The organism is Psychrobacter sp. 72-O-c (assembly GCF_904846605.1).
Lineage (GTDB): Bacteria > Pseudomonadota > Gammaproteobacteria > Pseudomonadales > Moraxellaceae > Psychrobacter.
In genome coordinates this window covers 1-57671 of the sequence record NZ_CAJHBI010000014.1, presented here as the reverse complement: position 1 = coordinate 57671, position 57671 = coordinate 1, and the positions used below count along the sequence as shown (strand labels likewise).

Annotated in this window: 50 protein-coding genes and 1 pseudogene (1 of these 51 running past the window's edge); 16 read left to right on the top strand and 35 right to left on the bottom strand. The window is 42.5% G+C overall.

All coding sequences use genetic code 11. From position 1 onward, the window contains the following. Positions 1-73: the start of an EF-P beta-lysylation protein EpmB gene (gene epmB / locus JMX97_RS06935; RefSeq protein ID WP_201556407.1), read on the bottom strand. Its footprint begins 935 nt before the window's first position; the window shows 73 of its 1008 coding nt (coding positions 1-73); its start codon is at positions 71-73; its stop codon lies beyond the left edge, outside the window. A 185-nt stretch (positions 74-258) separates the two neighbouring features. On the opposite strand from epmB, the gene efp reads away from it, so the two are divergent. Next, the gene (efp, locus tag JMX97_RS06930) at positions 259-834 is read left to right on the top strand and encodes an elongation factor P (RefSeq protein ID WP_201556406.1); all 576 of its coding nucleotides are present in this window, start codon (positions 259-261) and stop codon (positions 832-834) included. 197 nt (positions 835-1031) lie between these two features. Here the strand turns inward: efp and JMX97_RS06925 are convergent, their stop codons facing one another. From JMX97_RS06925 to JMX97_RS06875, 11 genes are all read right to left on the bottom strand, one after another. Continuing rightward, positions 1032-2783: a GAF domain-containing hybrid sensor histidine kinase/response regulator gene (locus tag JMX97_RS06925; RefSeq protein WP_227671489.1), complete on the bottom strand. Its 1752-nt coding sequence runs from the start codon at positions 2781-2783 to the stop codon at positions 1032-1034. A 39-nt stretch (positions 2784-2822) separates the two neighbouring features. Further along, positions 2823-3719, bottom strand: a complete 897-nt coding sequence (locus JMX97_RS06920; RefSeq protein ID WP_201556404.1) for a ThiF family adenylyltransferase — start codon at positions 3717-3719, stop codon at positions 2823-2825. Positions 3720-3822: 103 nt separating this feature from the next. Continuing rightward, positions 3823-4809: a TatD family hydrolase gene (locus JMX97_RS06915; protein ID WP_201556403.1), complete on the bottom strand. Its 987-nt coding sequence runs from the start codon at positions 4807-4809 to the stop codon at positions 3823-3825. Between the two features lie 135 nt (positions 4810-4944). After that, positions 4945-5898, bottom strand: coding sequence for a hypothetical protein (locus tag JMX97_RS06910; protein ID WP_201556402.1), 954 nt, complete (start codon positions 5896-5898; stop codon positions 4945-4947). A gap of 482 nt (positions 5899-6380) precedes the next feature. After that, entirely contained in the window at positions 6381-8618 is a 2238-nt protein-coding gene (gene gspD / locus JMX97_RS06905) for a type II secretion system secretin GspD (protein WP_201556433.1), read from the bottom strand. A gap of 96 nt (positions 8619-8714) precedes the next feature. Beyond that, positions 8715-9608, bottom strand: a complete 894-nt coding sequence (locus tag JMX97_RS06900; protein WP_201556401.1) for a type II secretion system protein N — start codon at positions 9606-9608, stop codon at positions 8715-8717. Further along, positions 9609-10424: a type II secretion system protein N gene (gspN, locus tag JMX97_RS06895; RefSeq protein WP_201556400.1), complete on the bottom strand. Its 816-nt coding sequence runs from the start codon at positions 10422-10424 to the stop codon at positions 9609-9611. A 296-nt stretch (positions 10425-10720) separates the two neighbouring features. After that, positions 10721-11044, bottom strand: a complete 324-nt coding sequence (locus tag JMX97_RS06890; protein WP_201556399.1) for an H-NS family nucleoid-associated regulatory protein — start codon at positions 11042-11044, stop codon at positions 10721-10723. An 880-nt stretch (positions 11045-11924) separates the two neighbouring features. Then, on the bottom strand, positions 11925-12518 hold the full coding sequence (ssb, locus tag JMX97_RS06885; RefSeq protein WP_201556398.1) for a single-stranded DNA-binding protein: 594 nt from the start codon (positions 12516-12518) through the stop codon (positions 11925-11927). Positions 12519-12976: 458 nt separating this feature from the next. Continuing rightward, positions 12977-13645 (bottom strand): DUF3833 domain-containing protein, encoded by a 669-nt coding sequence (locus JMX97_RS06880; RefSeq protein WP_265089442.1) that lies wholly within the window; start codon positions 13643-13645, stop codon positions 12977-12979. A gap of 76 nt (positions 13646-13721) precedes the next feature. Next, a complete protein-coding gene (locus tag JMX97_RS06875) occupies positions 13722-15086 on the bottom strand; it encodes an MFS transporter (RefSeq protein WP_201556397.1) in 1365 nt (454 codons plus the stop codon). A gap of 927 nt (positions 15087-16013) precedes the next feature. On the opposite strand from JMX97_RS06875, the gene uvrA reads away from it, so the two are divergent. Continuing rightward, the gene (uvrA, locus tag JMX97_RS06870; RefSeq protein ID WP_201556396.1) at positions 16014-18920 is read left to right on the top strand and encodes an excinuclease ABC subunit UvrA; all 2907 of its coding nucleotides are present in this window, start codon (positions 16014-16016) and stop codon (positions 18918-18920) included. A gap of 207 nt (positions 18921-19127) precedes the next feature. On the opposite strand, the gene JMX97_RS06865 is transcribed toward uvrA, so the two are convergent. Further along, entirely contained in the window at positions 19128-20501 is a 1374-nt protein-coding gene (locus tag JMX97_RS06865; RefSeq protein WP_201556395.1) for a hypothetical protein, read from the bottom strand. A gap of 86 nt (positions 20502-20587) precedes the next feature. After that, positions 20588-20869: a DUF503 domain-containing protein gene (locus JMX97_RS06860; protein WP_201556394.1), complete on the bottom strand. Its 282-nt coding sequence runs from the start codon at positions 20867-20869 to the stop codon at positions 20588-20590. 276 nt (positions 20870-21145) lie between these two features. On the opposite strand from JMX97_RS06860, the gene JMX97_RS06855 reads away from it, so the two are divergent. From JMX97_RS06855 to JMX97_RS13785, 3 genes and pseudogenes are all read left to right on the top strand, one after another. Then, positions 21146-21946, top strand: a complete 801-nt coding sequence (locus JMX97_RS06855; RefSeq protein ID WP_201556393.1) for a threonine/serine ThrE exporter family protein — start codon at positions 21146-21148, stop codon at positions 21944-21946. Between the two features lies 1 nt (position 21947). Beyond that, the gene (locus JMX97_RS06850) at positions 21948-22400 is read left to right on the top strand and encodes a threonine/serine exporter family protein (RefSeq protein ID WP_201556392.1); all 453 of its coding nucleotides are present in this window, start codon (positions 21948-21950) and stop codon (positions 22398-22400) included. A gap of 17 nt (positions 22401-22417) precedes the next feature. Beyond that, positions 22418-22606 (top strand): annotated as a pseudogene (locus JMX97_RS13785) (glutathione-disulfide reductase); the annotation flags it as partial. 400 nt (positions 22607-23006) lie between these two features. On the opposite strand, the gene JMX97_RS06840 reads toward JMX97_RS13785, so the two are convergent. After that, complete coding sequence (locus JMX97_RS06840) at positions 23007-23474, bottom strand: DUF4870 domain-containing protein (RefSeq protein WP_201582318.1); 468 nt, start codon at positions 23472-23474, stop codon at positions 23007-23009. Between the two features lie 46 nt (positions 23475-23520). Then, a complete protein-coding gene (locus JMX97_RS06830) occupies positions 23521-23892 on the bottom strand; it encodes a hypothetical protein (protein ID WP_227671492.1) in 372 nt (123 codons plus the stop codon). Positions 23893-24430: 538 nt separating this feature from the next. On the opposite strand from JMX97_RS06830, the gene JMX97_RS06825 reads away from it, so the two are divergent. Further along, positions 24431-24637: a hypothetical protein gene (locus JMX97_RS06825; RefSeq protein WP_227671493.1), complete on the top strand. Its 207-nt coding sequence runs from the start codon at positions 24431-24433 to the stop codon at positions 24635-24637. Positions 24638-24666: 29 nt separating this feature from the next. Here the strand turns inward: JMX97_RS06825 and JMX97_RS06820 are convergent, their stop codons facing one another. Together JMX97_RS06820 and JMX97_RS06815 are read right to left on the bottom strand one after the other, a co-directional pair. Next, positions 24667-25245, bottom strand: a complete 579-nt coding sequence (locus JMX97_RS06820; RefSeq protein WP_201556387.1) for a GNAT family N-acetyltransferase — start codon at positions 25243-25245, stop codon at positions 24667-24669. Positions 25246-25346: 101 nt separating this feature from the next. Then, the gene (locus JMX97_RS06815; RefSeq protein ID WP_201556386.1) at positions 25347-26999 is read right to left on the bottom strand and encodes an FAD-dependent oxidoreductase; all 1653 of its coding nucleotides are present in this window, start codon (positions 26997-26999) and stop codon (positions 25347-25349) included. Positions 27000-27338: 339 nt separating this feature from the next. Here JMX97_RS06815 and truD point away from each other — a divergent pair, with 339 nt between their 5' ends. Further along, a complete protein-coding gene (gene truD / locus JMX97_RS06810) occupies positions 27339-28481 on the top strand; it encodes a tRNA pseudouridine(13) synthase TruD (protein ID WP_201556430.1) in 1143 nt (380 codons plus the stop codon). An 80-nt stretch (positions 28482-28561) separates the two neighbouring features. Here the strand turns inward: truD and JMX97_RS06805 are convergent, their stop codons facing one another. Continuing rightward, positions 28562-30037, bottom strand: a complete 1476-nt coding sequence (locus tag JMX97_RS06805) for a sensor domain-containing diguanylate cyclase (protein ID WP_201556385.1) — start codon at positions 30035-30037, stop codon at positions 28562-28564. A gap of 260 nt (positions 30038-30297) precedes the next feature. After that, positions 30298-31179: a PHP domain-containing protein gene (locus JMX97_RS06800; RefSeq protein ID WP_201556384.1), complete on the bottom strand. Its 882-nt coding sequence runs from the start codon at positions 31177-31179 to the stop codon at positions 30298-30300. Positions 31180-31410: 231 nt separating this feature from the next. On the opposite strand from JMX97_RS06800, the gene ispZ reads away from it, so the two are divergent. The 6 genes from ispZ to JMX97_RS06770 all read left to right on the top strand — a co-directional run bounded on the left by ispZ (position 31411) and on the right by JMX97_RS06770 (position 36393). Further along, the gene (ispZ, locus tag JMX97_RS06795) at positions 31411-31962 is read left to right on the top strand and encodes a septation protein IspZ (RefSeq protein ID WP_201556383.1); all 552 of its coding nucleotides are present in this window, start codon (positions 31411-31413) and stop codon (positions 31960-31962) included. A 148-nt stretch (positions 31963-32110) separates the two neighbouring features. After that, positions 32111-32473 carry a YciI family protein gene (locus tag JMX97_RS06790; RefSeq protein ID WP_201556429.1) on the top strand — a complete coding sequence of 121 codons (363 nt, stop codon included), beginning with the start codon at positions 32111-32113 and terminating at the stop codon, positions 32471-32473. Then, on the top strand, positions 32470-32940 hold the full coding sequence (locus tag JMX97_RS06785) for a hypothetical protein (protein ID WP_227671494.1): 471 nt from the start codon (positions 32470-32472) through the stop codon (positions 32938-32940). The genes JMX97_RS06790 and JMX97_RS06785 overlap by 4 nt, the downstream gene beginning before the upstream one ends. A gap of 46 nt (positions 32941-32986) precedes the next feature. After that, positions 32987-35176, top strand: a complete 2190-nt coding sequence (gene mnmC, locus JMX97_RS06780; RefSeq protein ID WP_201556382.1) for an FAD-dependent 5-carboxymethylaminomethyl-2-thiouridine(34) oxidoreductase MnmC — start codon at positions 32987-32989, stop codon at positions 35174-35176. Positions 35177-35228: 52 nt separating this feature from the next. Next, positions 35229-35654: a secondary thiamine-phosphate synthase enzyme YjbQ gene (locus JMX97_RS06775; RefSeq protein ID WP_201556381.1), complete on the top strand. Its 426-nt coding sequence runs from the start codon at positions 35229-35231 to the stop codon at positions 35652-35654. 82 nt (positions 35655-35736) lie between these two features. After that, entirely contained in the window at positions 35737-36393 is a 657-nt protein-coding gene (locus JMX97_RS06770; protein ID WP_227671495.1) for a hypothetical protein, read from the top strand. Here the strand turns inward: JMX97_RS06770 and JMX97_RS06765 are convergent. The 6 genes from JMX97_RS06765 to ffh form a co-directional block, all read right to left on the bottom strand. Then, positions 36390-37055 (bottom strand): DUF4112 domain-containing protein, encoded by a 666-nt coding sequence (locus tag JMX97_RS06765; RefSeq protein ID WP_201556380.1) that lies wholly within the window; start codon positions 37053-37055, stop codon positions 36390-36392. The two genes, JMX97_RS06770 and JMX97_RS06765, sit on opposite strands and share 4 nt — an antisense overlap. Next, on the bottom strand, positions 37048-37986 hold the full coding sequence (gene ubiA, locus JMX97_RS06760) for a 4-hydroxybenzoate octaprenyltransferase (protein WP_201556379.1): 939 nt from the start codon (positions 37984-37986) through the stop codon (positions 37048-37050). The genes JMX97_RS06765 and ubiA overlap by 8 nt, the downstream gene beginning before the upstream one ends. A gap of 160 nt (positions 37987-38146) precedes the next feature. Continuing rightward, positions 38147-39079, bottom strand: a complete 933-nt coding sequence (locus JMX97_RS06755; RefSeq protein ID WP_201556378.1) for a class I SAM-dependent methyltransferase — start codon at positions 39077-39079, stop codon at positions 38147-38149. Between the two features lie 71 nt (positions 39080-39150). After that, the gene (locus tag JMX97_RS06750; protein ID WP_201556377.1) at positions 39151-39993 is read right to left on the bottom strand and encodes an undecaprenyl-diphosphate phosphatase; all 843 of its coding nucleotides are present in this window, start codon (positions 39991-39993) and stop codon (positions 39151-39153) included. Positions 39994-40114: 121 nt separating this feature from the next. Beyond that, the gene (gene tsaB, locus JMX97_RS06745; protein ID WP_201556426.1) at positions 40115-40837 is read right to left on the bottom strand and encodes a tRNA (adenosine(37)-N6)-threonylcarbamoyltransferase complex dimerization subunit type 1 TsaB; all 723 of its coding nucleotides are present in this window, start codon (positions 40835-40837) and stop codon (positions 40115-40117) included. Between the two features lie 257 nt (positions 40838-41094). Further along, the gene (ffh, locus tag JMX97_RS06740) at positions 41095-42651 is read right to left on the bottom strand and encodes a signal recognition particle protein (RefSeq protein WP_201556376.1); all 1557 of its coding nucleotides are present in this window, start codon (positions 42649-42651) and stop codon (positions 41095-41097) included. A 438-nt stretch (positions 42652-43089) separates the two neighbouring features. On the opposite strand from ffh, the gene JMX97_RS06735 reads away from it, so the two are divergent. After that, a complete protein-coding gene (locus JMX97_RS06735) occupies positions 43090-43881 on the top strand; it encodes an inner membrane protein YpjD (RefSeq protein ID WP_201556375.1) in 792 nt (263 codons plus the stop codon). Between the two features lie 95 nt (positions 43882-43976). Here JMX97_RS06735 and purU read toward each other — a convergent pair whose 3' ends face one another. Both purU and JMX97_RS06725 read right to left on the bottom strand, forming a co-directional pair. Continuing rightward, positions 43977-44870, bottom strand: coding sequence for a formyltetrahydrofolate deformylase (gene purU / locus JMX97_RS06730; protein ID WP_201556374.1), 894 nt, complete (start codon positions 44868-44870; stop codon positions 43977-43979). A 221-nt stretch (positions 44871-45091) separates the two neighbouring features. Then, positions 45092-50788, bottom strand: a complete 5697-nt coding sequence (locus tag JMX97_RS06725) for an Ig-like domain-containing protein (protein WP_201556373.1) — start codon at positions 50786-50788, stop codon at positions 45092-45094. 496 nt (positions 50789-51284) lie between these two features. Between JMX97_RS06725 and rpmB the strand changes: the two genes are divergently transcribed. Further along, positions 51285-51521 carry a 50S ribosomal protein L28 gene (gene rpmB / locus JMX97_RS06720; protein WP_147224075.1) on the top strand — a complete coding sequence of 79 codons (237 nt, stop codon included), beginning with the start codon at positions 51285-51287 and terminating at the stop codon, positions 51519-51521. Positions 51522-51560: 39 nt separating this feature from the next. Further along, on the top strand, positions 51561-51716 hold the full coding sequence (gene rpmG / locus JMX97_RS06715; RefSeq protein ID WP_068037488.1) for a 50S ribosomal protein L33: 156 nt from the start codon (positions 51561-51563) through the stop codon (positions 51714-51716). A gap of 158 nt (positions 51717-51874) precedes the next feature. Here the strand turns inward: rpmG and JMX97_RS06710 are convergent, their stop codons facing one another. The 7 genes from JMX97_RS06710 to JMX97_RS06680 all read right to left on the bottom strand — a co-directional run bounded on the left by JMX97_RS06710 (position 51875) and on the right by JMX97_RS06680 (position 57335). Beyond that, positions 51875-52186 (bottom strand): hypothetical protein, encoded by a 312-nt coding sequence (locus JMX97_RS06710; RefSeq protein WP_201556372.1) that lies wholly within the window; start codon positions 52184-52186, stop codon positions 51875-51877. 209 nt (positions 52187-52395) lie between these two features. Continuing rightward, complete coding sequence (locus tag JMX97_RS06705; protein WP_201556371.1) at positions 52396-52707, bottom strand: hypothetical protein; 312 nt, start codon at positions 52705-52707, stop codon at positions 52396-52398. Between the two features lie 130 nt (positions 52708-52837). After that, positions 52838-53230, bottom strand: coding sequence for a hypothetical protein (locus JMX97_RS06700; RefSeq protein ID WP_227671496.1), 393 nt, complete (start codon positions 53228-53230; stop codon positions 52838-52840). Positions 53231-53311: 81 nt separating this feature from the next. Then, entirely contained in the window at positions 53312-54004 is a 693-nt protein-coding gene (rpe, locus tag JMX97_RS06695; RefSeq protein WP_201556370.1) for a ribulose-phosphate 3-epimerase, read from the bottom strand. A 197-nt stretch (positions 54005-54201) separates the two neighbouring features. Then, complete coding sequence (locus JMX97_RS13950; protein WP_227671498.1) at positions 54202-54432, bottom strand: TIGR03643 family protein; 231 nt, start codon at positions 54430-54432, stop codon at positions 54202-54204. 353 nt (positions 54433-54785) lie between these two features. Beyond that, positions 54786-55694 (bottom strand): S-formylglutathione hydrolase, encoded by a 909-nt coding sequence (gene fghA / locus JMX97_RS06685; protein ID WP_201556369.1) that lies wholly within the window; start codon positions 55692-55694, stop codon positions 54786-54788. Between the two features lie 156 nt (positions 55695-55850). Continuing rightward, positions 55851-57335, bottom strand: coding sequence for a C13 family peptidase (locus tag JMX97_RS06680; RefSeq protein ID WP_201556368.1), 1485 nt, complete (start codon positions 57333-57335; stop codon positions 55851-55853). Positions 57336-57671 lie beyond the last annotated feature (336 nt).

Genomic DNA, 57671 nt, shown 5'->3' with positions numbered 1-57671 from the left:
GCTCATCAACTGAGGTAATAGCTTCGGATAATTGCGTTTGCCAGTTTTTTTGTGTGATTAAATGGTTTATCATGACAACCTACTACCTGTACCTAAAAGCCGACATTATACGCTGTTAGTGGGCATCCTACCAAAGCATAGGAGTCGATACTTAAACGCTTAGCATGACAGCATCTTTTAGCGCAGCCTGTTCCAAATCCAACTAATAATCGTTTATTATGACTGTTGATAACAATTAGCAACCCTTAGGAGTCTCTTGTGGCAAGTTTTTCTACCAATGAATTCAAAGCCGGTCTAAAAGTGATGCTCGATGGCAACCCTTATTCCATCATTGAAAACGAGTTTGTCAAACCCGGAAAGGGCCAAGCATTCAACCGCGTAAAAATGCGCAATCTACGTAGCGGCAGAATGTTAGAGCAGACGTTTAAATCAGGCGACAGCCTAGAGGCGGCTGATGTCATAGATACTGAAATGAACTATCTGTATAACGATGGTGAGTTTTGGCACTTTATGGATCCTGAAAGCTTTGAGCAACTACAAGCGGATAAAGTCGCAGTCGGCGATGCTGTGAAATGGTTAAAGGAAAACAGCAATGCCCTGTGCGTGATCACCTTATTCAATGGTGTTCCTTTAACCATTACCGCGCCTAATTTTGTCGAATTACAAATTACTGAAACCGATCCTGGCCTGCGCGGCGATACTTCAGGTGGCGGCGGCAAACCGGCCACTTTAGAGACTGGTGCTGTAGTACGTGTGCCGTTATTTGTGCAACAAGGGGAAGTGGTGCGCGTTGATACCCGTACCGGCGATTACCAAACTCGAGTCAGCTCATAATCAGTTTTTATATAACTAGCCTCTACATAACTAGTCCCTAATAGTAAAATTGATACTAGCATTAAAATAAAAGCCTAACCGTCAAATAAACGGCTAGGCTTTTTTATGAAGTGAATTATGAGAAAATAAGCAAGCAATCGTTGAAAAAACCAGTATAAATACAGTCGTCAAAAAAATATAAGGTTACTTTTAAAGCGTTATTTTGATGACGACTGTTTATGCATAAGCCAATACTGTACTAAGGCATTCAATTGTTCTTTTTTAAACGGCTTAGTGCAATAATCTTGCATGCCAACCTGTAGATACTTTTCGCGTTCACCGTCCATGGCGTTAGCGGTCAGAGCGATAATAGGCGGTAGCACTTGAGGATCATACAACTCATGCAGTTTAATTGTCGCTTGTACGCCGTCCATAATTGGCATGTGATGATCCATCAAAATCACGTCATAACGCTCAGGATGCAAGGTGAAGTGTTCGATAGCTTGTTGGCCATCGGTGACATGAGTGACCGTATGACCACTCTTCTGGAGCGCTTTTTTAGCAATAATGGCGTTCACATTGTCGTCTTCAACTAACAGTATATGACCGGCAAGCTGCGGGCTGGAGCCGTTAATTATATTATCATTTGAAGATTGCCACGTCTCGTATTGCGCCTCGTCAATAGTGGGTAACGGTAACAACACCTTAAATTTGGTACCCGCACCAACCACACTATCTACCATAATTTGACCACCCATCAGCGTCACTAAGGACTTACATACGGACAATCCAAGACCAGTGCCACCATAAAGGCGATGAGTGGACTTGTCTGCTTGATTGTAAGCATCAAATATCGCCTCTAGCGATTCTGATTTAATGCCGACGCCAGTATCCGTTACCTCGATACATAACGTCATCGCACCGTAATCCACCAAGTTGTAGGGTGTTTTATCCGAATCGTTTACGTCGATGTATTCAGAACAGTAACAATTAGGCTGGTGCTTAACGTCGATACTGACACGCCCACCTTCGCGCGTAAACTTAATAGCATTATTGACCAAGTTTGCTAAAATCTGTTTGAGCCGTACTGGATCGCCTTTTACATAAGGCGATAACGCTTCAGTATAATGATAATCTAAAATCAATCCGCGCTGTCTTGCCTTGCTGGAAAACAGGCTCACAACTTCATTACATAAAGTAGATAGGTTCATCGGAATAACATCAATGGCCATTTTTCCAGACTCCACTTTTGATAAGTCCAAAATACCATTGATAATCGCCAATAAATGCTCATTTGAGACTTTTATATTGTCCACATACTCTTTTTGCTCATGACTAAGCTCAGTGTCACTCAACATCTCTACCATGCCAATGATACCGTTCATGGGTGTCCGTATTTCGTGGCTCATATTGGCCAAAAACTCTGACTTCATCTCATTATCATGCTTCGCCTGACGCTGCTTTTCTTGTAGTTGTAACGAATCTGCGGCCATTACCGCAAACTGGGCCAATAACTGAGCCTGTTTGTCATCAAAGCTGTGGTTAGGCTGCATGTCCATTAAGCACAAAGAGCCTAAACGATAGGTCGTATTGTTTTCGTGTAAGATAATCGGCGCGCCAGCATAAAACCGCAAAAAGGGAGATTCTGTAATCAAGGGGTTTTGGCTAAATCGGCTATCACGTGATAAATCCGGCACCACGAACACCTCATCAGACAGCACAGTATAATTGCAAATGGCTGACTCACGCGCGGTCGTACAAATATCATCGAGTCCATGAGGAGATTTTAGATATTGCGTCTGCTCATCCATAAAAGTGATGGTCACTACTGGCACGTTAAAGAACAACTTTACCAGCTCAGTCAGACGCTCAAATGCAGGCTCGTTCTTGTTATTGAGTACTTGGTAGTGATGAAGCTTGTCGATACGAACGTCTTCATCTACCGCTACTGGATAACTATATATAGACAAGATGCTCTCCATAAATCAATTTTAATGCTTATTCTAAGATCAAATAATTGGCTTAACGCGCGTCTGCTTGGTCAATAACTGTAACGCTTCGCTGACCATAACCATTGCTACGACTGAGGTTACCACTACCGCTGAGCCATAGCCACCGCACTGTAAACCGCCTGTTTGGCAGCTTTTATCCACACGTGGCGGCTCTGTTGAATACACGCACTTGATGCCAAATTTCTCTTTGAGCGTACTATTAATGCCTTTCTCATGGCGTAACTTACTGCGCAGCTTAGCGAGTAGTGGATCTTGGTAGCTGTCCCGTAAGTCGCTGACGGTAATCTGGCGTGGGTCTGTTTTACCCCCAGCACCGCCTGCACAAATCAGCTTTAGTTTATTAAAGCGACAATGCAGCGCAATTGCAAGCTTAGCATTCATATCGTCAACACAGTCTAAAATAACGATAGGCTTGCCTTCTACAGCTGCAACTTTAGCGTCAGGGCGACTGGGCAGTAGTGCTGCTACATTATCGACGCTCAAGAAGTCATCAACTAGATGTAGCGTTGCTTTTGGATTAATCTCACGGATACGAGCTGCCATCGCCGCAATTTTGCTTTGCCCAAAGGTACTGTCCAAAGCAGGCAGTTGTCGATTAACATTGGAGGCGACTAACACGTCCAAATCAATTAAGGTAATTGTCCCAACTGCCGTTCGTGCCAGTGCTTCTGCCGCCCAAGACCCAACGCCCCCTACCCCAATAATATAGATATGAGCGGTAGCAAAGGTGTCAACTGCCTCCTCGCCATAAAGAGTTTGTGTTCCTTTAAAGCGACGGCCATATTGCTCAGACGCTACATTTGGCTCATCATGACTTAATGGCTCATGGCCTGATAATAAGTCAGTTGCGTCCGGTTGAGTGGCCGGTGATTGCAATTGTCGTTGTTGATTCATAACAGATTAAAAGCTCTTTGGATTGGTTACGGTTGTTATTTATAGTTGCTACTGTTAGTTGCTATCTACAGTTGCTGTTTATAATGACTATATTTCATAATGACTATATTGGATAAGTCCATTTGGTTTGCAAAGCGTCGCAACTGTTTTGCCACAATTGCAGAGCAAGTTCAGTTGGAGACGTATCAAGCAATTCACTCAAAGTTAGCAGTACCCATGATAAATTAGCCGGTACGTTTCTATTGTGCGCTGGCGCGTCACTCCACTCATCAGGTGGACTTTGCCCAAGCGCTGACTGGCTGTTGTCTGAAGTCTGACACATAATAGGCGTCATATCGGGACAGTCAGTCTCTATTACCAAGCAACCAATACCATAATCATCAACGGCTGCTTGAATAGCGAGGCGTAGTTTTTTGGCGTTGGGGTTGGTCACCTGACCGGTAACACCCAGCTTAAAACCTAATTTAACAAAAGCCTTAGCCTCTTGTACGCCACCACTAAAACTATGGGCAATACCGCCCAGCTTATGAGCATCGTAATCGTGTGCTTTTAATAACGCTAAGGCTTCAGCATGAGCTTTACGGATATGCAGCATGACTGGCAGCTGATGGGTCACTGCCATATCCAGCTGAGCATTAAAAAAACGCTGCTGTTTGGCAAAAATCTCAGGCTGTTTCATTGTGTCAGTATAAGTATCTAGCCCAATCTCTCCAACTGCCAGCGGACGGCGTTCTTCCAATATCTTCGCCATGGCCGTCAAATGGGCCTCAGTATGCTGCTCAATGTAAAACGGATGCAGCCCTAGTGCAATATGTGCTTTAGGGTGCAAGTCTGACTGACCCGCTACATCCGTCATAACAGACGACGGCATTGCATCAAATGCTTGTTGGGTATCATATAATCGGTCAAAATGTCGATATAAATAGCCAACCAATACTAAGTGACGAACACCGCGATTGTAGGCTTGCTGCGCCTGAGTCTGTCTATCGCTATCAAATACTGGCGCATCGAAATGAGTATGCGTATCAACTAGAGGAAAGGTGATGGGCAATGGCTTATTAGCGATAAGCGATGAGTCGATGGCGGTCATTAACGGACTCCACGGTTGGTAGCTGGTTTATTAGTGACTGGTTTATTAGTAATTTTTTTATTAGCAGCTGTGTTGTTCTTAACTACTTTGTTAGCAGTATTTACTTTGTCAGTAACCCATTTGTTAGTAACCATATTAAGGTTTAGGATCTATCGGTGGTTGCACGATATAACGCGGTTTAATCAATCCTTGCAACAACGCATAAGGGACCATCAAGTCCACAGCACCGGTTTTCGCGGTGAGGAGTTCCCCTGACTGGTAGACCATATGCAATCCCTGCTGGTCTAAATACCATTGCCGCGATAAATGCAAGGGCCAGTCTTCATGATACTTTTGCTCAATATCTTGCAAAGTCAGCCATTCTTTTTTAGCTGTTTGAAAGGTCAATAGCAGCTCATCGGTGCTCACTTTTGGGAGCAAAATATCCTCAATAGTCAGCTGTAGCTTTTTTTGCATATCAAGCATCACATAGGTGACTTGCTGCTGGCGACTGTCGCTACGATGCTGATTGGAGCGTACTGTAAGATAGGCGGTATCTGAACTACTAGTTGATGGATCGCTAACTACTGGATTAAGTACCAGCTCAGTATCGATGCGTTGATACATAGGCAACGATTCGACTACCTCAGTACCATATTCAATCTGACTAAATAACATAGAAATGGTTCTTTTAGCCCTTTCATCTTGACTGGCAAGGGGTGTTACTGGTGCTAATGCACGCGCAATAGTTTGCCACATAATACTGGTTAGCCACGGCTGAGCTGGGCTGAATTCTAACACGTTAAGCTCAAAATACTGACAACTCGTCTGCAGCGCATTGCAATTTGGTTGCCGAGCAATGGCTTGCTGCTTCTTTATATTTATCATTGGAGCGGCAATGCTATTTGTACTATTTGAGGTAACAGCAGGTGTTACTGATGTTACTACAGCGGTTGCTGTATTATTATTGTCGTCATTAGAATGGTCTGCACTGTCAGTAGCTGACTTTGTATTGGCCTGCTGTTCAAACATGGATTGTGGTGGTTGCTCACAGCTCAACAGGCTGCTACCGCTGATGATCAATAGCATAGTTAATATTAAAGGCGACATACCCCTTCGCGGCTGGTAAAACTTAGTGTCCATAATTTTGGCTACGATTTTGACCATTTTAGAAACAGCGAAAAATAGAGAGCATTAAATAATCTCCTCAAACAAACATATGTTCTTAAATTAACATGTTTTTCGCCACTTAAACATTCTTTTTAAGCAAATATTAGTTTAAGGGTTAGGGCGCTCTGATTTTCGGCTACTACGCCGTGGTATCAGTAATAAAGCCGTACTGACTACTCCCAACAACAGCCACTTTTTTTTGTTTGTCTTTTTTTTACTATTGTTATTCATAGTCTTGCACTTTTGCGGTATTCATTACTGTAAACCTCATTATTTATCTTAACTCGATTATACTTAGGTATAAAAAGGGCGATGTGTATTTGTGTTATGAATACGCAAGACAATGTACAGCGTCACTTTTATTGTGGGCACCGTAAATTGTTTACTTTAAATATTTTTAAAACTTATATACCCGATTAGCACTAACGATTTAATGGATAAGTAGTCATATCGCCGCTAGGGCTATCTACTTTGGTAAAACCTTGTCTCGCAGAACCTGATTGCTGATTGCTCTTAGGTACTAGCGGGTTGAGCGGCATTAATTCATAATCGGCACTTACCTTACCATTCCAGCCTTCAGTACCACTTAGTGGCAACTGTTTGATGGTGCCGTTTTTATCGATGACTAACTGTAAGACGCGCATTTGATTGTATTTACGCTCAGTCACGCTCGCGACTGCCCCGCCGTCACGTAAAATAGTGGGCTGTAAAAATATGATTAAATTGCTCTTCTGGGTATTGTCATTATCGGATCGAAACAGTCGACCAATCAGAGGTACATTGCCCAAACCGGGGACTTTTTGTTGGCTGGTAGTGCTGTTATCACGCATTAAACCACCAAGAGCGATAGTCTGTTGGTCGTCTGCTAAAATGGTGGTATTAATAAGGCTTTTATTGGTAATCAAACCACTGGCATTACCAATACTACTCGGCACAACTGAAGACACTTCTTGCGAAACCTCTAAGCGCACAGTACCGTTATCGCCAATATGCGGGATGACATTAAGATTGATGCCGATATCTTGGCGGTCAATAGTCTGGAACGGGTTGGTTGAGGAGTTACCGCCAGTAGTAAAAGAGCCCGTGACAAAAGGAACGTTTTGACCCACTAAGATACTGGCCTTTTCATTATCCAAAGTTAAGATAGACGGCATAGATAATAGGTTAGCACTGGTACTAGAGTCCAGTGCTTGCAAAATAGCCCCATAAAACTGGGTGTTGCCATCGCTGTCTTTACTGCTATTACCAATACCCAGCAAGGCACCGGCAATGGAGCCGGCGGCCGCGCTAATGCCAGCGCCACCTGATAAAGCTGCTGCCGCAAGGGTTGTCGCACTAGCACCGGCATTACTAAAGTTCACTACCCCATAGCCACTATTAGCATTACCCAGCGCCCATTGAACGCCAAGTTGAGTAGCATCATCCCCTGAGATCTCAACGATGGCCGCTTGAATTAGTACTTGTGCGCGGCGATTATCAAGCTGATTGACGGCATCTTCAATCTCAAACATCAGATCAGGCGATGCATTTACGATGACCGCATTTTGGGTTTCATCAGCAATAATGCTAAAGGGTCGACCGTCAACTCCAGTACCTGATCCGCCCGCACTGGCAGGGGATGCAGCAGCTGAATTACTACCACTAAGCGCATTACTAGCGTCATTATTTAAGGCGGCACCCGTACTGCTAGCATCAGTTAGAGAGGCTGACTCCAAAGTCGAGCTGGCACCCGTACTATTGATCGACTGATTGGCAAGTAAACCGCGTAGCATTTCTGCAATATGGCTGGCGCTCGCATATTTTAACCGAAACACCCGCAGACCGCTCAACCGTCGCGTGGGCGTAGTATCCAGCTGATTGACCATTTCTTGAACTTTGGCAATCATTTCAGGACTGCCTTTGACCAATAGCCTATCACTAGAGGTATCGGCAATGACTTTGAGCTGATTACTACCTTGGGCCTGTGTCCCGCCCACGCTCGTAACAAGGGCGCTAATCAAGTCCATCATACGTTCGGCATCGACATGGCGTAGCGGTATCACTCGCAAGCTGTCATTGACATTACTGTCTAAATCACGGATCAAAGCAGTCAATTGGTTGAGACTCTCAGCGCGATCGGACAATACTAAAGCATTGACCCCAGGGACGGCAGCCGCATGGGCGGACTGCGGCATCAGTGGTCGGATGACGCCCAGCACTTCGGCAGCTTGGGTGTTGGTCAAATAAATGACCCGGGTTGCTAGCGCCTCACCTACACTATCGCCACGCAAATCAACCGCAATGCCAGATTGCTTGGCAACGTTATCCGGTACCAGCTTAATAGTCGTGCCCGAATCAATCGCGGCAATACCATTGACCTGCATCACACTCAAAAACAGCTGATAAATCTCATCACGGGATAAGGCACGATTGGAAATGACAGTCACGTTGCCATTGATACGCGGATCAAGGACAAAGTTTTGATCGGTAATAGTTGCCACTTCATTAATAAAGGCTTTGATGTCAGCGTCTTGTAAGTTGACTTTCCAGCTTTCAGCGCTAGCAAAACCTGCGGTTGCCGCCCATAGTGGCAATGCTAAGCATAGCGGACGGCATACTCGCATTATACGATGCAACATATAGTGCAAAGGGGTTTCTGAAAATTTATGCGAACTTACTATGGTCATAATTACCTACTGTGATGTCACTCAGTATAAGATGAAATATTGCTAAAAATAGCGCTACCGAGCTCTAATTATTAAATCCTAATAAGCACTCTAAAATTGCTGGCGAATAGTAATCACTTGCTCACCGCGCTGTACTTCGATTTGTGCTTCGCCTGCTTGCTGTATTTGTTGTAATACGCTGGCATCTTGTCCTGGATTGTTTCCGACACTTTGACCATTTACAGTCATTACCCGATCACCCGGCTCAAGTCCTAAGCGGTTGCGTAACCCTGACGGCATGGCAGCAGTGACTTGATAGCCATCGCCTGATGCCATCACACCCATACGGCTCAAATAGCTGGCTGGATTCTCCTGCAAGGCTGTTACTGCCTCACCAATAGCAGACTGTGGGTTGCTCTCGCTAGCGGTATCAGCCGCAGAATCAGTGTTATTGTCAAGAGTCGGCGTAGTATGAAGCATATTATTGTCTGGCAGACGCTGATTGCTTACCGCGCCTAGTGCCCTATCGCTTTGATCAAGCAGTAGCGCATCCGCCATTTTGATCTCTGTTTGCTCATCAGCGGCATCAGCAATGATGACCGCACTCCAATCTACTGCGATTAGGGTATAACCACTGTCTTTTAGACTGTCACCAATTCGATAGTTCTTTACCTCGCCATCCACATCTAATAACGCTGAAGACAGACTGGCTGGCGTTGCTAATAGTACGCCTTTTAATCCTACATTAGGCGGTGGTAGTACAGCCGCAGCAATAGGCTCAGGATCAGCAAAAATGGCAAACAGACTACTGTTATTAGTGCTGGATCCATTGGAATCTTGTAAAGGTAATAACGGTAATTCAGGCGCGACCGGTGCTGCCAATAACAGCCACAATAGCCGCGCTGCTGTCCAACATAACCAGCCAACCGCCAATAATAAAAGCCAACCTGATGCACGATTGAGGGTATTGACGACTGGTTTTAGGCGTGTGATTACACTCATCATCTAACGCCCCCCTAATCCTGATAGCAATGGCTGGCGCACACTGACCACTGGTGTATCTTGCGGCGCTTGCCCATTATACTCTGGCATATTCTCTAATAGACGCTGGGTCAAGCTCACATCTAGCATATTATCGCCATCGATATACAGATCCCCTAAGCGCTTGTCTTGATTATTTAACAGGTTAATGTGTAGCAAGTTTTTATTGTCTTTTTGCTCGTGGCTTAGCTGAGCACGCATCGCCGGCATAGTGATATAAAAGGTTTTACCGCCACTAGGATAACCTAGCTCACCGCCGACCCAAGTCAATTGACCCTCGGCTTGAGTGAATCCGGAGGCGTTTTTATCTGAGCCTTTGTCTGATCTTGATTGCCGCTGTAATGACACATTATTAACCTGAATAGGTGTATTTGGCAATTGCCAATCGACCACACTGGCTAAAGTATCCGGAGCAATTTTACCGCTCATATCATTAACTTGCCACGAGCGGCGACCTATTTTGACCTGACCGTTAAGCCTAGTCTGACCCGTACTCATATCAACCTCTGCGCCGAGCTTCCCTAATAATAGCTGCCACGGCTGCCACGACCACTCAGCGGCACCAGTAAGTGGCGTAGCGGACACTGGTATCTGCCAAATGGCAGAGCCTTGCCATAAGTTACCTGACACGTGCTGTATATAAGGCGACTGTGGCGCATACTTTTCCACCACCCATGCGGCTGGCATCTGCAGCAAAGCAAATAGCGCAAATAAAACCAATCCAAGCAGCCACCACAGCTTACGGGGACGCTTAACAGACGACGCAGATACTTGTGGCACAGTTATATAACTCTTATAACAGACAAAAACGTCATTATCATAACAAACAATGACCTAAAGATGACAGAAAAAAAAGCCAGTATCTTTTAACCAAAATATTGGCAACAAAGATACTGACTTTTAGGTGCTTACACTTGCATTTGATTGAACGGCTTAATGCTTATTATTATAGGCAAAAATACTATAATCAATGGGCTTTGTAGTCAGCCGTATAAATAAGAGCATTTAAGGTGCTAAAATTAAGGTGTCCAAATAAAACTATTCCCATAAAATAGCGTTACAATAATCTTGTATGGCTATATTGCAAAATCTTCAATGTTGCGACCCGCGGCTAAAGCTTCAACCAACCATGTCGGCTTACGACCGCGACCGGTCCACGTCTCTTCGTTATTATCAGTGTTGCGGTATTTAATACTGCGTTTCTTCTCCAGCTTTTCACCAGCTGCTAGTATCTCACTGATCGTACTGTTGCTCTCTTCGGCAATTTTTTCAAACTGCACATAAGCGTCATATAGATTTTGATGCTGTTTTTTGGCAATCAGCTGCTGGGCATTTTCAGTAATAGCACGCAGCTCGTCTACGTTTAAGCTGTCTAAATCAATTGCATTATTCTTAGTCATAATAATCTCGGTCTCAAAGTAATGGGTATAAAGCTCAATAGGTTTTTATAACTTATCAAGGGTTGAATAGCTGATTAGACTTCTTGCAAAAGCAGAATTTACATCTGGTCAGCTCATAATAAAAGAAATACGCTTATAACAATGTGTCACTAGTATAAATTTCTCTTACATAATGTTCGCCGGCGTGACAGAGCCTGCACAAAAACTGACCCAATAGCACAGGATCATTTTTAAATTGAATCGACTGTAGCCTTCAACGGTTAGTGATAACTCGTGCAAGAAATCTATTCATAGTCCTGCTTTATCACTATCGATAATTATCAATTTTGATAATTAAAACAATCTCAATAAGGATTGATTCAATCTAATCTATAAATTTTATTATCTTATAAAATATCTTTGGCAACGATGGAAGATTACCATAATATTTATCTTCAATGAGTAATTAAATACAAATAATGATATTTAAATTTTTGAATGTTCCGCCTATTAATCTAGATAATATGACTTTGTATCTGTTCTATAAATATCTAATAATTATTCATAGTTTCATAAGTACTACTGCGAACAGAAGCTTATAAAATAAAATCATTAAATAGTTATAATTTCTATATAGTTAATACAAGACAAAATAGATACTCTGATATTTAAGTACGGCTGGTAAAAAATTTCTTACTTACTATGCAGCTGTGCCATTCGAGAAGCTATAAAAATTTCTCTCAGGCACACTGTATCCGTTTTAAAAGAACCAACTATACGTCATAAAACATTAGTAATTTGGCTTCGCTTTATTTCTTAAAAAGGAATAATCACATAAAGAAAAACCCTGCAATAGCAGGGTTCTATAGAATATTCTTTACACTATGGTCTTAGGTACACGTCAAAACGGAATGTCATCATCTACTGGGCCATCGGGCATGGCATTAGGCTTGCTTGCTGAAGCAGAATTTGCATTCGGTGCTTGAGCAGGCGGATTAGAATTATTAAACGAATTTTGCTGGTTGGGTGAGCTTTGGCTATTGTTGCTATTAGCAAAGCTATTTTGATTATTACCACCTTGCGGGTTGTTTGACTGCTGATCAGAGTTGTTCTGGTTATTTTGACCACCTTGATAGCCCTGACTGTCTTGACCACCGCCACTCGCGCCATCTAGCATTTGCATTTGTTCGGCTCGAATTTCAGTAATATAGCGATCTTGTCCACTTTGGTCTTGATATTTGCGCGTCCGCAGACTGCCTTCGATATAAACCTTACTGCCTTTACGCAAGTACTGCGCGGCAATTTCACCCAGACGATTGAATAACGCGATGCGGTGCCACTCAGTAGCTTCTTTTTTCTCACCGCTTTGTTTATCTGTCCATTGCTCTGAGGTCGCAACCGAGATATTGGTCACGCTACCACCGTTATTAAACTGACGTGCCTCAGGATCTGCACCGAGGTTACCTATGATGATGACTTTATTAACACCGCGCATAATACCGTCCTTTTACTTATGAATAATTTAATGATCAGCTTTAATCGAGTTTTTTAATCTTAACGATTTATTCTATCAGTAATATGGTTTTACTTTATACAAGTTTTACCTAAATATCTAGGGAACTTTGCCTAACATGCGACACTCTTTGTCGTGCACCATCAAACCTTCTGATTTTATAGCTACGAACAAAAGAGATTCACTCTTTCGGCGTGTTAATTGGCCTGCTAACTGTACTTTGATAAACTTTATAGAGGTAAAATACTGTTATCAGCCACAGACGGAAAACGATGTATAATCAGTTCAAAATAAAAGAAATACGTTCATATCAACGTGCCACTGGTATAATTTTTTTGGCGTGCTGTTCGCAAGCGGGACAGAGGCTGCAAAAAATTAATTCCAGTAGCACTGTATCATTTTTAAATTGGATCGACTATATTTCTTGATAAAGCTCATGCTTATTTATTATTGCGATGCATACTCAAGGTCACGCTACCTAACTCAACCCCATATTTTTTCATTACTGAACGGTTGAGCATGACATCTTTATTAATTAAATACATCCAATCATCGAAATTTACATTATAAGTTTTACCATCGACTGGCAGCTCTAATAAATACTGCCAATGCAAAGTATTACCGACCACCTCTCCTGTCGCCTCACCAATAACGTCGCCTGCTACCCCTTTCCATTGCCCATCAGCTTGCTGAGTCAGCCGCCATATACGCTGTGACTTTGTTCCATCCGCCCAAGAAAATTTTTCATCTAAAACGATGACATCATCACCTTCATGAGTCGCATCAATATCGACATAAAATCTTTTTTTGACCTCGCCATTACGTCCTTGAAACATTCCCCAGCCATCAATTTGACCTGAGAAAAACTGGTGCATATCAAGCGTTGGCGTCGTATTTTGATAGGTCTGAATATTTTGCGTGGCACAGCCAGAGGTTAGTAACGTTATTGATAATCCTAAACCTATGCCAAGCTTGGCTATCGATTTAGTTATTGTTGTTGGTGATTTTTTAACGAGGAGATTTTTAGCAGTCAGTTTTTTAGTAGGCGACTCTCTAATGCATAACTTTTTGGTGACAACCATAGCGGACAACGTGTTAAATTTACTCATCTTAATTCCTTTTTAGATTGAGAATAAAAGTTATATTTTACTTGTTAGCTGCCATGATTATAACTTAGGTTGTCTCTTAAATATCTAGGGGACTTTGTGCAAGATGCGACAGTTGCTGTCGTGTAGCATCCGTTAATTTGGTTTTATCTAGTTTTAAATAAGCAACCTGTTCTTTTGCCATGACTACCAATTCATCAACGCCATTAATCGCTGACATTTGCTGCGCCCAATCTTGGATATCGATATTTTTAGGAATAGTCACTGTGGTGCTGGACAAGTAAGGCGGTTGTGCAATCGGAATCATCAGTAATAATGCTGCTGCCATCACAGCTGCCAGTATGCTCCACGCCAATACATTGGGCTGAGTCAATAGCAAACCACCCATCGCCCCACCAACAAACGCCCCAAAAAACTGACTGGATGAGTTAAGACCCATCGCCGTTGCCTTATTGGCAACCGGAGCGCGTTTAGATATCCATGAGGGAATGGTCGCCTCTAATAAGTTAAAGCCCATAAAATAGAGCAATAACCCTAAGATAATACCGATGCCAAACTTACTACCCACCGCCAATACAATAAGGGCTACTGTCATTAATGCCAACGCACCTAAGAATACTTGACGCATTTTGCGTTTCTTTTCTGCAATGATAATAAAGGGAATCGCAACCGCAAAGCCAATAAATAACAAAGGCAGATAAACCAGACCTTGCTGGCGTACTGACAAACCCATCACTTCTGAGAGCTGATACGGCAAAATCACAAATATCGCGGTCAAGGTCAAATGCAATGCAAAAATACCAATATGCAAACGGTTTAAATCGCCGATTTTAAGCACATCAGACAGCTGCTGCCCAATCGACTTATTATCCAGATTGTGTTTGAGTACTCGCATAGGTGATGGTACGACTAACAGCAATAACATTGCTAAAACGGCAAAGCCAGCGGTCAACCAAAACAGCCCTGACATACCAAGCGAGCCTACTAACAGCGGCCCAAAAGCAAAGGCCAGCATAATAGAGGTAGCAATGGTCAATCCCATGGTCGCCATCGCTTTAGTACGCATCTCTTCACGGGTGACATCGGCCAGTAGTGCCATTAATACTGCAGAGACTGCGCCACTACCTGCCAGCGCCCGACCGATGATAACTTGATAGATATCGGTGGCGTTTGCCGCTATGATACCGCCTAGCGCGAATAATACTAAGCCGAGCATAATAATCGGCTTCCGCGGAAACTTATCAGCAGCAAGGCTCATCGGTATCTGAAAGATGGCCTGCCCTAGCCCATAAATGCCGACCGCCAAACCGATTAAAAATGGCGTGGCATGGGTATAACTGTCTCCATACACAGAAAATACTGGCACAATCATAAATAAGCCAATCATACGCAAGGCAAAAATACCACCGACCCCAAGAATTGCCCGTTTTTCTACGCTATTCATACTTGCCTCACTGGTTCAACATGGAACGATTGACTTCTACACTTTATCGCAAGGTAAAACGGCGCTATCTTCGCGTCTGTTGATCGATAATATCCAGAACGATATCAAAAAAGAAGCATGATACACATTGACCGCACTATCAGCCCAACCCTAAATCAAGCCCCATAGTATAAAACATTCACCGGTTGGTTGCCGAGACTTTTGTCTCAAAGTTCTATTAAGTCTCATCTATCCTGAGTCTGTCATTTAGTTCGATAATTTTGTTACTAAGTGCATCTCATAGGCACTGATACCTTGAATAATGCGTCTAGCATGACAATAAAGTAAGACGTTGCTAAGAGCCTTAGACTGCAAAAAATTCATCCCGGTATAGTCAGAACTAAATAAAACGGATACACATATGGTTTTGGATAACTGGCAAAGCTTCAGAAATTAGAACCACTTCTCGAATTTATAACAATAACTAATAATCTTATTTCATTATCAACGCTAACGTATTCAACATGCAATAAATTGCAACCTGACCCGTTGCTCAAAACACAGCAATCATTATTCAGTGTATGGTTGAGAAGGCACTTCAAAACTAGACCTCTAATAACTATTGAAAGCCTATAATCTTTTATTTACCTGTTGTTTATTTTAAAATTTTATTGGTGACAATTAGTGCAAAAATATTGCTTTTATTGAAGTATTTTTTATTGAAACAAAATTATTGAAACAACGACAACCTTATTCATAGACATGCTGCTATATCTAAGTTTTTATTAATAGCATTAATCGTGTCTAATATTTATTGCTCATTTAAGATTTATTGGCTTTTTAACTATTTACTTAACTAAATTTTCTATATTTATAACCACATACCTATTAACCACATATCTATGTTGGTCTTAACAATCCTTTTAGCGAATAGGAAACTTGTAAACGATGGCACATGATCATATCGCAGTACGCGGCGCACGCACTCATAATCTAAAAAACATTGACTTAGACATTCCGCGAGATAAATTCGTGGTGATTACTGGCTTATCTGGCTCAGGTAAGTCTTCTTTGGCATTTGATACCCTTTATGCTGAGGGGCAACGCCGTTATGTCGAAAGTTTATCGGCTTATGCACGCCAGTTCCTGTCCCAGATGGAAAAGCCGGATGTCGATAGTATCGAAGGATTGTCACCAGCGATTTCTATTGAGCAAAAGTCAACCAACCATAATCCACGCTCAACGGTCGGTACGATCACCGAGATTTATGACTACTTACGCCTACTTTATGCGCGTATTGGTACGCCGTATTGTCCAGAGCATGGCGAACCTATGGTGGCGCAGTCTGTTACCGAGATGGTCGATCAAGTCATGGCGCTACCGGAAGAGACTAAGCTAATAATCTTAGCGCCCGTTATCCGTGAGCGTAAGGGTGAACATACCGTACTGCTTGAACAACTGGTCGGGCAAGGCTTCGTACGCGTGCGCCTTGATGGTCATGTTTATGATATGGATGAATTGCCAGCACTCGAAAAAAATAAAAAGCATACTATTGAAGTGGTCGTCGATCGCTTTAAAGTACGTGATGATTTGGGCAACCGGGTTGCAGAAAGTTTGGAAACCGCGCTACGTTTGGGTCAAGGACTGGTCACTCTACATTATATGGATGGCAATCCCAAGCCTGATGGTAGCGACAATCAAGTCATGTCAGCAAAGCACAGCTGCCCCGTTTGTGATCGCGCGGTATCTGAGCTTGAACCACGCATGTTTAGTTTTAACAACCCTTATGGTGCTTGCCCTGCCTGTGATGGCTTGGGTAAACGTCAATATTTTTCTGCTGAAAAATTGATTACTCTTCATGAAAAAAGCTTGAACCAAGGCGCAATTAACGGCTGGGACAAACGCCATGCTTATTACTTTGGTCTATTATCAACCGTTTGTCACCATTTCAAAATCGATATGGATAGCCCGTGGCAAGAGCTGCCAAAAGAGCAGCAAGATTTAATCATGCATGGCTCAGGTAAAGAAAAGCTAACCTTTAACTTTACTGATGAGCGCGGCCGTAAGACCAATAAGACCATTCCTTTTGAAGGCGTCCTACCTTATCTAGAACGCCGCTATGCAAAAACCCAAAGCAATCTAGTACGTGATGAGCTGGCCAAATATCTAGCAGATACCACTTGTAACGTTTGTGATGGCGCCCGTCTAAATGAGATTTCACGTAATGTGCGGGTGGATGACCAAACCATCGCTGAGATTGTCAAACTGTCTATCGGTGATGCCGCTGACTATTATAAAACGCTCAAAATCGGTGGTCATAAAGGTGAAGTGGCTGAAAAAATCTTTAAAGAGATTAATGAGCGCCTAAACTTCTTAGTCAGTGTCGGTCTTGATTATCTGTCATTAGCGCGTTCAGCTGAAACTTTATCTGGTGGCGAAGCACAACGTATCCGACTTGCCAGCCAAATTGGTGCCGGTCTAATGGGTGTCATGTATGTGCTTGATGAGCCGTCGATTGGCCTACATCAACGCGATAACGACCGCTTGCTTAAAACCTTGATGCGCTTGCGTGATTTAGGCAATACGGTGCTGGTGGTTGAGCATGACGAAGATGCCATTCGCCACGCCGATCATGTCATTGACATTGGGGTCGGTGCTGGCGTCCATGGCGGTGAAATTATCGCTCAAGGAACAGTAGATGACATTATGGCATCCAAAGAGTCACTCACTGGCCAGTATATGTCTGGCAAGATGAAAATCGATATTCCTAAAGTTCGTCATCAACCAAAAATGATCGAGGTTGAAGTTGAGGGTAAGGCAAAACCTAAAAAAGTACCGATGACCATTGAGCTAAAAGGCGCAATCGGTAACAACTTACAAAACGTTGATTTGAGCTTACCCATTGGCATCATGACTTGTATTACTGGGGTTTCAGGCTCTGGCAAATCAACGCTGATCAATCGTACTTTAATGCCCTTGGCAGCGACCCAGCTGAATAACGCATCAACGCTTATCGCTGATAAATTTGACAGTATTAGTGGTCTTGAGCATTTGGATAAAATGGTCGATATTGATCAAAGCCCGATTGGCCGTACTCCGCGCTCAAATCCAGCGACTTATACCGGCGTATTTACCCCAGTACGTGAAATGTTCGCCCAAACTGAAGAGGCGCGAGCACGTGGTTATAAACCCGGACGCTTTAGCTTCAACGTAAAAGGCGGTCGCTGTGAGACTTGCCAAGGTGATGGTCTCATCAAAGTTGAGATGCATTTCTTACCCGATATGTATGTGCCGTGCGATAGCTGTGAGGGTAAGCGCTATAACCGCGAGACCTTAGAGATTCGCTATAAAGGTAAAAGCATCGCTGAAGTGCTTGATATGACCGTTGAAGACGCCACTGAATTCTTCTCCGCTATTCCGTCTATTCATCGTCGCCTGCAAGCCTTGGTAGAAGTCGGTCTCAGTTATATCCGCCTTGGTCAATCCGCACCAACGCTATCCGGCGGTGAAGCTCAGCGGGTTAAACTAGCCCGTGAGCTAGCCAAGCGTGACACCGGACAGACGCTATATATCTTGGATGAACCAACCACTGGTTTGCATTTTCATGATATTGCCAAGCTACTTAACATTCTGCATGCGCTACGTGACAAAGGCAATACTATCGTGGTCATTGAGCATAACTTAGACGTTATCAAAACTGCGGATTGGGTGATTGATCTTGGCCCTGAAGGCGGTAAAGGTGGTGGTTTAATTATCGCGGAAGGTACACCTGAAGAAGTTGCTAATACCAAAGGCTCACATACGGGTGAATTTATGAAACCGATGTTAGAGCAAGCGATGAAAGACGCGAGCTGATAGAGATTGGTTAATCTTTGATGAAAGGCTATTCTTTAGGGAGTAGCCTTTTTTATGTAGCAACTCCCACTTTCCGCTAATATCTACCAGTCTAGGCGCTACAATCGGAGCTAAACCGCTCCTCAAGGCGTCGTTCTGGAAGTAAAACAGACTTAAAAAAACACAAGAAACAAATTTGAATAAGATGACTTTCACTTAACATCCGATTTAATACTTATCCTTATTACTAATTTCCAAATGGTCTAACGGGTAACCAAGTTTGGAAAACTGACGGAAATCCCCTTCATAACTGATGATATAAAAGACCAGCCTAAAAAAAACCTCTTCTAGATAATTCGCTTCATAAATTACCCTTTGCATTTGAGCTTCATTTTCACCATTTAAGCTCCTCTCAACTCCATGTGCTGCATCATTTCTTAATAATTGCCACTCAATATTCATATCTTTTAATAGAGTGCCTGAATTCGCTAGCTCATTAAGAATAGAAACAAGGGGTTTGCTAGAAGAGTTTAAATTTCCTAAATATTTTTGAACTCTTCTTTTTAAGCTTTTGGATACATCCGTGTTCTTAACCAGCTTTCCTAATTTCTTAATTTCATTACAATCATAAATCTTGTTATTAGCATCTTCTTTTCTGATATATTTCAAAACTATAGACTCAACAGCTACACTCAAAATAAGTAATTTATTCTCAATATCTAACGTATAGCCATACAAACGATACCACCATATGTACAAAGCACTTGATGATGAGTAAATATTCTCTTGAAAAAAAATCACATACTGACTAATGAATCTATCAATGTTTTTATTATTGGTATGACTTGAAGGAATTGGAGGTGTATTACCTCTGTCATAAAACCTCCTACTATAAACCCTAGTTACCAGAGAGCCATTATCATATTGATTTTCTATATTGTAATTTATAGGGTATGAGCAAATAATATTAATTGCTTCTCGTATCAATTTATATATATGGAAATTTTCTTCAATATTATTCACAGAAGAGACTAATGATAATATGGAAATACCTTCTATTTTCACAATCCTTAATGTGTAATTCTCTAATATTAACTCATATTTGTTTAGCTGTTGAATACCATCTATACCGATTGAACGTTTATTAGGTATAATTTCTAGCTCCTTAGAATAATAAGCGTAAAAACTATTCAGTTTACGGCTATTAACTAAATCGATATTGGTAATCAATACATCTATAATAATCTTTCTGTGACCAATGACCACGCTATCATTGAGCAAAAAATGACTTGTAACCCACTCTCTCCCTTTATTATCAGTAAAGGACAATTGAAAGTATTTTTCTTTAACTATAAGTTCCCCCGCAGAACTATTCCTAAATAAACCTTCATATTGACTATGAATTGAACTAAATTCTGATGAATCGATTTCTTTTTCTAAGTATAAAGCTAATTGCTTCTTCTCATTAAATCTTATCTGTCCTTCTAAATCATTGTAGGTGATACGAGACGGTTCATTGTTAAGCTGACATACTGTACCCCAATTTATCGACCACTCGAAATCGAAATTCAAAATACTTCTTAACTCTCCACTTGTTAACATTTAATATTCCGTTTAATTTTAACTATTACTAATTGCAAGCCCATTGTTCCCGTAGGAGACATTCCATGCATCCTATAAACTACCTTCTAAATAAACTCTCGCATCACATTCATCACCCGCGCGTCCACAGTACGTTCTATCTTCGCCTCTAACTGACTACACTGTGATTCGACCTCACGTTTAGACAGCCCTACTACGACAAGCGTCCACTCGCTGGCATCATGCCGATCACGCTCGCCGCTTTCACATACCGCGACGCTTGGAGTATTGCCGAAGCGTGCGTGCAAACCGCCCATGCGCTGGCGCTTTTCTTTTAACGAGCTGCATCCAGGCAGAGAAAAAGTCAGAGTTAAGATGGCAATATGCATGGTATTCTCCTTGCTACAGTGGTTTACGCTTTATATTAGCATCAAATACGATGCGTACGCTTCACTGAGAGATCAGGCTGAGATAATGTCAATAAAGCGAGCTGCTACTAAGACCGTAGTTTTATCTTTTGTACTCATAGGTTTACCAAAGTAAAAAACACCGCAATTCATGCTATCGTTACGTTACTCCGATCTATGGTATATCCGTATCAGTACCCCATAATCACTCATACTGTTTATATGAATGAATCCATAGCCAACATGCGTATCTAACCAATGACTCCTATGAGCTACGTACAGCAACAGCGCATTACTCGATTATGCGTGCGCTGCGGATTACTCCTTATGCAATATGGTGCTGAGTCTTCCATTGTGGTTGACTTATCCAAACGCTTGGGCATCGCCTTGGGGATGAACAGCGTAGAATGTTCGCTCAACTTTAATGCCATTACCTTGACAACTATTTGTGATGAACGCTGTATCACCACCACTAGAGACACCATCAATCAGAGCATTAATGTCAATTTATTGGTACAAATCCAGAAAATTATCAATAAAACCGAAGCCACTGCAAGTAATGACAAGCTGAATCATGAGCTGACTGAACTCACTACGCTTGCGTTTGATGAGTTAGACAAGTCGGTTTACCCAACGTGGTTAGTGTGCCTGTTTGTTGGCGCCTCTTGTGCCGCATTTGCTTATCTTAACGGCGGCAGTTGGTTGATTACCGCCGTGACCTTTACCGCAGGTATGGTGGCGATGCTCACTCGTATTTATTTATCCAAACACCACTTTAATCCCTTTATCACGGTCATTGTGACAGCTTTTATCGCTTCTTTAATTGGGGCGACAACCTATTATTTTGATATAGGTGATAATGCAGATATTGCCGTTGCCTCTAGCGTTTTGCTATTAGTGCCAAGCTTTCCCCTAATCAACTCTTTATCAGACATCTTAAAAGGCTATGTCAATATTGGGGTTGGGCGTGCCGTTTTTACCTATATGTTGACTTTTTCAGCTGGCGTTGGCATTGTTATGGCCCTTGTTCTACTTAGAATACAGCACTGGGGATTTTGATATGTGGTTCATTAAAGCCGTTGTGCTGTCCTGCATTATTACCCTTGGTTGGACGCTCATGTTCACCGTACCTAAACGGTATATTCTGCCCTGTTTGCTCATGACTGCTTTTGGGTTCGGACTAAAAACAGTCCTTGTCTATCAGCACATACATATCGTGGTTGCCAGCTTTTTTGGGGCGATGCTCGCCAGCTTTTTGGGGGTTTATTTTTCTAGAAAATATACCCTACCACCCAAAGCCCTTATCTCGCCAAGCGTCATTTGTATGATGCCAGGCATCGCCGCGTACAAGGCGATGGTCAGTATGGTGCAGATTGGTTATTTTGGCTTTTCAGACGAGTTATTTAGTCAAATGATGGTTTATTTGTTTGAGGCCTTATTTGTGACCTCAGGATTGGTGCTGGGCTTGTCCATTCCTGGACTGTTGTTTTATAGGCGTCGTGCTATCGTTTAGATCGCGGTAGCGGCGCTATTACCTCAATCAACCGAGCGGCGAGCTATGGCAAAAAATGCGCCATTATCGAAGCCAACCAATTGGGCGGCATTGGCATGAATTTGGGCTGCGTACCCAAAAAGGTAATGTAGTATGGCGCGCAAGTTACCGAAGCCATCCACAAGTATGCGCCAGACTATGCGTTCGATATCCATATCAAAGGCTTTGCTAAATCAGAATCAAGCAGCAATTTTGGAGTGCAAGAGACACGGCAAACTGTAGCCTTTCCTCGCCGCAGTTCGTAGGGTGCGTACCACGAATCTACAATCAAATACACCTGTCACATTCAATACTTCTCATAACTGTTTTAGAAATTCATTACAATAGGCTAAGTTAATCAAAAATTGATTCTATTGAAATAGTGCGTTGAACGCACCCTACATTTGAAAGCACACCTGAAGAATTTTCTAAAGCTAAAAACTCACATCCTAGTGAGTTTATGAAGCCGATGTTAGAGCGAGTCAGTGGATAACTATAAATTGGTAGTCGTACGAGGAATATAAAAAGGGTGCCATTTGGGCACCCTTTTTCATTCTAACTATAGTTTTTTAGTGAAAAATACTTAAACTATTTAATTAATCGAAAATTAAAAGGTACTTTGAAATTCTGTCCAGAAGAGCATTTTATAGCGCCCATAACACAAAATATCAAATGTGAGAAGCCGAACAGCATAAGGAAAAACATTGGAATCATCGCTAATGGCCCCCAGACAAATGCCAAAACAAACCCAATTACCATAGCTATAATCCATAACACGAAATAAGTTACGAAAAAAGTTATTACCCAGTTTAATGCTTCTTTAGCTTGGGATTGGACGTAAGCATCGTCTTTCTTTATCAAAAGAAGTATCAGTGGCGGAATAAAACTAAAGAACAAACAGCCCAACCAGTTTATAAGTGCCATATTCTTGGAGTCTTGCGTAACACCAGAAGCATTAGAAGTCTGAATGTTCGTTCCGTTACTGTTAGCAGTGCTAGTGCCAACGCCTTCGTTCATATTCACTTGTGCTTGGTCTTGTTGCGTACTATCAGACATAACTAGATATTTCCTTATGAAGTAAACTAAGTATTAAATTGGGTTTTTAGTTGCCTAACACCCATTCATCGTTGACTTTATATACTAAAAAATTTGTGGTATTGGTACTGCTATTACCACCGATGTTTTGGGTAATCTGGGCAGTACAACGGTAAGTATTTTTACCATCAGCAGAATCGCAATTAACATCACTCACGTCTTCAAGTTTTGGCATCATCCCTGATAGCATCCCACTCATAGCGTTAGCCATTTCATCGTTCCCAGCACTCGCTACTGCATTATCCACCATACTACTAGCCTGCTCATACTGACTTTCAATCAATCCTTCAACGGTGTTACTGGAAGGCGCATCAGAACAAGCTGCTAATATGGGCGTCAATAACAATACAACTGCTAACTTTTTTAAATTTGTCATCATTTATTCAGCTCGTATTAAATTTTAAGGGTTAATCAAAATGAAACTTTTTAGTAGCAAACTATTCGCCGGTGGTTTATTAAAATATGATATTTTTGCAGAGCCTGACTTGAGAACGACAGTATTCATATCAACAGTGAGTTGGTAGTAAGCTTCACCTTTTCAACCCAAATTAACAGTCATTACTGATTCTTCTGGCTAAATATTCATTGGTGATATATGAAATTAACTCTCACTAATGAACTAATTTTTGTTTTTAAATGATTTATTTGTAATTCAAAAATAAATATTACTCTAACTATACACAAATCACACATAAAACCCAACTTAATTTCAAAATTATTTGTCCGTTTCATCTATAAATCGTATTATTTTCCCTTATTTTAGGATTTTACGACAAAAAAACCAACTATAGTTCTATAAGCCAATAAGCACTTAAAAACTATAGTTGGTTTTTTATTTATTCAGATTTTATTGTTTACTGACAGTAGAATGACGATACTGCTATGATGCTATTAATGAAAGCCGTTGAGAGATGACTATGTGGCAGGCATACTTTTTTATTTTACCAATTGGTCTAGGTATCATGACCTTAGTTGCCAGCTTAATGTGCTTGCTCGCTTATCTAATGTCTGATGATAATGCCACGCGCTTGCCCGCCTTTAATTGGTTTAAGCGCTTAATTATCGTGGCATTTATATTGCTGAGTATCGGATTATTCATGACTTTTAAAAACTTTTGGCGTTAACTCAAACACGTTTTTTTATCTGTTATTCATTAACTACCGACTGTCTTTTCTAACTCTAATAATTGTAAATCCTGTCGCTTAGGCTCCCCGTTGTTTCCATCTTCCGGAAACGGCATAGTCACTCCTGTAAGCTTATAGCCGCGACGCTCATAATAAGCCAGTAGCTCAGGGCGATGGCTTAAAATAGACATCGTTAGACAACTGGGCTGGTCGCGAGACTGTAAATGTCGCGTGGCAAAGGTTTCTGCTGCTTGTAATATCTCATGACCAACGCCGTGCCCCTGCAGCTCCGGATGTACCGCAAACATGCCTATATAAGCCCTGCTTTTGTCAGTATTGTCTTGCATATCGACAGCAATGCAGCCGAGCAACTCGCCCGTCTCTTGTCCCTCACGATTACCTGTCTCAGTCTGTGGATAAAGAAAAACATAGTGCTTAGGGTCAGCGATAACAGTAGCGAGCTCGTCAGTGGAAGTACGAATACCGCCCACTAAATCAGATTCGTTTGTCCAGCCTTCATCTTGTCTATAACAGCGATCCAACAACTGCTTAAGAGCATCAACATCATCAGATTTGGCTTGCCGTAAGAATAAAGCATTTTTATTCATAATATTATCTCGCTTTTGGTTGTATTCAATCCACAATAAAATAAGAGACTGACCTCGATAACGAGTTCAGTCTCTACAGTCATTCCTACAATGCTCACCCTCTAGCGTGATAATGCATGCGCTTGATCAATAATATCAAACCCAGCATTGATCTGTGCGCGTGTTGGCGCATGACCACGGCGCAATAGTTCACCAAAGGCAACTAACTCTTTATCACGGCCTAGTGTACTGGCAGCACTTGCGCGAGTATTCTCACCGTCATTATCGAAATAATACTCGATATAATTAAGCGTATCTGGTGTTCCAATCAAGATATTATGATCGGGCGTATTGGCATGACCGCTGTAACGTAAACTTTTGCCATACTGCATCGTCCAGAAGAAAGGTACGCGCTCATCAAGCGAATTGACATTATCGTCCTTCAAAATCGCAGCAGCAGTCACCAAGCCATGTTGCAACGCCACCCGCCAATGCTCAATACGCATGCGCCCCATTTGCCCAGAAGCCTTAGCAATATCACCCAGCGCATAAACCCCATCGCGTAACTGTAGATGACTGTCAACTTGTACACCATCTGGATCGTTTACTTCGCTTAGCAAATCCGTACGCGGTGACACGCCTGTACCTAAGATCACGATATCTGCGTCTATCTGCTCACCATTTGCCAGCGTCACACCACCAACTTGTGAGAATGTATCATTTTTCGTACTGTCAGTATTTTCATCAGCACTGCTATTAATACCTGTAATCTCATTAACGGTAGCGTCTAATACGAACTTAATGCCATTATCTTCATGCAGTTTGATTAAGGCGTTGCTGACTGTTTCAGAGACAATATTACCCATCACCCGATTGTCTTGACCAATCACAGTTATAGATGCAGTCGTGCCCGCTTGCGATAGGGCTGAGGCGACTTCCATACCGATAAATCCGGTACCGATTATGACCACACGCTGATCGTGTGTGGCCGCTTTGATTAGTTTGGCATCATCCATACTACGTAAGGTATAGACACCATCAAGATTAGCCCCTTTTATAGGCGGCACGATAGGAGAAGCACCCGTAGCGACCACTAAGAAATCTGCGCTTAGTTTTTTATCTTCCTCTGCTTCACTGCTAACAATAATGGTGCGCTCATTGGGCAATACTTCGCTGACCGTTTGACTTAAGCACAAATCAATATTATTTTTCTGCGCCCAGTCGCTACCACCAAGTAGGAGTTTTTCCTCAGGCATATTTCCTGCCAAGAATGCCTTGGATAGCAGCGGACGGTTATAAGGGGCTTTATCATCTTTACTGATTAACGTAATCTTACCGCCGTAGCCAGTATTGCGTAGATGATGTGCGGTCATAAATCCAGCTGCACCGCCGCCAACAATGACTGTATGAGTCTCTTTTAACTGATCATTAGCAATAGTGTGGTCTATTTTCGCCGCCGTATCGACCGTTAAACTATCACCATTATCGGTAAACTGGTATTGAGTCAATCCTTCGGTTGCTACGGGTTCTAATAAGGTCCCATCACTGCTATCAAAGGTTGCATGATGCCAAGGGCAAACCACACGATTGCCACAGCGCAGACCTTCGCCTAAATCTGCCCCAGCATGCGGGCACTTGCCATCGAAAGCATGGAATGTGTTGTCGTCACGAGTGATTAAAATGATACTATCATCATCTTGCTTGTACGATTTCATGCCGCCACTGGGTATGTCAGCTTTATGAATAGTGACAGTACTAATAGTTGAGTTGCTCATAGGTCATCCTTAACGGTGGCAGTTGCTGCCTGATTATTATGTTTGATTGAAACTTCATTCAATGAAAAATCACATCCATTGATAGTAACAAGTACGCCACTCGCGAGATGTTTTATTGTATGTCTCCCTCGTTGCAAAACGTAACTCTCCAATCAATGCTATAGTTTTCATACCCCTTTATTAAATCCTACTTTAAACCTGATAACAATAATAGATGACTATTTTATGACCTCTCAAGACCTTAATCTTACTGCTGCCACCTCTCTACCAACAACCGATAAAGAATTCCTTAATAGAAAATCAACGAATCAAGAATCATTAGATATCGCAAACTTCAATATGGCTGCAATAACGGATACCGCTCAGCTGCCACAGCCAGTGCTAGCGCCGCTGACGCAAGCCACTTATAAGACAAGCGCAGAAGACTTTGTGGTTAATGAGGTGCTACCACTTGACTTGACTGGTGAAGGTGAACATTTATGGCTGCATATCCAAAAATCAGGTATGAATACTGCGTTCCTCGCCAAACTATTAGCAGAGTGGGCAGATATTCCCTCACGCGATGTCGGTTATTCTGGATTAAAAGACAGACATGCGGTCACGACTCAATGGTTTAGCTTACGCTTACCAAAAAAGCAATTACCGACAACCGATTTTTTGCCCACAGACTTAGGTGAAAACGAAACCGTACAGATACTTACCCAGCATTGGCATAATAAGAAGCTTAATCGCGGGGCGCACCGAGCCAATCAATTTATCATTACTTTACGTGATATACAGTTTGAGGCGGAAACTTCAGTGGTGGAGTATCAACAACAAATACAGCAGCATTTAGAATATATAAGCCAAAATGGTGTGCCCAATTACTTTGGCCCGCAGCGCTTTGGTCATAGTGGTAACAATATCAGAGAGGCACTTAGATTGTTTGCTCAGCCTCCGCAAACGAGCAATCGCACGCAAAAAAAAGATAAAGGTAAGCGCAAACGTGTGCCACGAGAGCAGAATACAATGGCATTGTCTGCTGCTCGCAGCCTGATATTCAATCATATCTTAGCCGCACGCGTGCATGATGGCAGTTGGGACAAAGGACTGGCAGGTGAAGTATTTAACCTTGCAGGTTCAGGCTCGATATTTTCTAGTGAGCAGTTAGATGAGACCTTGCGTGCACGACTTTCTGACGGCGATATTCATCCAACAGGCGTGTTATGGGGAATCGGTAACGATAAGATAAGTGGCGAGGCCGCCAAACTTGAAGAAGATATCGTGCAACAAAGCTGGTTATTAACACAGCTAGCAGTCGGTTTAGAACAGCGCGATATCAAGGCACAACGGCGGGCATTGCGCTTACTAATTGAGGAAATGACTTGGGAATGGGTTGACGAGCAGGTGCTGGTGTTGAGCTTTAGCCTACCAACTGGCAGCTTTGCCACTAGCGTTCTAGCCAGCTTAGTACAGCAGCTGCATACGCCAGCGGTAAGATAAAGTATGAGATGCTAGGTTAATCAATTGCTTTGTTTATCAAGTGGTTTGCTTGTCATCTGGTTTATTAGCTGGCTTGTTTGTCAGGTACCATAACGTGACTTAGTAGCACTAATGGCATTAACCATATGGCCTTCTGCTAATAGATCATTGGCACTCACTACTTGATTGCGACCTCTATCTTTGGCTTTATATAACGCTTTATCGGCAGTGCTGATCAGATACTGACAAATGTCACTGGGCAATTGTATTGGCAACATATCTAGACTGTGTGCGGTCGTTGGTTTATTTTTCTGTGACTTAGAACGCTTTAGTTTGGCTGATTTAGAGTTATCTGAATGAGCCGTAGTCACACATCCCTGCTTAATACGTGCCAGCTCAACATAATTGAGAGTGTATAAACCAAGACTGGCAGTAACTTGAAAGCTAAGCTCATTATCAACTTTTATCACACGTTGAGCAATATTTTGCCGCAGTTGCTCAGTAATAACCATGGCGCTATCATGCATAGTGTTCGGCAGGACAATCAAAAACTCTTCGCCGCCATAGCGACTAACAATAGCTTTATCCGTCAGAGCACTGGATAACGACTGTCCCACTTCTCGCAAAACCTGATCGCCTACTTCATGACCGTAACTGTCATTGACACCTTTGAACAGATCCAAATCTAATAAGATAACGCTAAAATCTTGCCTGTCAGTCGCTGTCATGATTGCTTGCTGCATTTGGGTCAAACCATAGCGACGGCTGTTGAGTTGGGTCAGCTCATCTTGATTGGCATGTTTTAAGATCTCATTCTTACTATTATCTAATATCAACAACAAAGTACGGAACATGTACACGATAAAAATAGCTTTAGGCAACGCTAAATATAGGTGGGTTGAGCGCCAAAAAAATGCTGAAGATAAGCGCAGTTGATCTAAGTTTTCCCAGTTCAGCGCACCATTTTGAAAAATAGAAGTGGCCATGGTATTTTCAATGGAGGTCGCCTCGCTATAGGTCAGATAACTATAGGTATCAAGAGGAATAGAGATAAATGTCAGTTGCCGTAAATTGGGTAAATCAATCCCTAAGTAAGGGACAAGGCTCACCAAAACAATTACCGTAATATGCCCTATAAAAGCTTTCCAAATATAGCGCCGACGCACCAACATCATTCCCAGCATCGCACCTCCTACCAGCGACACGCCAGATAAAAAGCTGCTATGCCCCATCACCAAAATCACTACTGCAATATAAACACTATAGAGCGTAATTAACACAATCTGCCATTGATGTAGATACTTATCGTCGTTTTTTATATGCGCTAGATGACCCACCATCCACCAAAAAAACAGCCCCATCAGTGTCACGCCTATCCACATCGGATACAGCAATCCCATATCAACATAAGTACCATAGGTATCTTGCCACAACCAGACAAATAAACACCATAGCCAATGTAATGAGACTTCCATCACCATAAACAAGGCCAACAGCGATGCTCTATCCGCTGCACGCCACTCAAAAATTTTTTCAGAGAGGCTTTTATAATCCAATCGGTGTATCGACACAGCCATGTATGCGCTACCACGTGATGAGTTGTTAAGGTCGAGTCAAGACTCTATCTATCTTAGGCTCTCTCAGATTCTGGCTTACTTTAAATAGTGCATTTACTATCGCAAGTTTTATGGTAACTATCAATCCGCTTTACTGTCTTATGCGTCAACCTGTGCATTAACCTGTACATTAAATGGTGAGGCATATTTTTAAATTAATTAATTAGTAAGATTTAACCTTAACTAAATCTTATCACCTTTTAGATTATAAAAATTTTAAATTACGACAGAATATTAAAGGACTGCCAGACCCCTTGCTGTTCGGGGGCCAAAGTCGGTACATCGCCAATACGTCGCCACGGCATATTACTACCATGAAAATCACTACCAATCGACGTAACCAGCTCATGCTCAGCGATAGTGCGATCAACCATTCTGCGAGTACTAAGCGGCTCACTATTGGCAGGCAGCTCACAAGCATCGCCGCCCAGCTGGGCAAACTCTTCAATAAGCTTACGTACCCGTGTTGCTGAAAGCTGATAGCGTGTTGGATGCGCTAACACTGCCTTACCACCGCAAGCATGAATCAGCTCAATACCACGTTGCATACTTAACGCTTCAATCGCCACATACGCAGGCTTATTATCGGCCAAATATTTATCAAAAGCTTTTTGAACGGTTTTGACCAACCCACGCTCGTATAGCACTTGCCCTATATGAGCACGCCCAACCGCTTGCGGATTATTGCTTGCCTTCGCACAAATTTCTTGCCATAGCTCATCATAATCAAGCTCTAGCAACTCACTGAGCTTTTCAGCAATACGTTGACCTCGATTCGCACGACTGTCTTGCAATTGTTGTAAGGTTTCATGCATCTGTGCACGGTCGGTAAAGTCCAGTCCCAACACATGGATAATTTTATTGGTAGATTTATTTTTACCATAGCCACCATTAAGGGTATGCTCACAGCTAATCTCAACCCCGTTAATAAGCTGCATATTGCACGCTTCGGCAGCAGCTCTTGCTTCATCAATACCTAATAAAGTATCGTGATCGGTCAGTGCCAATACAGTGACTCCTGCTGCATGTGCGCGCTGCACTACGTCCGCTGGTGCATAAGTACCATCAGAGCGAGTACTGTGGCAATGTAAGTCAATTTTCATAAAGTTGGCCTTAAGGTTTTTGAGCACGGTAGAACAGCTGATAATACTGTTAACAATAGAATGAATAAAAATAGCCGTCTAGTAAATATTGGAGACCATGATTATAGGTAGTAATTATAAGATTTTTTATATAAGCCTGTTATATAAAGCGATTATAGTGCTGATTGCTTTTTTTTGGCGCAGTAGACGTGTAAACTACCCCATACGTTTTTGTTGGACATCCCATTTGCTATGAAAGCCTTACTAGACTTCATTCCCTTAATTGCTTTTTTTATTGCTGCCCGTACCCACGGTATTTTGGCAGCGGCAGGCGCGTTGTTAGTTGCCACTATCATCATTTATGTCATTCATTTCGTACGTCAAAAAGGTAAATTTGATAAGCAACAATGGGTCGTACTGTTATTAACTATCGTCTTTTGCGGCGGTACGTTGCTACTGCGTGATGACATTTACTTGCGTTGGAAGTCACCGATTATTAACGGCATTTTTGCCGTAACACTGTTGGTCAGTGCGGCTATTAATAAACCCCTCATGCAACTGGCAATGAAAGAGGTATTTACCTTATCGATGAGTGGCTGGAAAAAGCTAACAGTCGTTTGGGCACTGTTTTTTGCATTCATGGGTTTGCTACATTATATCACGGCATTTACCATGTCGGATGAAGCATGGATTAACTTCAAGACCTATGGCTGGATTCCAATTATGCTGGTGTTCGTTGTTGTCCAATTCGCGCTATTAAAAAAGCATCTAAATCCGGCGCTGACTGATAAAACAGCCAAGTAACAGTTGGTGGCTTTGCTTCCAATATTTTATATAAGAAAAAAGATGTTTTTGATACGCTAACAGCGATAATGATTGAGCGTTAAATGATGTTATTTTTACTAAACGTGATTGTTTATTCTTTGTTTTTACCACTTATTGAGGAAGTATGATGTCTTTATTTGCCATCATTGGTTATGACGTTGCAAATAGCAGCGCGCAGCGGAAAATTACGCGCTCCGAACATCTTGAGCGTCTACAAGTATTGAGTCGCGAGCATCGGTTAGTTATCGCAGGGCCAACCCCAATCAAGCATGATCAAGGCGCTATGACAGAAATGTCAGGTAGTATTGTCATTGCTGATTTTGAGTCTCTTGATGCGGCGCAAGCGTGGGCAAACGCTGAGCCTTACTTGCGCGACGGGGTGTATAGTCATGTGGATATCAAGCCGTTTATACAAGTATTACCCACACCTACTGACCCAATTTCAAACCAGACCTCAAGTGAAACATCAGATAAGGTCGCGGCATCGTGAATCAGCTGTCATCGTTATTAAAAACATCAAAGCCATTAAAAAGTCGTCGCTATCAAAGCAGCCTTGCTAGCATTATTCTAATGGCTACTATATCGGTGCAAGCGGCGCCAACAGTGACGGCTACCGATCCAGCCGTTGATTCAGCAGCAACACCACCTGTCGCGGGTCAAACTAATAGCTCTCAATCATTGCCGTATTCAACGCTAAACTCAACAATGCCAGCTACCAACACTTTAGCGTCACAGTTGCAACCGTCAAACAAAGCGTTATCAGCCGCCAATCAAGATCTTCTCAGTCGCAATGCTCAGCTACAGCGACAAGTCAATGACTTACAAACACAAGTGAGTGTTTTAATATACGAGAGTAAAGGCCAACTGTTTTTGTACGGTGCTTTTACAGTACTGATTAGCCTATTGGTTGGTATTTTTATCTCGTGGCTGGTTTTTGTCCGCCGTGAACGCTGGTAGAAACGCTATTATTTGTTGCTTATTTATTTATCGGGCGTGATTGTCTATGTCTAAACCCACTCCTGCACTTGTCAATGCTCGCCGCACCCCCAGCCAGCCAGCCGCTCAGTTAAAGACCGCTGAGCAGTCCCATATCAACCAATCTGCTGCGATCAAACCTGCTAACATTAATTGGCAAATAGATGATACCGGCAATATGGTACCGGTATCCGGTGAGTTTGGTGATGTGTACTTTTCTCATACTGACGGTTTAGCAGAGTCGCGTTATGTCTTTCTTCAATGCAACCAACTACCAGAGCGCTTGGCAAATTTAGCCCCGCAGCAGTGCTTTACTATTGCTGAGTTAGGGTTTGGTACGGGACTTAACTTATTGGCAGTATGGCAACTTTGGCGACAACTGCGTGCGACGCATCCGCAGTTAGCCACGGCACGTTTGCATCTTATTACCACTGAAAAATATCCTATAGCGCATGAAGATTTAACGCAGATACTAGCATTATGGGCACAGCGGGCGCCTGAATTGGCAGATATTATGCAGCAACTGTTGGCCTCTTATCCCACTCTTATCGCAGGCTGTCATCGACTTAACTTTATTAACGACAACTTAACCGTTGATATTTGGCTCGGTGATGCCGCTGACAGTTTGGCTAAATTAAACCCAATAATATCTAACCAAAAAACCGCCCACATTGATGCCTGGTTCTTAGATGGGTTTGCACCCTCTTGTAATAGTGCATTGTGGGGTGATTCGATATTCACACAAATAGAGCGCCTATCAGTATCTGGTACTACGGCAGCGACCTATAGCTGCGCTGGTATCGTCAAAAAAGCATTGCAAAATAGTGGCTTTGAGATTAAAAAAGTAGCAGGTTTTGGCCCTAAGAACGAGATGCTAACTGCGGTTATGAGGGACGCTATAACACCAGATACTTTAACTGCCGCCAATAATTCGGTTAAAGCCGAAGCTAAAAATGACGCTAAGCCGTCAGTATCAGATAAGCCCAATCATACGGTGATCGTCGGCGCTGGCGTCTCTGGATTATTAACCGCATGGTCACTTGCTAACCGTGGTATTAAAGTGACGCTACTGGATAAAACAGCCCCACTATCAGGGGCCTCCGGCAATCCACGCGCCCTCCTCGCGCCAAAAATGACCCCTATTCATCATGTCGATGATCATCTACATACCATAGGCTATCTTTACAGCAGCAGACTATATCGCCAGCTCAATGATAACGCTATAAAAGGAAACATAGCGCCCGTACTTGAACCAACTGGCGCCCTCGATTTATTGGTAAAAGCTAATATCGGTACTGAGCAGATTGCGGACTATCCTAATGAGATGGCAACCACACTATCGGACGCACAAGCACAAAAAACGACAGGTTTAGTCCAGCAAGACTTGTCTGAAAATTTATATCTGCCGCAATCAGGATTAGTCAATCCGCAAGCGCTGAAAGAGGTGATACTTGAACATCCCATGATTACCTTTGAGCAATTGGCTGTCACACAGATCGATGAAACTGAGGCGCAGGTTTCTGTTTCCGGTCATAAATCTATGGTTGGTCATAAACCTACCGCTAAACGCAAAGATGTAGAAAATGATGTCTCACAAGAAGCTGAGGTTATTACAATCCAAGCTGATAACTTAGTCATCTGTGCAGCCTATGAAAGCCACCAATTAGATGGTCGTATTTTTGATTGCCGTAAGATTCGTGGTCAATTGTCTTGGTTCACCCCGACCGCTGAACAACGTACTAATTTGCCCAAATTACCAGTCAAATATAGCGGTTACTGCGCCCCATTTATGGGTCAAATCGGTGATGCTAAATTAAACAACGTCTTCGAGGGTCAACAGCAGATTTTACTCGGTGCAAGCTTCGTGCGTAATGACACTGATACCGATATCCGCAGTCAAGAACACCAGCAAAACCGGGATAAGCTGGTTATGGATATCCCTGAGCTGGATGCAGTTATTCCAACGGATACTGGCTTATGGCAAGGACGTGCTGGCATCCGGACGCAAACGCCTGATTATCATCCAATGGTCGGGCGGTTAGCACAAAGCAAACGAATATGGACATTGTCCGCAATGGGTGCGAAAGGTTATGCCTTTGCCCCTATTTGTGCAGAAGCGCTGGCTGATATGATGACAGGAGACTTTGCACCGTTGTCTGCTGCGATGCTGGCACGACTTTTACCAAATCGTGCGCGTTTACAAACGCCACTGGTCTAACTCTTCAAAGCTAACTTATAGGTTTACTTCAGCCAACAGTGAGAACTATCTGATGCCTTATCAGCAAATCACCTTAACTCTCCCTCCCCACACGCGCGGTATTCACGTCATTACCTCGTTGATTCGGGATGCCATTCGCGAGCTAATACCTAGTAAAACAGAAGCTGGTTTAGTGCATCTATTCTTACAGCATACCTCGGCAAGTCTGGCTATCAATGAAAATGCAGATCCCGATGTGAGATTGGATGCCGAAGACTGGCTAAATAAGATCGCGCCCGCCAATCAGCCAGAATATCGCCATACGTTTGAGGGCTCCGATGATCTGCCAGCTCATTTCAAAAGTATGATGTTTGGAGTGAGTTTAACCGTACCACTTGTGAATGGCGTGTTGGGACTCGGGACTTGGCAAGGTATTTACTTATGTGAGCATAGAGATCATGGCGGTCAACGAAGGCTGATCATTACCGTCAGCACTTAAAGGTAAAAAGATAGAAGGATAGATTGTTCCTCTCTCTCGATTGTGCTTAAATAAAGGCATTTTAATCACTAACCGTTTCTTTATGAAAACCAACCCTTCTATGAAAACTAGCCTTGCCACCTCATTAGCACCCAAATCTTATTTTCGCATTTTTCCTGTTGTTCTCTTAAGTCTATGTGGCTTTCTTACTTTGAGCGCTTGCCAAAAGACACCCGACTCTGAGACTGCTGTTGAGACTCAAACGGAAACAGGCGTCCAAAGTACTTCTGTTACGACTAGCGTTAGTGATCCCCAAAATACAGATGATGACATAATAGTCGAGCAAAGCGCCACAGAATTAGCAGTAGAGAATGAGCGAGATATTAGTCTCACCCAGCTTGAGAACAATATTGGTGCTGACGGCAATACCGAAACCACCACACCAAACCGAGAGCAAGCCATAAAAGACACACAAATCACCGACGTTAAATATCGAAGTGCCGCGGGTGATGCATTATCTGTAGTCTTTGAAACCTCAGCGACAGGCGTACTTAACGCTATCGTGACTTTACCAAATAGACCAAAAATGACCCTTAGCGCCCCAGAAGGACAAGGTAACAACCCAACTTATCGTTCAAAAGACGGCAGTATTGAGCTTATCAGTCATGGCGGTGGTAGTACCGTAGACTTAATGCAAAATAACAAAGTGACTGGCTTTGATGCTATTAGTGCCGAAGCTGAAGTCGTCACTCAACCTTAACCAAACCCCGTCAATCTGCCAAAAGCGCCAATCAACCAACTAATCGCTGCCCAGAGCCCCCAACCGATAATCGCAATGACTATCAGACCTAAAATATCAGGTATGTGCAGATACAACCAAGCAGCAATTGGATAACGCCAAAAACGACTGCTACGCTGCTTATCCTCTAACTGTTGATGCAAAAAGGGACGATCCATATGAGTCGTCTCAGTGATGCCATATTCATCGTGTATATGCTGATGGACAATGCTAAGAGTTTTACGACTAGGGCGAATAAAAATATCCAGCAACGTGCCAATTCCCGGAATAACGCCAACCACCATATCAATTAATGCCAGTCTGACCGCAGGAGTCATCTTGCTTACTGGCACACCCAATTGACGACCTAATATAAAAGCATAGCTTGTCAGAGCAAGTCCTGCTAAGTCACCCATTAATGGTATCGTTGACAAGGCCGCATCTGCACCGATGCCTTGTTTGGTAAAGGGAATACGTACTACTGAATCCATCGCGTTGGCAAACTTGGCTAATTTGCGCTCAGTAGTAATAACCTGCTCACGCGTCAAACCTTGCTCATTAAGGTTGAGCTGATAACTGACTGATCGCTCATTTAATGATGTCTGGGTGGACTGTCGCTTTGGTGATTTACGTAATTTATCCATTAAAAGTTGTCCATAAACAGGATATAGCGACCAAGGCAAAAACATAACGTCCTACCCAGATATTGGCTAAAAATGCTTGAAAACAGTCTGCAGCTTGGCGACTGGCACAGGCGCTATTTTGTTTGGCAAACATCATTGCTACTAAAGCCAATCCAAATATAGGCGTAATACCTAAACTGGTTGGCGCAAAGTAATGCCACAACACCAAGCCCATTATTAGTAGAAATAAACTTTGTAATACCGAGACAATCACCACATCATAACGACCAAATAATATCGCTGTGGACTTAACCCCGATTTTTAGATCCTCTTCCCGATCAGCCATCGCATATTGAGTGTCATAAGCCACTGTCCAGCACATATAAGCCAAAAATAATAACCAGCACCAGATATCAGTGGCACCCGTTATCGCCACATAGGCCATTGGTATCGCCCAGCCAAAAGCGGCCGCTAAAAACACTTGCGGCAAATGGGTGAAACGTTTCATAAAGGGATAAATAAAGGCTAAAACCACCGCTCCAAGTGACCAATAAAAAACTTGAATCGGTAAAAACAATAATAAACTGGCGCTTAGTGCGACTAATACTAAAAATGTCGCAATAGCTTCTTTGCCAGATAAGCGACCATCTGCTAACGGTCGACCTTTAGTACGAGTCACATGACCGTCTACTTTACGATCCGCAAAATCATTAATCGCGCAACCTGCTGCTCGCATCAAAATTGCACCTAACGCAAAAACAACGAACACCTTTAAGCTTGGTAGACCCGCACTTGAGCCTTGCAGCTGGGCTTGACCCATCGCTGCGAGTAATACTCCCCATAGCGTCGGCCACAATAGCAGCTCAATCCCGACAGGCTTATCAAAGCGCGTCAACTGCATATAGGCGTGGATTTTTTCTTTACGTGTGATGGCGGACGTTGTAGTAGTCATAGCGTTGTTGTCATAATGAGGCATTAACTTATGTTAAAGCTAAAAGTAAAAGCATACTGAAAATAGAAGGTTATAGTGAATACTAAATAAAATAAATACCGCATATAAACCCGCAAGGCTAATGAAATTTTTCGCTTGCTGTTCACACGCGTGACAGAGGCTATACAAAATAGCCATCAAAGCGTACGGCTTCATTCTGCCAGCTATCATCAGGCGTTTGATGAGCAAATAATGGCGCATACTGTGGACGCTTAACGATAACGCGGCCCTGCTGTTTAATATTATCAATCACATTGCTACTGACCAACATCTGAGCACTTTTTAGCAATTGCTGCTCTTCAGCTAACGTTGGTGGACAAGCTAAATAGTGTAACGCTTGCATATGCTTACCAACTTTGGCACCTTTACCCGTTTTACTGTCTTGATAGCTGTCCTCTGGAAACATCGGATCTAAATACACCACATCAATGCTCTTTTTATCAACATTATTAACGGCATCTGTAGTTTTAAGCGTAGTAATATCTTGGCGATGCGCAAAATAACTGAGCGCATCGATATTAATAATATGCAAACGTGACATCAGCTTTTGCCAATTCGGCTGGGTACTCATACGCTCACGTTCAGCGAGCAATAGTAATGCGATCAAAGGTTGCTGCTCAAGCATAATCACTTGCGCGCCAGTACTGGCCAATATTAAGCTGTCATGACCAAAACCTGCTGTCGCATCAATCACATAACTATCAGCGCTAATTTTTGCTGCTTGTAATAATAGCTCGGATTTACGACCTGCGCTGACCACGCGGCGTTGTAGCTTGTCCCATTCAGGCGCGACACTTAGACCGTTACTGAGCCACGACAGCTTATTTTTATCATCTAATAATAGAATAGGCTGAGTAGCCTCCGCACTCAGTTGCTCTCGATGTTTTTGGTTGAGCTTACCGGATATCAGCTCAGTATTTAAACTTAAGGACAGCTGATGCTTACTCACTAGCGCTTGCAAAAATTCAACTTGCGGCTGCTGCACCTCGGAAGTATAAAGCAATTTACACTGGCTAAACGAAACAGCGTTGTTAACCGTAAGTTGAGCGGTCATGAATGTTATTCCTCAAATACCAAGCCAAAAACCTGAAAATCTAGCAAGTCTACTCTTATAAAAAGCAGCAACTAGCCGGCAAACTGATAGCCAAAGCCCCAAGCTGCTACTAATACTACGATACCAGTAATAATACGCAACCATGCAAAAATCTTAAAGTCGCGGCGACTGACCCACGCGACCAGCCAGCGAATAGACAGTAGCGCCACGATAAAGGACACTACTGTACCCACACCTAGTACCAACCAATCTTCGCTACTTGTCAACACCTCATGATGCTTGAGCAAATCTAATAACCCGGCACCAATAATGACCGGAATGCCCAAGAAGAAAGAAAACTCTGCCGATGCCTTGCGTGAAACCCCAAGCCACAGCGCACCGATAATGGTAGCACCAGAGCGTGACGTGCCGGGTATTAACGCCAAACACTGAAACAGACCAATCATCAACGCGGTCTTGAAGCTAACATCTTCTGCTTCGTTAGCGATTATGGTCTTCGGACGATTTTCTACATAAAATATCAGCAGACCGCCGATAATCAGCATAATCGCTACAGTAATCGGATTAAATAAATAAGTTTTTATTTCATCCGCAAAGGTAAAACCGATAATCATCACTGGAATGGTGGCAACAATCAAACTCAGCCCCAGCTGTCTCGGGTTACTCAGAACATCTGACTTTCCGGTGACTAGCCCCATGAGCGCCTGCCACAATCGTCCCCAATAGTCATAAATGACTGCCAAAATAGCTCCCAGTTGAACCACTACTATGAACAAATCGACCTTGTCTTTAGTCCAAAAACCCATCAAGTCTGCTGACAAGATGAGATAACCGGTACTAGAGATGGGTAAAAACTCAGTAATACCCTCAACGATACCCATGATGACGGCTTGAATTAATAAAAGTATATCCACAATCGCTTTCCCAAAAACAGACTTGCTGGTTGTTTTATATTGTCGTGATACGGTTGATATTAGACATTCAACGATGAGGTCTCTAGCCGTTATGAATAGTGCCTAATGCGATATAATAAAACTACGCTTTGCCTTGTTCTTTTAAGGTTTTCCAGGCTTGGTTGCGTAAGTATTTTGGCAGTGCAAGCGCGGCATCGGTACCACCCAAAGTCATAAATTGCGCAATACCCAATTGTCCTATGATCACCGCATCAGGACAGACATCCTCATGGGATATCTGCTCATTATGGTGGCTTAATAGGCCAGCGCCGTTACCAACGATAGGAATATTAAGCAGCGTTTGGCGCTCATAATCTAACAGCTGCTCTGTACTATCGCTCTCTTCTATACTCACTGGCTGCATGATGGCAGTTTTTGATGGGTTATCTGACTGGTTATCCAATCGCTGCTCTTGTAACAGATAATGCCCAAAATACACTTGCTGCATGCGGGCATCAAGGGCACTATAAACCTCTGTTAACCCATATTGCTGATAAGCACACTGCGCAATTGCTTGCAGGCTTGAGATACCGACACAAGGTAGGTCATGCGCCACCGATAATGCTTGCACCACTGCCGTATTAATACGGATACCGCTAAACGCACCCGGACCGCGATTAAATATTAATGCTTGTATATCAGAGAGGCTCAACTGACTTTTGGTTAAGGCAGCATCAATCATCGGCAATATTTGCTGCGTCTGCATGCGTTTACCGGTTTCAGTTTGGCTTGATATGACCTTACCGCTGCCATCAAGTATCGCGATCGAACACTGATCGAACACGGTATCCATTGCTAAAAACATCATGACCTCGGCTTAAGCTACTGGTGTTATCAAATAGCGCCTATCATAGCATTTAGGGTCAGCAAGTTTTATCACTTTCTACGTTATTCATACTTTATTCATTGAGTCATTTTTTAGCATTTGAAATTATTTTGTCAATTGTTGGACATTCTAGACTGACTAAACCTTATATCCATAAAAAATCCCAAAACTACCATTAGCTTTGGGATTTTTGTCTAGCAACCACTGTTAAAAAATATTAAAAAACCATGAATGACTTAAAAGCGTTTTTTAAAATCCTTAGTGGGTTCGTTTTGCATTTCTTGCATCTGCTTTTGCATCTCTTCAGTGCTCGGCATGTTATTAGGATCAAGTCCCATTTGCTTGGCCATTTGCGCTTGATTCACATCTTTCATACCACCTTTTGACTGACCACCGCCCCCAAACAAGGGACCACCGCCACCAGAGGCACCGCCGCCGCCACCGCCCATCAATCCTTGCATAGATTTCATCATTTTACCCATACCTTCAGGCTTAGAAATCATTTTCATCATTTTTGCCATTTGCTTGTGTTGCTTTAGCAAACGATTAATATCTTGGACTTCTTTACCCGAACCAGCAGCAATACGGCGCTTACGACTCGGATTAATCTTATCCGGATTTTGGCGCTCAAAGGGAGTCATCGAATTAATCAGTGACTCCATCTCGCGAACTTTTTCTTCTGGCTTGGCATCTTCAACCGCCTTTTGCATATCGGAGCCGCCCATGCCTGGCATCTTATCAAGGAAGCCTGACATACCGCCCATACTCTTCATTTGCTGAAACTGAGTCAGTAGATCCTCAAGGTCGAATGCGCCGCCCTTTTGCATCTTTTTCGCCATTTTTTCGGCTTTATCCCGGTCAATCTTTTGTTCGACTTCTTCAACTAAGCTCAGTACGTCACCCATACCAAGGATACGCTGGGCGATACGTTCTGGATGGAAGAGTTCTAACGCGTCTAATTTTTCGCCGCGACCTAAGAACTTAATCGGCTTGCCCGTAATGGCACGTACCGATAACGCTGCGCCGCCGCGAGCATCACCGTCGGTCTTGGTTAAGATAACACCCGTCAATGGCAATGCATCGTTAAAGGCTTTGGCAGTATTGGCGGCATCTTGACCGGTCATCGCATCCACGACGAACAAAGTCTCAGAAGGATTAACCGCTGCAGTTAACGCCTTGATCTCATCCATCATGGTTTCGTCAATAGCCAGACGACCAGCCGTATCAATAATCAAGATATCTTGATATTGAATTTTTGCTTCTTCGATCGCACGTAAGGCAATATCAATCGGATTTTCATCAGTGCTTGAATTAACAAACTTAGCATCAACTTGTGAGGCGACTTGTTCAAGCTGTTGAATAGCTGCTGGACGATAGACGTCAGCTGAGACTAGCATGACCTTCTTTTTATGGCGCTCTTGTAAGTATTTAGCCAATTTACCAGCGGTGGTGGTTTTACCTGCACCTTGTAAGCCCGCTAATAAATAGATGATAGGTGGCTTGCCAGTCATTTCCAGCTGCTGATTGGCACTGCCCATCATCTCGGTCAGCTCATCATGGACGATTTTTACAAAAGCTTGACCTGGGGCCAACTCTTTAAGCACTTCCTCGCCTAGCGCTTGCTCTTTAACGCGTTTGACAAAATCGCGAGTCACAGGTAGCGCGACATCGGCCTCTAGCAATGCCATACGCACTTCACGCAAGGTATCTTTAATATTGTCTTCGGTCAGCTGCCCAGTACCGACAACATTGCGTAAACTCGACGATAGGCGTTCGGTTAAGGTATCAAACATAAGTAACTCTCATTTAGTAATCAATTAGTAATTTTCAGTCAGTGGTTTTTTGACCAGTAGTTCTTTGGCTAGTAACCTTCTGGTCAATAATTTTCTGGTCAGTAATGTTGTAGTCAACAATCAGTATGGCGATCAGTTAGAGTGGCTTTTTACTCACTAGCTTTCTATTTATTTGAGCTATTCATTTGTGCTATTCGCAAATCTTCTATCTAAGCTATGAAATTAACGCTTTTAATCAATAACTTTTCTTCAGTAAAAGAGTAGATATAGATTTTAATACAGGCTTAGTCAAATAATAATAGCGACGATTCTCAATTGGCCTCTATTTTATGATAAATTGAAAGATTATTCTAATCATACCATTTTAGCATTAACTTGAGCGGCCCTAAGTTACAATAGTGACAATGGCGCGCTCCTGATTTTCAATGAGGCTTGCCTGTGTTACTTGCGTTTGTGATAGCCAGTATGGCTTATATCGTGGTCAGTATCCATATCGGTTGGGCATTGACGACAGATAGGCCCATCAATAAAGGCGCCAGTCTTGGCTTATTACTGGTGGGTATGCTGGCGCACGCAGCACTGTTATATCCCTACATTGTCACTTTATACGGGCTAAATTTTAATCTATTTAATGTGTTCAGTCTGACCAGTTTACTTTTCTTATTCTTCTACGTGCTATTTTCTCTATATCGTCCAATTGTAAGCCTAGGGATTTTGGCTGCCCCCACGGCCCTAATTGGTATGGCTATTGGCTATATTGGCCGCGCTCCTTATCAGCCGCTCACCGATGTCAGTATGGGTCTTGAAGCGCATATCTTACTGTCATTTGCCGCCTATTGTGTGCTGCTGATGGCAGCGGTGCAAGCGCTATTTTTACGTCTACAAATTCGTGAGCTTAAGCATCAAACCATTCACCGCTTTTGGGTCAATAAGCTACCGTCACTACAAACTATGGAAGGCTTACTGTTCGATATGATCTTAGTCGGCTTTGTCCTGCTCAGCATTGCGTTGGGACTCGGGTTTGTTTATGTACAAGATTTGATGGCGCAGCATATCGCTCATAAAACAGTGTTTAGCGTCTTATCATGGTTACTGTTCGGAGGCCTACTGCTGGGAAATTGGCGCGCTGGCTGGCGAGGCAAACTTGCTGCCAACATCACCATCTATGCCTTTATCTTATTAGCACTTGGCTTTGTTGGCAGTAAGTTTGTGTTAGAGCTTGTGCTATAAGATAAAGTAATATGGATTGGCCTATTGTTTACAAGCCGTTATTTACAATTAGTGCTTAGAACTTGCTTAGATAATTTTAATAAGAAATTGTCCTTCTAATTAAATACCACAGTCTTATTACCTGTCACGATCACCCGATTTTGCACATGCCAATTGACTGCCCTTGCCAGCACATTGCGCTCTATATCACGTCCAATCGCCCGCAACTCAGCAACGCCTTGCCGATGGGTTACGCGGTGCACATCTTGCTCGATGATAGGTCCTTGATCCAGCTCAGCGGTAACATAATGAGCAGTCGCGCCAATAAGTTTCACGCCTTTGTCATACGCTTGCCGATAAGGGTCTGCTCCTACAAATGCTGGCAAGAATGAATGATGAATATTGATAATTTGCATCGACCAACGCTTAACAAAGTCTGATGACAATATTTGCATATAGCGCGCCAATACTAGTAAGTCATTCCCTGCCATCAGCTCGTGAATCTGTGCTTCTGCGTCTGCTTTATTGTTCTTAGTCACAGGAATATGATGAAAAGGGATACCAAAGTTTTCGACCGCTTGACGCAAATCTTCATGATTGCTAACGACTGAGGTAATTTGACAGTCAAGTAAGCCGCGTTGATGCCGCCACAGTAAATCCAACAACGCATGGTCAAACTTGGATACCAAAATACCAACTTTGGTCTTTATCCCATTGTCATGTAGACGCCAAGTCATGTTATGACGTTTGGCAACGGTATGCGCAAAGCTGGCCTCAAAGTTATCTATAATTTCGCTCAGACCTTCTAAAACAAATTCTAAACGCATGAAGTATTGCCCGCCTTCATGAGCGGTCGAATACTGATCCAAACTGATAATATTAGCACCATAGCGATGAATGAACTCTGATACCGCTTGGACAATACCCGCTTGGTCTTTGCATTTAATCAGTAGTGTGGCGGTATCGATAGTAGCGGTGCTAACTGAAGCATTATTTACGGTGTCTGACATAGTGCGCCCAATTCAAAATAAAATGATAGCCATCTACCGTGCTTAGAACTCTATCGGTAGCATGGTAAATCGGCTATTTTAATCTTTTTTGGATAATTTTGCTTGCTGGGTTAGTTGTTTTTAGTTATTTAGAGCAATAATGCAAAAACCCTCAACGTAGGGTTGAGGGCTCCATTATGATCAGAATAAAAAACTTAGCTAATCACCTATTATTGTATAGCTTACTCAACTTTGATTATTCTAGAAAAACCAGAGCCATTAGTATTAACACCAAGCGTAGAACCTAAGTCAAATGCTTGATCAAAATCTACAATAAAGCTATTAAAACCTTGTGATGTTCTATCTGGAGCTTCTCCATTGATCGACACAGAGTAGTTTGTTTGGTTCTGTTGATAAGGAGACAGAGCTACTTTTGTTGTATCTTTCTCATCATTGATACTCACGCTTACACTATCTACACATGTCGCTCCACCCGTACCGAATGGACTAGAATTACCGATCCAAGGGCTAAATAAGACTTTGTTCTCTACTCTTAAATCTCCTGCCAAATATGGTAGAGAATAATTGATACTTTGAATATTCTCGCTACCATTGAGGAAGGTAGAGGTATCAAAGCGTACTTTCACCCAGTTTGAGTAACGAATTGGGTAGCGAATCTCAAAGTCTGCACGACCTTCCGAGTCTGTCAAAAGGGTATAATCATCATCTGCAAGCTGACCATTGACTAAGATAGTTACTGGGTTAATAGTATCAAGACGATTGTTATTATTCACATCATCATCGTTGTCTAGAGTATAGTTATATTCAGGATCATCTTCGCTAATGATCCAGTCTGATTTTTGCGAAACAGGAACTTGTTCAGAGAAAGTCTTAGGCTCTGGTGTACTTACATTACCATCGCTGTCTGTAGTATCAGCTCCTTGATAAGTCACAGTACTATCAAGCAAACAAACTCTACCTTGTGCATATTGGATAGCATAGGACTGAATTGAGACCTCTTTGTTAGCGACGGCACGTCCTGAACCATCCATAACAGATATCGAACCGCGAACTGTATAATAGATATCATCAGAAGCTATTTTATTACCAAATGCTAAGGTCGTATAAACGGCTTCTTCTGATACCGTAATATCGATGGTTTGGGTACCAATCCCTGCATTGTCATTCAATAAGCGCGCGTTGATGCTGACACCGCCAATCGGTGAGCTGGCATTGGCTTGATAGACTACACGCGCCTCACCTCTCCTGTCCGTAATAGCTGTTGCTGCCGATAAACGTCCTGCTGATGAGTCTGCGGCACGGCTAAACACTACTGTCTGCCCTTCTACAGGTACATCGTTTTCATCTTTGACTGTAGCAACAAGCTCTGTGCTGCTACCTGGCGTGATGACGGATCTTATCGCTTGAAACAGCATCTTCGCGGGAGTGGTGGCTCTAAAGCGAGTATCAACCGTAGTCTGATATCTGAGAGTACCATTAGTCATCTCACCAAGAACGGTGGCTTGTAATACGGTAGTACCCGCAAGCGTAGACGTTAGTACGACAGGTACTGTAATAATATTACCTTGAATATTACCTGCTGTGATCTCTTCAGTCGTAATCACATTGTTGTTAGCGAACGTACCTATAGTGGTTTGTACTTCTACAAACCTACCAATGAGTTCAGCAGCTTGTGCTGGAGAGTCAGTACGAATTTGTATGTTAATATTCTGTGGCGTATTAACGTCATAAACATCGACAAGATCAATAAAGCTGATGCCAGCTTGTGAAATTTTAATCAAATCGATACTGTTCTTACTACGCTGCGCCACTAACTCACGCTCACCCACTGCTCTGGCAAAAATACGTAAATTACCGTTACCGTCAAATGTCAAGTCGCTTTCATCAATATCAAAACTTGCTTCACCATCAGTGTTCGTAATAGTGGTGGCGTCAATAGCAATGAGTTCACCATCTGCATCTACTAATTCCATACCAGCATTAGCGATAGCACGTCCTGCACCATCTATCAGCGTGGTCGTGATAGTGGTCATTTCGCCATCATCTAAGTTGGTCTCTGATGCTGCAAGCGTAATCTCTGTCCCTACCGCTGACAAGCTTAGAGATTTTTCCTCACGCACTTGCATACTGACATCACCATTCTCATCATATTGCGGTGTGACAATTTTGGCATTAATCACAACACTATGATTTAGACGCGAATTGACAGAGTTGGCTGCTAAGATGACACCGACATCAATCTGACCATTGGCATCCGTTGTTACCATGCTAGGCGTTGTTAATGCTGCACCACTGGCTTCTAGGTTGTCAATACTTAACTGTACTGGCACACCAGTAAGTACGCCACCACTACTATCAGTAACTCTGAACGTGGCATTGGTTTGATCACCACCAGTATTCAATGTGGATTTGTCAGAAGAAACTAAGATTTGATAACTATCAATCGTCGAGGCATCTACTGCGACGATGTAGTTTTGTTCTAACTTAACGTTTTCAGCAGTCGTTGTGGTCGCTGTTAGTCGAATACCAGCTTCTAATATAGCTTGATTGACGTTGGCACCGTCTTCAATCGTCAGGTTAAAAGTAGCCACGCCATCATCGTTAGTCGTAGCTGTGTTGTTGCTAACAGTTACGCCAGTTTTTATAGGGTCATCGACATTTAAGCTAACGTCACGATTGGCGATACCACCATCATTATTCTCTAAACGAACGAATACTTTGAAGGTATCGCCTTTAGTATTAACGACTTTGTTCGCGCCAATAGTTAATGCTTCAGTCGTACCCGTTGGAGTAACGGTACTAACTGAACTGGATTGAGTAACAATATTGCCATTAGCATCAGCAGCTGATAATCCAATGGAAAAACTCTTGGTCTTCCCCTTAATTGCCTTTTTCTGATCCTCAGTTAAGTTGTTAGGCACCGCAATAGTGAATACTGCTTTACCTGAGTTGTCAGTCGTTTTACTGCCGCCTGATACTAAAGTAACACCCTGACTTGCAATAGTAGCTGGTAGTGCTAAGAATACCTTTTGCCCCGTTACAATATTGCCTTTTTTATCTTTGGCTATCACTTCAATCTGAGTCTCACCGCCATTTAGGTTAAGATCTTTTGATTGCTGCGGTAATAAAGAGATAGCAGCAGTCATAGACTGTACTTTAATATTAACTAGTTGCTCATTACCTGTCAGTGTTTCAGTTAATTTGGCAGTCAATACTTGCTTGCTGAGCGCTTCTTTTTGCTCATCAGTTAAGTTGTTTGGTACTACAACTTTGAAGCTAACTAAGCCATTGGCATCTGTATTAGCAGTAATATTCGATGAGCCAATTTGGTCATTGACAGTCAATAAACTAGCTAACGACTTGTTTTCAAATACTAATTTAACTGGCTGACTGGCTATTTGCTCACCAGATGACTGGTTGTTGAGCTGGGCTTGTATCGTAGCATCACTACCTACATTGTTAAGGATATAGCCTGCTTGATTATCAATGTTATTCGTAGCATTGAGAATACTTAAGTCAACTTCAGGAGTTGTGATATTAACTTTACCGATTTCAGAGTAGGTAATACCTTTTTCGACATACGACAGCTGGTAGTTAATACCAGTGGCTTTAAACTTAGCACGTTCTGCTGCTGTTTTACCTTTTGGTATACTAACTGTGAAAGCAGTCTCACCATTAAAGTCAGTAGTCACCGACTCTGCGTTGACAGTAACGCCATAATCTAGCGCTGCTTTACCCAATTGAATAGCAACTGCTTGCCCTTTCACTGGTTGAGCACCACTACCTTTAGTCGTTAGTGTAATACCAATGTCGCCACTGCCGCCAAGTTCACTAATAGTTGGCGTCATGATAGAAGCAAACTGAATACTAGTTACTGGTTGCTCAACTTTGATTTTTTGAGTAATCTTAGACTGTGTGCCATCTTCATCAGTTAGAATAGCAGTATAACTAATGCCAAACTTAATCAGTTGGTCACGTTGAATTTGCGTTAAACTTTGGCTAATACCAATATTAAACTCAGCTATACCATTATCATTAGTAGTCTGCTGATTACCTCGAATCGTAACACCAGTACTCGAACCTTCGTTTATAACTAGTTTTACGGTTCTGCCAGCTGCGGCACTACCATTTTTACGTTTGGCTGCAATTTGTAGCTTAAATTGGTCTTCTAAAATATTTACAGTGGTGGGGATACTTTTAGCTGTTAATGTGATATCACTTTGACCAATATCCGAACCAATCTTAATACTTTCGCTACTTGCGTTGCTACTAACACCGGAGGCCTCAACGACGTTTACACCTACAACAAAGCTATTCGCTTTCTCTACTTCTGTTTTTTGTACTTCATTTAGTCCTGCCGGCACACGTACAGTATAGCTTACAACACCCCTCTCATCAGTAGACTGCTCAGCACTACCATCAATAGTTAGTAAGCCTTTACTAGTCAAAGAAGTTGGTAGGGTTGCTGAAACTAATTGATTGGCTACTGCTCCACCATTTTTATTGTTTACTCTAAAGCTAATGATTGCACTACCACCAGAGCTTGAGATTTGTTTTTTATCGCTTCCTTCGAAGCTAACAACGTTTTGTGCAATCGGTATTTCAACTAAACTCGTAAACGTCTGAGGAGTGATTGAACGGTTAGGCTCTGTCAATGTTACGGTATAACTGATACCAGCTTTAGCAAGTGCTTTACGTGCAGCGTCTTTTAAATCAGGTGCTATTGTCAAAGCAACAGTGGCTCGACCCTGACTATCTAAGGTTAACTGGTTATTCGCTAAGCTGACACCTTCAAGTGCATCATTGAGTTTGATAGTGACTTCAGCACCTTCAACATTCGTTGATACGCTACTGTTTTTTGGTTTAGCAGCGATTGTCAGTTGTTGTGTGTCACCGTACGCGCTGAGGGGCTTCAAGCTATTAACTCTGCTTAGAGTATAATCAGAGACTGGTAGCGCTATAGATAAATTACCTGTCTCTTGCTTAGTAGCACCATCTTGCTCTTGAATGCTAATGGCATAAGCAATACCTTCACCTTGTAACAACGCATTGCGTTCAACTTCCGATAGATTCTCATTTATTTTGATATCGAAAGTAGCGACGCCATTAGCATCTGTGACTTTACTGTTGCCACCTATGATAGATATACCTTTTATATTTGCAATGCCCAATCCTACTTTCACATTTTGAGCGCGTGCCCCATTGCTATTTTTGGCAGTTACGTTAAGTTGAGCACTATCACCATAGGGGTTCAAAACGTTATTGGAGACCGAACTTGTACTTAATAACGGCTGTATCTCAAGCTTACTTTCGATAATTGGCTCGCCGCTACCATTGCCTTCTTTGAACACACTAACTTTCAATTCCTGTGGCGCTATAGCCGTGCCATCAGCTTTCTTAGCAGTTGCGATTAAGGTGAAGCCTTGATCTATCAATGCAGCCTTATCGGCAACGGCTTGAGGGTTGAGCTTAAGCGTATATACAGCATTACCATCATTATCAGTAGTTTGTGTACTCTGACCCTCGATAGTAATGCCATTAGTTTCAGAATTTACTACTTTCAAAGTAACCGCTTTACCAACCATCGCACCACCAGAGCTTACTTCAGCAGCTTTGACAGTGACGTTGAAGGTAGTTGGCTCATTTGATAGCTCAATAATAGTTGGCATTGGAGTAAGTTTTTGCAAAAAGAAGTCAGGCTCAATATCAGGCGTTTGCTCACCACCACCATTATTGCCACCACCATTATTATTGCCATTACCAGAACCCGTGCCTGGATTTAAGCCTGTATCAGGTTCAGGAGCAATAGAATCTACCGTATCACCCTCTCCACCACCACAACCAGCTAAAGCTAAGGCGCAAGTTAAAGAGGTAAGTTGAAACAACTTAGAAGTAAGGGGTAGTGAGCTATAGGACATATTTCGAACTCCGCATCAGCAATATTCTGATCAACCAAAAAAGTATAAATCCTTGCCTCTTCTTCGGGAAAACACCTAAAAGAAAGGCAACGATACATAGATTTACATTAAGGTTAATTATATTAACAGTTTGTATGAAATTTATAACAGCAACTTTACTGACTTTTGTTATAACTTACAACTAAAAATTAAAACTTTGCATTAAGTAATCAACAACATAGCGCATGAAATTCAGGGTATAATAGCTGACTTACATGACGACAATTATCATAAAATAGTTTGAGTATTTATTGATTTTATGGTATAAATGTCGACTTTAAAATTTTCTGAATTGGTCTGCCTGTTATTTGCCTTTAGATGACAGAAATACCAGCTCAACCTTCATATAGTTTTGTTTGGTGCAATGATGCCGCTTGCTGTGTCCATGCCGCAAATGCGCGCAACTTGCCCAGACTGGTATGAGAATGACTCATACTTCATAGATCAGGAGTTCGCCATGTCTAGAGTTTGCCAAGTGACTGGAAAGCGCCCTATGGTGGGTAATAATGTTTCGCACGCAAACAACAAAACCCGTCGTCGCTTTCTACCAAACCTTCAACGCCATCGTTTTTGGGTAGAATCTGAAAATCGTTTTGTTCGTCTACGTATATCTACTAAAGGTATGCGCATCATTGACAAACTAGGTATCGATAAAGTGTTAGCAGATTTGCGCGCACAAGGTCAAAAAGTTTAAGCTTAGTGCTTGCACGCTATCATTTAAAGGGAAACTATCATGAGAGATAAAATCAAGTTGGTATCAACTGCTGGTACTGGGTATTATTACACCACTACCAAAAACAAGCGCACGATGCCTGGCAAAATGGAAATCAAAAAGTTTGATCCAAAAATTCGCCAGCATGTGATCTTTAAAGAAGCAAAAATCAAATAATATTTATTTACGGATAACTATTATTAGAGTGTCGTTTTTCACTGGAGTTATTTGGTGCTAAATAAAAAAAGGGTTTATCAATTGATAAACCCTTTTTTATTGTCTGCTGTTTTGATCGCTAATTGCTATTCGTTTGCATGGGACAAATTTCGTGCGTATTAGCTGTAGTTCGTTGGCTCTTTATCATAAACATGTGCATGCCACTGGCTCATTTGCTTTTGCATAATGACCTGAATGGCCGCATGAATCATGTGCTGCCCGATTGGCTGTGTGTCACTACCAAGCAACTCTTTGAGCTTGTCAGAGAAATCAATAGTCATTAGCGGCTCATCATCACCCTCAGCATCGCGTAATAATAACCTGCCATTATCTGCTTCTACTAGCTCAAGGGTGGTCTCTTTGGCAAGTCCGGCAAACTGGTCGGTACTGTCAATATCCACTTCTATCTCATTATCAATATCATATGGCATTTGGCGTTTTCCTCATTATCTCGTTTTATAGTTGCGCAGAAACTATAATTTAGCAAAGCTATCAGCGCGCACCAACACGGGCAAATATATCATACTCATACAATGGATGCTTTACGTCCAGAATTCAAGGGGAGTCACATAAGTCTTATGAATGAGTACCTATTAACTGCGCGATAATAGTAGATGCCTCAACGTCAATATCGAAAACCTTAACGCCAATAGCGCAACTTACCTATCGTGAATAACAAGGCCACAAACATACCCATATAATAGGCTAGTTTTAGCTCAAAAGTAGGATCGCGGTACTTAAACGGTAGCGCAACGGTTGCAGTGGCTGTCGGCAATATCAACAGCATTAACAGCCAGTTTTCGATAACATTGAGCCAGCCTTGTAAATCATTACCTATGCGCAGCGATGCCAATCCTAATAACAGACAGCCGATGATTAGGGCAATAATTAAACCGTTTGGAATGTCTTTGGGAAAAATAATATCAGTAATTTTGCTAGGTGATGTTTGCATGCAAGGATCCAGTCACGATTGAAAGGGGTGACTTATTGATTTAAAGAGAGGTTTATTTAGCATAACTGTTATTCAATGAAATTGTTGATTGAAAGCGATATCAACATCTATAAGTAGTAAGACAGAACGCCTAGCTATAAGTACCCATCAGCCACAATAAAGAGATACAAGATGTTAGGTAACCAAGACTAATAGCGTTCCAGCTTGCAATATGCAGGCCTTTAACCTTGTTAAGAACAAGCGACCCTAGCCAAAAAAACAGGGGAATACCAAGCATAAACGCAGGTACTACTACCACAGCATGCTGTAATACTTCTCCGACATCATCACCTACCATTAAGCGAAAGCCGTAACCGGCTAGGCTTAAAATTAACGCAAAGACTGCCATGCCAATAGTAATGCCTTTAGGAACCAAGCTGCGCTTCTCAATCTGATGGGGTTGCTGACTGTCGCCTTTATCATAACTATCGCCCTGCACTTGGTTGGACGGCGCTGACGGGGCAAACGATTTTTGAGTATCCATATTTCACCTCTTTATAGCTATAATTGCGATTGGTAAAAGACTTTAAACCTAGTTTTAAATTTATTTTTTTAAATTGAACCGTTATTTGCTGCTACTTACTAATGCTAACTCTTCGCGCATGGCGGTAATAGCAGCGCTATAGTCCTGTTGGTTGAAAATAGCAGAACCGGCAACGAACATATCGGCACCAGCTTCGGCAATAGCGCGGATGTTATTGGCTTTAATACCTCCATCCACCTCTAATCTGATGTCGCGGCCACTGTCGTCGATAAGCTTACGGACTTCACGTACCTTAACTAAGGTGCTGTCAATAAATGATTGGCCACCAAACCCTGGGTTCACGCTCATCAATAAGATTTGATCGACTTTGTCCATCACATAATCTAGATAATGTAGCGGCGTAGCAGGATTGAGTACCAACCCACATTTCGCACCGCCATCTTTAATAAGTTGTAGCGAGCGATCGACATGGCCACTAGCTTCTGGATGGAAGGTAATAATGCTGGCCCCGGCTTCTAAGAACTGCTCAATCATGCCGTCTACTGGGGACACCATCAAATGCACGTCAATAGGAGCATCTATGCCGTAATCGCGCAGCGCCTTACATATCATACTACCAAAGGTGAGATTCGGTACATAGTGATTGTCCATCACATCAAAATGAATCACGTCAGCACCAGACTCCAATACCCGCTCAACTTCCTCGCCTAGGCGCGCAAAGTCAGCAGATAAGACAGAAGGGGCAATCAGATATTGCTTAGAAGGACAAATCATAATTGAGCTACCTAGTTGAAGTTTGCTTAAAATATCAATGAAAGTGCAAGAAAATATTTGGATGGCTTTATTGTAACATAGGGCAAACGCTAAGCATTTTGCATCACGAGTCAGTAACTATGAGGAGTTATACCTCGATATTAAAAACTCGCTATTGAAAAATTACTATTAAATTATTAGATAAGCCAATAATATTACTATCGTGGCTTATATTGAGTTTTACAATAGGCACGGCCTACCATAAATGTACGTTTCGCTTGATGCTTAGTAGCACGTCCCGTCACCCTCTGCCGCCACAATCGAAAAGAAGAGAGCTTTAATTGCTGACGCATCAATTTAATCACGTCAGTTTCGTTGAGTCCATAACTGTGCTCTATCGCAGCAAACGGCGTTCTATCTTCCCATGCCATCTCTATCACCCGTGACATTTGCACGGCGTCCAGTGCTCTATTAGCTGCCACATCTGTTACTTTTGATACCCGATTAGCTGAATCAATAATATCTGAATTAACAGAGTCTGACTTGTCGTTATTTAACCCGTTAGCGCTGGTTTTTTGCTTTACTTTTTTCTTTTCTTGTAGCGCCGTATCTATGTCGGCCTGCATTATAGCAAGCGACGATTGAGCAGTTTGTTGCTGATGCTGTTTGGTATCTAAGCGGTCAGCTATTGATGATGTTTGAGAGTTTGTCATAATAATCTATCCTTTAAAGCGTTTATATGCCTTGCTGTCTACTTGTTTCTATATGAAATACAACTCTATTGATTTCGTAAAGCCAAAGTTTAGCTCATTTGTGCCATGCGCCAGTGATGTTCGATATGATCGTTCATTACGGTCTGAATAAAATAATAGCTGTGGTCATGACCCGCTTTATAACGTAGCGTCAATGGCTGTTTCGCTTTCTCGCAAGCCTGTTGTAATTTAGGCGTCTGTAATTGCCCATCCGCTAAGAAGTCGTCTGCGGCACCTTGGTCAACCAATATAGTTGAGTATTGACGTCCGACAGACTCAATCGTATACGACGCATCGGACTCGGTCCACAAAGCCTTATCATCGCCAAAATATTCGGTGTAGGCCGCCTGCCCCCATGCTGATTCACTAGCCGAACATACCGGTGATAACGCTGAGACGCTGACAAACTTACTAGGAAATTTAAAACCTAATAGTAGCGCGCCGTGACCACCCATAGAGTGTCCCATGACACCGATACTATTAATTGCAAACTCAACATGCAGCAAATCATATAGCTCATCGACGATATAGGTTTGCATATTAAAGTTGTCTGACCACGGCGCACAGGTCGCATCGACATAATAGCTTGCCCCTTGACCGACAAAATAACGCTCATCGTTTGGCACGCTATCATTTTCATTGTTATCGCTACGTGGCGCACTTCGAGGAGAGCTATCTGGGGCAATAAATATAATGCCAAGCTCGCTACATTTTTGTTGAAAATGCGCTTTGTGAGTCACGTTATCTGCATTACAAGTGAGGCCTGACAAATACAAAATAGCAGGGCAACTATGGCCTGCCAACGCCTCATCAGGTAAATAGATACTAAAAGTCATACAGGTCTTGGTTGCCTCTGAGTCATGACTGTAATAATGTTGCTCACCATCAAAGCAGCGATTGACGCTTTTTTGCGTCAGCTTTGAGCTAGCCGGTAGACTGTGGGCGTAATAATCATTCATGGTTAATATCCCTTTCTTTTACTATTTCATAAATATTTAATACTTTTTTTTATAACAATCATCCTCACCATTATACAAACTCTAAAGGTCTGCATCGTTGGCTTTATATAGATCGTTATTAAGCTGATGTTACGGGTCATACTGTATTATTTGTTATCACTCATTAGTTACTGCTACATTAGATACGTTATTAGATATCGTATCAGCCCCAATATTGATCGTAGCGTCACTAATTTCATTAGCATTAGTTATATTCGCTACAGAGGGCCGCGAACTATCGAACAATACTTGCTCAAAAGCAGGTAGCGCAGTTTCCATCAGACTGCCCACCACCATCTGCGGCTCAGAGGGCTCAAAACCCATAAAGCCTTCGCGCTCACTGACTCGCAAGCTAGCGTCTTTAAAAGCGGCCGCAAAGCTAGTGTTCTCACGCAAACTCTCAGCAAAAAATGCTTGACCAAAATAAGTCATCTCTGCAGTATTGGTACAGCCAAACGACATCTTATCAGCTGCTGAAGCCGTGATAACGACGGTAGTTGGCGAAGCCAGCTCATCAATAAATGATCCTGAGTAACAGGCAGATACTACAATCACCCGCCAGCGGATACCTGAAGCGTCTAATGCTTCACGTAACCATGCCGCCTCTAGATTATCCATTTCAAGCGGCGGGTTCGCCAGTTGAATGATGTCCTGATCTCCATGCGAAGATAGGGTCAGTAATAACACATCTTCATCGGTATCCATCTGCTGGCCAATCTTTTTTAGCCCACGCAGAATACTGGTTTTGCTAGCGATTGGTTCATCTAGCCAACTATAAGTATTATTAATTAAAGCGAGCGAATTACCGCTGGTACCAAAACGCACATCAAACAACTGCCGCACTTTATTAATTTCCGAGCGAAACACGTTCTGGTCTGCAAACCCTGCTACACCCATAAAGTACCAGTCAGTTTTGCCAGATACGCTTGGATTAATGCCATCTAAAGCTTGCTGTAGAAGGCGGGGCTGCTCGTATAGTGCCGCTTCTGCTAATACGGGTTGTACAGGAATTTGCTTAAAGATAGGTTGGTCTGCGACATTACGTTGCCAGATGGTTAATAGCGCCACTGCCCCTACCAATACAATAATCCGCTCCCACCAGGGGGTGCGCAGGCGCCGGGCAAAAACCCATAATAGCGCCAGCGTTTGCCACAAAAACAGGACTAGAAATAATATCGGTAAAAATGAATAACTCCAGTCCGGCAGCCAGCCATAACTACCCAAAAATTGCACCATGCTTTGTAGTAGCGCTGATAGCGTATCGGCAACCAACCACAGTACTACCGGTACAAAAACCAGTGTCTGATTACCAGAGCGCCGTGCAAGAATAATACCGCTCAATAGGATCATCATCGGCCAGATCAAATAGCTGACCATTCCTTGCTCATTAAATACGCTACCGTTCTCGGCTGCCAACCAAGAAAACAGCACGTTGCTACCGAGTGCCAATAGCGCAAATAGTGCAAACTGTATAAAAGTTGGTTTAACCCAAGAGAACGCACGCGTTGACCCTACCAGCATCCATAGAGCGGCAATAATATTGGCAGCGAAATTAAGCGAAAAGCGCTGAAGAGAGATGGTTTTAAGTGACGAGAGTGACAAAGACTTAGACCTCTATCCAGTCAAGAGAAATGAAGAAGTAGCGATAAGCACAGCCAACTAGTTTAGCCTGCTAATCTAACGCGATTGTAACGGATTGTCAGTCCAGACGGTAAGGCTGATTTGTAAAAAGTCATACTATTATTGAAGGTTAGTGTTGCAAGTCATCCTGCAAAATTACCATAAAAACATCGTTATATCGTGGTCAAAAGCTAATACCAAACCCATAATATATAGTATAATTCAGCTATGACTATACCAACATATACCCTAAAAGATCATGACTTTGGCAAACTCTCGAAGACCGAGAGTAACCCCAGAGCTCGCCAACGTCTCCTT

Bases quoted from the DNA above. Each gene is read 5' to 3' on its own strand.
- JMX97_RS06830 (WP_227671492.1), bottom strand. From the start codon at position 23,892: ATGATGACAAATTTAAAAAAGTTAGCAGTTGTATTGTTATTGACGCCC.
- JMX97_RS06875 (WP_201556397.1), bottom strand. From the start codon at position 15,086: ATGAATAGCGTAGAAAAACGGGCAATTCTTGGGGTCGGTGGTATTTTT.
- tsaB (WP_201556426.1), bottom strand. From the start codon at position 40,837: ATGTTTTTAGCAATGGATACCGTGTTCGATCAGTGTTCGATCGCGATA.
- truD (WP_201556430.1), top strand. From the start codon at position 27,339: ATGGCTGCAATAACGGATACCGCTCAGCTGCCACAGCCAGTGCTAGCG.
- fghA (WP_201556369.1), bottom strand. From the start codon at position 55,694: ATGAATGATTATTACGCCCACAGTCTACCGGCTAGCTCAAAGCTGACG.
- ubiA (WP_201556379.1), bottom strand. From the start codon at position 37,986: ATGACTACTACAACGTCCGCCATCACACGTAAAGAAAAAATCCACGCC.
- ssb (WP_201556398.1), bottom strand. From the start codon at position 12,518: ATGCGCGGTGTTAATAAAGTCATCATCATAGGTAACCTCGGTGCAGAT.
- ispZ (WP_201556383.1), top strand. From the start codon at position 31,411: ATGAAAGCCTTACTAGACTTCATTCCCTTAATTGCTTTTTTTATTGCT.
- JMX97_RS06890 (WP_201556399.1), bottom strand. From the start codon at position 11,044: ATGACTAAGAATAATGCAATTGATTTAGACAGCTTAAACGTAGACGAG.
- rpe (WP_201556370.1), bottom strand. From the start codon at position 54,004: ATGATTTGTCCTTCTAAGCAATATCTGATTGCCCCTTCTGTCTTATCT.
- ffh (WP_201556376.1), bottom strand. From the start codon at position 42,651: ATGTTTGATACCTTAACCGAACGCCTATCGTCGAGTTTACGCAATGTT.
- rpmG (WP_068037488.1), top strand. From the start codon at position 51,561: ATGAGAGATAAAATCAAGTTGGTATCAACTGCTGGTACTGGGTATTAT.
- JMX97_RS06755 (WP_201556378.1), bottom strand. From the start codon at position 39,079: ATGACCGCTCAACTTACGGTTAACAACGCTGTTTCGTTTAGCCAGTGT.
- JMX97_RS06700 (WP_227671496.1), bottom strand. From the start codon at position 53,230: ATGGATACTCAAAAATCGTTTGCCCCGTCAGCGCCGTCCAACCAAGTG.
- JMX97_RS06860 (WP_201556394.1), bottom strand. From the start codon at position 20,869: ATGCATATTGCCATCTTAACTCTGACTTTTTCTCTGCCTGGATGCAGC.
- purU (WP_201556374.1), bottom strand. From the start codon at position 44,870: ATGTCAGACACCGTAAATAATGCTTCAGTTAGCACCGCTACTATCGAT.
- JMX97_RS06820 (WP_201556387.1), bottom strand. From the start codon at position 25,245: ATGAATAAAAATGCTTTATTCTTACGGCAAGCCAAATCTGATGATGTT.
- JMX97_RS06900 (WP_201556401.1), bottom strand. From the start codon at position 9,608: ATGATGAGTGTAATCACACGCCTAAAACCAGTCGTCAATACCCTCAAT.
- JMX97_RS06790 (WP_201556429.1), top strand. From the start codon at position 32,111: ATGTCTTTATTTGCCATCATTGGTTATGACGTTGCAAATAGCAGCGCG.
- JMX97_RS06725 (WP_201556373.1), bottom strand. From the start codon at position 50,788: ATGTCCTATAGCTCACTACCCCTTACTTCTAAGTTGTTTCAACTTACC.
- JMX97_RS06775 (WP_201556381.1), top strand. From the start codon at position 35,229: ATGCCTTATCAGCAAATCACCTTAACTCTCCCTCCCCACACGCGCGGT.
- rpmB (WP_147224075.1), top strand. From the start codon at position 51,285: ATGTCTAGAGTTTGCCAAGTGACTGGAAAGCGCCCTATGGTGGGTAAT.
- JMX97_RS13950 (WP_227671498.1), bottom strand. From the start codon at position 54,432: ATGTCACGGGTGATAGAGATGGCATGGGAAGATAGAACGCCGTTTGCT.
- JMX97_RS06800 (WP_201556384.1), bottom strand. From the start codon at position 31,179: ATGAAAATTGACTTACATTGCCACAGTACTCGCTCTGATGGTACTTAT.
- JMX97_RS06825 (WP_227671493.1), top strand. From the start codon at position 24,431: ATGTGGCAGGCATACTTTTTTATTTTACCAATTGGTCTAGGTATCATG.
- JMX97_RS06705 (WP_201556371.1), bottom strand. From the start codon at position 52,707: ATGCAAACATCACCTAGCAAAATTACTGATATTATTTTTCCCAAAGAC.
- JMX97_RS06920 (WP_201556404.1), bottom strand. From the start codon at position 3,719: ATGAATCAACAACGACAATTGCAATCACCGGCCACTCAACCGGACGCA.
- JMX97_RS06840 (WP_201582318.1), bottom strand. From the start codon at position 23,474: ATGTCTGATAGTACGCAACAAGACCAAGCACAAGTGAATATGAACGAA.
- JMX97_RS06910 (WP_201556402.1), bottom strand. From the start codon at position 5,898: ATGTCGCCTTTAATATTAACTATGCTATTGATCATCAGCGGTAGCAGC.
- JMX97_RS06865 (WP_201556395.1), bottom strand. From the start codon at position 20,501: ATGTTAACAAGTGGAGAGTTAAGAAGTATTTTGAATTTCGATTTCGAG.
- JMX97_RS06770 (WP_227671495.1), top strand. From the start codon at position 35,737: ATGAAAACCAACCCTTCTATGAAAACTAGCCTTGCCACCTCATTAGCA.
- mnmC (WP_201556382.1), top strand. From the start codon at position 32,987: ATGTCTAAACCCACTCCTGCACTTGTCAATGCTCGCCGCACCCCCAGC.
- JMX97_RS06710 (WP_201556372.1), bottom strand. From the start codon at position 52,186: ATGCCATATGATATTGATAATGAGATAGAAGTGGATATTGACAGTACC.
- JMX97_RS06765 (WP_201556380.1), bottom strand. From the start codon at position 37,055: ATGGATAAATTACGTAAATCACCAAAGCGACAGTCCACCCAGACATCA.
- JMX97_RS06805 (WP_201556385.1), bottom strand. From the start codon at position 30,037: ATGGCTGTGTCGATACACCGATTGGATTATAAAAGCCTCTCTGAAAAA.
- JMX97_RS06915 (WP_201556403.1), bottom strand. From the start codon at position 4,809: ATGACCGCCATCGACTCATCGCTTATCGCTAATAAGCCATTGCCCATC.
- JMX97_RS06855 (WP_201556393.1), top strand. From the start codon at position 21,146: ATGACTCCTATGAGCTACGTACAGCAACAGCGCATTACTCGATTATGC.
- JMX97_RS06880 (WP_265089442.1), bottom strand. From the start codon at position 13,645: ATGAGTAAATTTAACACGTTGTCCGCTATGGTTGTCACCAAAAAGTTA.
- JMX97_RS06850 (WP_201556392.1), top strand. From the start codon at position 21,948: ATGTGGTTCATTAAAGCCGTTGTGCTGTCCTGCATTATTACCCTTGGT.
- uvrA (WP_201556396.1), top strand. From the start codon at position 16,014: ATGGCACATGATCATATCGCAGTACGCGGCGCACGCACTCATAATCTA.
- JMX97_RS06815 (WP_201556386.1), bottom strand. From the start codon at position 26,999: ATGAGCAACTCAACTATTAGTACTGTCACTATTCATAAAGCTGACATA.